The following is a 51,700-nucleotide window of genomic DNA, read 5'->3' as shown; positions in this document are numbered from 1 at the left end:
GGCCCCGCCCGCGCCGCGCTCGACGGGCACGGGCGCTGCGGCCACGGGCCCGCGGCCGCAGCGCACGCCCGCACCGCCGTCGCGCGCCCGCGCGTCGTCGTCACGGCGCGTGCCGACGACAACGAACTCGTGCTGCGCGTCAGCGACACGGGACCCGGGCTCGGTCCCGGGGACACGGAGAGCGTGTTCGAACGCGGCTGGTCGACCAGGGGCCCGGGACGGGGCCTGGGGCTCGCGCTGGTGCGGCAGGCCGCGCACCGGGGCCGGGGCACGGTCGAGGCGGCCCGGAGCCCGTACGGCGGCGCGGAGTTCACCGTGCGGCTGCCCCTGCACACGATGGAGGTCGACACGTGAACGGACGCCCCGGCCGGAGACGCGGGACGGAGGTGGCGGGATGACCGCCGCCGCCGCCGGGATCCGGGTGCTCGTCGTCGAGGACGACCCCGTCGCCGCCGACGCACACGCGCTGTACGTGGGCCGCGTACCGGGGTTCACCGTGGCCGGCGTCGCCCACTCGCGGGCCGAGGCGTACCGGGTGCTGGAGCGCACCCCCGTGGAGCTGATCCTGCTCGACCTCTACCTGCCGGACGGGCACGGGCTCCGGCTGCTGCGCTCGCTGCGGGCCGCCGGGCACTCCGCCGACGTGATCGCCGTGACCTCCGCGCGCGATCTGGCCGTGGTCCGCGAGGGCGTGTCCCTGGGTGTCGTCCAGTACGTCCTCAAGCCGTTCACCTTCGCCACCCTGCGCGACCGCCTCGACCGGTACGCCGAGTTCCGCACCGCCGCCGGCGAGGCGTCCGGGCAGGACGAGGTGGACCGCGCGCTGGCGACCCTGCGCACCCCGCAGCCGGCTGCCCTGCCCAAGGGCCTCAGCGCACCGACCCTGGAGGCGGTCACCCGCACCCTCCGGGACGCCGACGGCGGGCTCACCGCGGCGGAGGCGGGTACGGCGGTGGGGATCTCGCGGATCACCGCACGCCGCTATCTGGAACATCTCGTCACCGAGGGGCGGGCTGCGCGCAGCCCCCAGTACGGCCAGGTCGGCCGGCCCGAGCTGCAGTACCGCTGGCTCCGCTCCGGCCGCTGACCGGCACCGGGCGGGCTGAGCCGGCCGACACGACACGGGACGCACGGTCCCCCGCCACGCCCCAACTGCCTTTCGCCGTCGGGCTGATGAGGAGCGCCATTGACACCCGGGGGATGATCGACGCGCTGGACCGCCCGCGCCGGACCGTGGCGCCGTCCGGTGACGCGCCGGGCGCCCTCTTATGGGAACGGCCGACCGCCGGGGGACCGGCCCGGTGGACCTTTCTACGAGTTCACACCTTGGGCGAACGCACCGTAGCCGTACGTGACTCTCCGCTCCTACGGTGTGCGCGTGCACTCCACCCCGCCTTTCAACGCACCCGCCGCCCGCCGACTGCGCGAGGGCCTGGGGATGGCGCCTGGCCATGTCGCCTACGGGCTCAAGGCTCAGTACGGGCTCCCGGTGACCGCGGACACCGTGGTCGCCTGGGAGCGCGGACTCCTGGCGCCGGACTCCCGGGAACTGACCGCGCTCGCGGGAGTGCTGTGGTGCTCGCCCGGCGAACTGCTCGGCGCCCCGCAGAGCCTGCGCGAGCACCGCCTGGCCCGTGCCCTGGGCGCCGAGGACGTGGCCCGCCGGGTGGGCATGGACCCCTCGTCGTACCAGCGCATGGAGGACGGCAACCGCTGGCGTGGGAACGAGCGGCAGACCGCCGCGCTCGCCGAGGCGCTGTCCCTGACCCCGCGCGAACTGCTGACCGCGACCGGACGCGACGAGGAGCTGGCGGAGCTGCTGCGCAGCGCGGCGACCACCCGCTGGCAGGCGTACGTGCGCCCGGTGGCGAAGATGCTGCCGCTGCCCCGACGGCAGCTGGAGGGCGCGCTGCAGGAGCTGCACACGGACTACCACGCCCGGATGGCGGCCACCTCCAGCTGGGGCGCGTCGGCCGGCTCCGGGGAGTCGGGCAAGGACTTCCTCGACCGGATCGCCAACCACTTCTGGGCGCTGCTCCCCGGCTGAGTCCGGTACGGGCCCGGGCATCTCCCGCCCGGGGACCGGGCTTCCCGCGCCCGCTTCGCCGGCCTGACGGCGGCGGAGCCGATCGGGTCGGGAGCGCACCGGGACGGGGACACCGAGGAGCGAAACCGTCGAGGCGGTCACCGGCTTCTCCTTCGCTGCCCGAGCTCGACGCGCCCGGCCGCGTCTCCGGGGACGACGGCCCGAACCCGCGTCCGCCACTACCTGGTTACCAGGGGGTAGATGGAACGCTCCATTCCGTCCATTGTTGAACGCGAACATGCCAAGGCCCTCGGCTCTCCCCGACCGAAGGGCGTCCACCGGACCTCCTCAGGAGCGAACCCCCCATGCATGTACGCAGATGGACCACCCGCGCCGCGGTCTCGGCCGCCGCGCTCGCCCTCACCACGTCCATGACGGCCACGGCCTCCGCCCACACCGTGAGCGCCGCACCGCGGACCGCGGCCCCGGCGTCCGTCACCGCCCACGCGCCGCAGCGCTCGGACCTCACCGCCGCCGGGCTGGCCGGAATCGACTACGCCACCTGGCAGCGCGACGTCACGGCGGCCCTCGCCACCGCCCGCCCCTACGTCGAGCAGCGCACGGCCGGCGCGTCCGGACAGCGTCTCGCCATGGTGCTGGACGTCGACAACACCTCGCTGGAGACGGACTTCCACTACTTCTGGGAGTACCCGACGCCCGCGGTCAGGCAGGTCCGGGACCTCGTCCGCTACGCCGACTCCCGCGGGGTGGACATCTTCTTCGTCACCGCCCGCCCCGACCTCATCGAGGCGTTGACGTCGTACAACCTCAGGAAGGCCGGATACCCGGTCGACGGTCTGTACGTGCGCAGCCTGCCGGACCTGTTCGACGAGGTCAGCGCGTACAAGACCGGCAAGCGCGCGGAGATCGAGGCCAAGGGCTACACGATCATCGCCAATGTCGGCAACCGGCCCAGCGACCTGGTCGGCGGCCACGCCGAGCGGACGTTCAAGCTGCCCGACTACGACGGCAAGCTGTCCTGAGCCGAGCCGCGCCGTCCGCGCGGGTTCCGTCCGTCCGCGCGGGTTCCGTCCGTTCGCGCGGGTTCCGTCCGTCCGCCTGCCGGGTCGCGCCGCGGCCGGGCAGGCGGACGGGACCCGTGCCGCGTGCGCGCGGGGCGGCGGACCCGCGTCAGAAGACCGACTCGGCCTCGTGGACCCGGTCCTCGGGCACCGTCTTCAGCCGGGTCACCGCCTCCGCGAGCGGCACCGTGATCACCTCGGTGCCGCGCAGCGCGGTCATCCTCCCGAACTCGCCGCGGTGGACGGCCTCCACCGCGTGCCAGCCGAAGCGGTTGGCGAGCACCCGGTCGTAGGCGGTGGGCGTGCCGCCCCGCTGCACATGGCCGAGGATGACCGGCCGGGCCTCCTTTCCCATCCGCCGCTCCAGCTCCGCGGCCAGCCGGGTGCCTATGCCGGTGAATCGCTCGTGCCCGTACTGGTCGATCTCGCCCTTCCTGTACTCCATGGAGCCCTCGGCCGGGTGCGCGCCCTCGGCGACGCAGATGACGGCGAACTTCTTGCCCCGGGCGAAGCGTTCCTCGACCATCTTGACCAGGTCCTCGACCTGGAAGGGCCGCTCGGGCAGGCAGATCCCGTGTGCGCCGCCGGCCATGCCGGACTCCAGCGCGATCCAGCCCGCGTGCCGCCCCATGACCTCCACGACCATGACCCGCTGGTGGGACTCCGCCGTGGTCTTCAGCCGGTCGATGGCCTCCGTGGCCACCATGACGGCGGTGTCGAACCCGAAGGTGCGGTCCGTGGAGGAGATGTCGTTGTCTATGGTCTTCGGCACGCCGACGACGGGCATACCGGCGTCCGACAGCATCCGTGCGGCGGTCAGCGTGCCCTCGCCGCCCACCGGGATGAGGGCGTCCAGCCCGTACTTCCGCGCCAACTCCGCGCTGTTCTCGGCGGCTTCGCGCAGCCTGGAGCGTTCGAGCCGGGCCGAGCCGAGGATCGTGCCGCCGCGGGTGAGGATGCCGCTGACGGCGTTGAGGTCCAGGGTGCGGTAGTGACCCTCGAGCAGGCCCTTGAACCCGTCCTCGAACCCGACGACTTCGTCACCGTAGCCGGTCATCGCACGGTGCACGACCGACCGGATCACTGCGTTGAGGCCGGGACAGTCGCCGCCTGCGGTCAGAATTCCGATGCGCATCGTGCCGTGTCTCCTGCTCGCTCGTGGTACCGGTGAGCCTCATTCCGATTCTCACACGCAGGGCCGGGTCCACGCCGGTCCGGCGACCCCGGACCCGGCGGGCGCCTTACCCAGTCGTGGAGGTATTGTCAAGGGGATATTGCCACCCTATCGAGTTTTCTCGAGCCCCCGAGCGCGGCCGGCACCTCGCGCTCGGCCACGCCCAGCAGGACAGGAGAGCACGCGTGACGCGCAGCGTGTACGTGACGGGGATCGACCGCGGGGACGGCCGCCAGGTGGTGGACCTGGGAGTCATGGAGCTCCTGACCCGCCAGGTGGACCGCGTGGGGGTGTTCCGGCCCCTGGTGCACGACGGACCCGATCGCCTGTTCGATCTGCTGCGGGTGCGCTACCGGCTCTCCCAGGATCCCGCGACCGCCTACGGCATGGAGTACCGCGCCGCGGCGGCGCTGCAGGCCGAGAAGGGCACCGACGAACTGGTCTCCCGACTGGTCGACCGCTTCCACGAGGTGGCCCGCGACTACGAGGTCGTGCTCGTCCTCGGCACCGACTTCCACGCCACCCAGCTCCCCGACGAGCTGGCCCTCAACGCACGCCTGGCCAACGAGTTCGGCGCCTCGGTGATTCCCGTCGTCGGCGGCAAGGACGAGCCGGCCGAGTCCGTGCGGGCGGAGGCCCGCAACGCCCACCGGGCCTACGAGGTGCTGGGCTGCGACGTCCTCGCGTTGATCGTGAACCGGGTGGCGGCCGAGGACCGCGACGCGATCGCCGAGCGCCTCTCGGCCCGGCTCCCCGTCCCGTGCTACGTGCTGCCGGACGAGCCGGCGCTGGCAGCGCCCACGGTCGCCCAGGTCAGCCAGGCACTGGGGGCCACCGTGCTGCTCGGGGACGATTCCGGGCTCGCCCGGGACGCGCTCGACTTCGTCTTCGGCGGCGCGATGCTGCCCAACGTGCTGAACGCCCTGAAGCCCGGTTGCATGCTGGTCACCCCCGGGGACCGCGCCGACCTGGTGGTGGGTGCGCTGGCGGCCCACTCCGCGGGCACCCCGCCGATCGCGGGTCTGCTGCTGACCCTCGACGAACGCCCGGGCGAGTCGATCCTCACCCTCGCGTCCCGCCTCGCCCCCGGCACCCCGGTCATCTCGGTGCCCGGCGGCTCCTGGCCGACCGCCACCGAACTGTTCTCGCTGGAAGGCAAGTTGAACGCCGCCACCCCGCGGAAGGCGGAGACGGCGCTCGGTCTCTTCGAGCGGCACGTCGACACCGGGGGCCTCCTCGCGCGTCTGGAGGTCGCCCGCACGGGACGGGTCACCCCCATGATGTTCGAGCACGACCTGCTGGAGCAGGCCCGTGCCGACCGCCGCCGCGTGGTACTGCCCGAGGGCACCGAGGAGCGGGTGCTGCGCGCCGCGGACGTGCTGGTGCGCCGCGACGTCTGCGATCTGACGCTGCTCGGCGACACCGACGCCATCCGCAAGAAGGCCGCCGACCTCGGCATCGACCTGGGCGACGTCCAGCTGATCGACCCCGCGGCCTCCGAGCTGCGGCCGCGCTTCGCCGAGCTGTACGCGCAGCTGCGCGCCCACAAGGGCGTCACCCTGGAGCTGGCCCACGACGTCGTCGCGGACGTCAACTACTTCGGCACCCTGATGGTCCAGGAGGGCCTGGCCGACGGCATGGTGTCGGGCTCGGTCCACTCCACGGCCGCCACCATCCGCCCCGCCTTCGAGATCATCAAGACCAAGCCCGGGGCGTCGATCGTCTCGTCGGTGTTCTTCATGTGCCTGGCCGACAGGGTGCTCGTGTACGGCGACTGCGCGGTCAATCCCGACCCGGACGCCGAACAGCTCGCGGACATCGCGGTCCAGTCGGCGGCGACGGCCTCCCGCTTCGGCGTCGAGCCGAGGATCGCGATGCTCTCGTACTCCACCGGCACCTCGGGCTCCGGCGCGGACGTGGACAAGGTGCGCGAGGCGACCAAGCTGGTGCGCGAACGCCACCCCGAACTCCGGATCGAGGGCCCGATCCAGTACGACGCGGCGGTCGAGCCGTCCGTCGCCGCCACCAAGCTGCCGGACTCCGAGGTGGCCGGCCAGGCCACCGTCCTGATCTTCCCCGACCTCAACACCGGCAACAACACCTACAAGGCCGTGCAGCGTTCGGCCGGCGCCGTCGCCGTCGGCCCGGTGCTCCAGGGTCTGCGCAAGCCGGTCAACGACCTCTCGCGCGGCGCGCTCGTCAGCGACATCGTCAACACGGTCGCGATCACCGCGATCCAGTCCCAGGGTCAGGAGTTCACCGCATGACCGGTTCCGCCACCGCCACTCGCGTCCTGGTCCTCAACTCCGGCTCCTCGTCGGTCAAGTACCAGCTGCTCGACATGGAGGACGGCACCCGGCTGGCCGTCGGACTCGTCGAGCGGATCGGGGAGGAGACGTCCCGGGTGGTGCACACCCCGCTGACCGGCGGGGCCGGGAAGCGGGAGCGCACCGGTGCCGTCCCGGACCACGCCGCCGCACTGAAGGCGGTCGCAGAGGAGCTGGCCCGCGACGGACTGGGCATGGACTCCCCCGAGCTCGCGGCGATCGGCCACCGGGTGGTGCACGGAGGGCTGAGGTTCTCCGCCCCGACCGTGATCACCGACGAGGTCCTGGCCGAGATCGAGCGCCTGGTCCCGGTGGCGCCGCTGCACAACCCGGCCAACATCACCGGCATCCGCACGGCCCGGGCGCTCCGCCCCGACCTGCCCCAGGTCGCCGTCTTCGACACCGCGTTCCACACGACCATGCCGGAGTACGCGGCGCGCTACGCCATCGACGTGGAGACCGCCGACGCGCACCGGATCCGCCGCTACGGCTTCCACGGCACCTCGCACGCCTACGTGTCCCGCCGGGCCGCCGAGCTCCTGGGCAAGGCCCCGGAAGAGGTGAACCTGATCGTGCTGCACCTGGGCAACGGCGCTTCGGCATCCGCGGTCCGGGGCGGCCGCTGCGTGGACACGTCGATGGGTCTGACCCCCTTGGAGGGGCTGGTCATGGGCACCCGCTCCGGGGACATCGACCCGGCGGTCACGTTCCACCTCAAGCGGGTGGCGGGGATGTCCGAGGACGACGTGGACGTGCTGCTCAACAAGAGGAGCGGGCTGGTCGGCCTCTGCGGCGACAACGACATGCGGGAGATCCGGCGGCGGATCGAGGAGGGGGACGAGCGCGCGCGGCTCGCCTTCGAGATCTACATCCACCGGCTGAAGAAGTACATCGGCGCGTACTACGCGGTGCTCGGACGGGTGGACGCGGTGGTGTTCACGGCCGGGGTCGGCGAGAACTCCGCTCCCGTGCGGGAAGCTGCCGTCGCCGGTCTGGAGGAGCTGGGGCTCGTGGTGGACGCGGACCTCAACGCCGTACGGTCGGACGTGCCGCGGTTCGTCTCGCCCGACCACGCGCGGGTGGCGGTCGCCGTGGTGCCGACCGACGAGGAACTGGAGATCGCCCGGCAGACTTTCGCGCTGGTCGGAGTGGACCCTCGGGACCGCGACAGAGCGGCGCTGAAGGGCAACGCCTGAGCGACCCCGTGCCCATTTGTACATTCCACCAGACGGAATATTCCGCGGAGAAACAAACCGATAGGATCCGCCTCATGCGCCGTTCCAAAATCGTCTGCACACTGGGCCCCGCCGTCGACTCCTACGAGCAGCTGCAAGCGCTCATCGAGGCCGGCATGAACGTGGCCCGTTTCAACATGAGCCACGGGACCCACGCGGAGCACCAGGAGCGGTACGACCGCCTCCGGCGCGCGGCGGCGGAGACCGGCCGCGCCGTGGGCGTGCTCGCCGACCTCCAGGGCCCGAAGATCCGCCTGGAGACCTTCGCCGAGGGGCCGGTCGAACTGCTCCGAGGCGACGAGTTCACGATCACCACCGAGGACGTGCCCGGCGACAAGTCGATCTGCGGCACGACCTACAAGGGCCTGCCCGGCGACGTCTCCAAGGGCGACCAGATCCTGATCAACGACGGCAACGTGGAGCTGCGCGCGGTCGAGGTCGAGGGACCGCGGGTGAAGACGGTCGTCATCGAGGGCGGCGTCATCTCCGACCACAAGGGCATCAACCTGCCCGGTGCGGCCGTGAACGTCCCCGCGCTGTCCGAGAAGGACATCGAGGACCTCCGCTTCGCCCTGCGCATGGGCTGCGACCTGGTCGCGCTCTCCTTCGTGCGCGACGCGAACGACGTCAAGGACGTCCACAAGGTGATGGACGAGGAGGGCCGCCGGGTCCCCGTCATCGCCAAGGTGGAGAAGCCGCAGGCCGTGGAGAACATGGCGGACGTCGTCATGGCCTTCGACGGAGTGATGGTGGCGCGCGGCGACCTGGCCGTCGAGTACCCCCTGGAGCGGGTCCCGATGGTGCAGAAGCGGCTGATCGAGCTGTGCCGGCGCAACGCCAAGCCGGTGATCGTCGCGACCCAGATGATGGAGTCGATGATCACCAACTCGCGCCCCACCCGCGCCGAGGCGTCCGACGTCGCCAACGCGATCCTGGACGGCGCCGACGCGGTCATGCTGTCGGCCGAGTCCTCGGTGGGCGCGTATCCGATCGAGACCGTCAAGACGATGTCCAAGATCGTCAGCGCGGCCGAGGAGGAGCTGCTCGCCAAGGGCCTGCAGCCCCTGGTCCCGGGCAAGAAGCCGCGCACCCAGGGTGGTTCGGTCGCCCGCGCCGCCGCCGAGATCGCCGACTTCCTCGGCGGCAAGGCCCTGGTCGCCTTCACCAAGTCCGGCGACACCGCCCGCCGCCTCTCCCGCTACCGCGCGGAGCAGCCGATCCTGGCCTTCACCACGGACGAGTCCACCCGCAACCAGCTCACGCTGAGCTGGGGCGTCGAGCCCTTCATCGCCCCGTTCGTGGAGACCACGGACGCGATGGTCGACCTCGTGGACGCGGCGCTGCTGAAGCTCCAGCGCTACAGCGAGGGCGACGTCATGATCATCACGGCGGGTTCGCCTCCGGGCATCCCCGGCACGACGAACATGGTCCGGGTGCACCACCTGGGCAACGGCCACAAGCCCGCCTGACCGGCCCGCCCGTCCGCGCCTTCGGGCCGCTCCCCCTGCAGGGGTGCGGCCCGAAGGCGCATCGCCAAAGCCCAATACCACTGCTGGGCTTCCCCGTGCCCCGCATGCCACAGGTGTGGGGCACGGGCCGCACCCTCGACCCAGGCAAGGGCGAGGGCGGCCGCTGCGGGCGCGGCACGCAGACTGTCCGGCCGCAGGTGGTGGCAAGCCGTGCGGGTGCCTACGAACCGGTTCCCGGAGGCCTGCCCAGCGCCTCGGCGATCTTCTCGGCGAGTTCGGCGGTGACCAGCCCGAGATAGACGTAGGGCTTTCCGGATGCGGTGACCGCTGACCTGATCTGCCGGTACTGATGCTCCGGAACACCCAGCCGATCGAGGGCCCGCTCGATCGCGCGGCTTTCACACCCGCCTGCCGCAGAAGCGGGCTGACCTTGGCACGTACGCACACGAAGGGACCGTGCTCGGTGTCTCACACCGGGGACGGCCCCCTTCTCGCAGTCCACCAGCGCGGCCAGGACGTCGAAGAACTGGCCGGACGGGCAGCAGTTGACGGCAACGCACACCTCGTTGACGTCCACGTCGACCTCGTGGCCGTCGACGGTCCGCATCAGCATGCCGTTCATGAGGTCGTCGTCGGCGGCGATGTACGGCGTCAGGACTTCCCGCACAATCTCCGTGTCGGCTCCGGTTCACCGTTCCGGTAGCGGAGCACGAACAGCGTGCGACTCATGGTCGGATCCTCACCGGAGCCCTTTCCGAAACGATCTGGGTAAGGACTTCCCTGGGAAGCCCGCGGTTGCGGGCAGGTACAAGTCGGGCGTGAGGTACGTGATCCCGTCCTTGATGATCAGTGCACCTGCGCACCATCAGTCCGTCAGATCCGTCCAGACGTTGAAGTCACCGTCGTCGACAACGTCCTCACCGAGGCCGAGCTCGTCCCCGAGCGCGAGGTAGCGCTCGTAACGCGCCTCGCTGATCGGCACGAAGAACCCCTTCAGGACCCGTAGCAGGAGCCGGTAGCCGAGGTCCGGGTCGATCTCGACGGCCTGCTCCAAGACCGGGACGACTCCGGCGATCGGGTTGTAGGAATGATGGGCCGTGGCCTGCTCGAGGGCCGGTCCCACCGACCTGGTCTCGGCACGGACCGCCTCCTTCAGCGCCTCGCCCAGCACCGGTGCGGCAGCGACGGGCGTGAAGGAGGGGTCGTCGTGTCGGATCCTGTCGGTGCAGATGTCCGCGATCCGGCGCAGCCACACCCTGCCGTCGATTCCGAGGCGCTCCAGGTCGAACTCACGGAACGTACCCGCCAGCCACAGGGTCTCGATGTCCCGGCTGGACAGGGGTGAGTCCAGGAGGACGAGACAGTCCTTCAGCAGCTGGTGGGCGAATGCCCCGTCGATCCGGCCGGCAACACTCGTGACGACGTCCAGGCCGGCGGCCTCGCTGTTGACCCTGGGGTAGCGGATCCACTTGATCAGCCCGCTGAGCCCGATGTCGACACCGAGGTGCCGGTGTGGCTGCGCCATGCTCTCCTACTTCGGGTAGGCGGTGTAGATCACGAAGTTGTTCGGGACGTTTTGGGTCGGGTCTCCGGGGTGCGACTTCCCTCGCACCGCCTTGACATTGATGACCACCTTGTTGCCCGCGTTCACCGGCGTCTGGGCTCCCGCATGCCAGATCTTGCCGAGCGATCCCTCGTTCCGCAGCTCCCATTCGATGGGGAAGAGGTCGTAGCGAGGGTCGAAGATCTCCGACTTCGGCTTCTTCCGCTGGGCAGTGATCCAGTCCGCGAGCTTCTTCCCGTTCTTCGGGCTGCGCTGCAACCACTGCTGGAACGCCTCGTTGATGCAACGCACGGCAGTGTCCTCATCATTCCACACCGTCGCGATGCCGTCCTTGGCGGCCTTGGCCCTCGCCTGCTGGTCGTTGAGACGGACGTGCGCGCCCAGCGTGTGAGCGCCGTTCTGGCCTTCGTCGGCCAGGATGTTCAGGCAGTTGTGGACGAGCACGTCCTGGAACGGCCCACCCGTCGCACGCACAAAGAAGGTGTGCGGGCCGTCGACCGTGAGGTCGTAGACCGTGCTGGAATCCAGACCCGAGCGGTCGCGGAGGGCCGTCACCGCCCGGAAGAGGCCGTCCGGGGTGCGCAGGCGGTCGCCGACACGCAGTTCGGAGACCGTTCTCCAGCCTCGGTCCACCACGAAGAACTTGTGACCGGCGGTGCTGGCGAGCTTCCCTCCGCCGGCGACGGTGATGTCCACGAGTCGCTCGGTGTCGTGCCGGAAGGTAGCGGTGACCTTCTGATACCGCAGTTTCCCTGAGTTGGGATCTGCAGCTGTCACCATCTCGCCGACCTTCACCAGACGGATGGGCCGATGCGAACCGTCCGCCATCAGCACCGGGGTGTGTCCCGGGAAGCTGTTGCGCACGCAGGCGGTGAAGGCGTCCTCGTAGATGTTCACCTGCTGCGAGATCTTGGCCAGGGTCGCGGGGTCCAGGTCCAGGGCTTTGAGAGCCTTGAAGGCGTCAGCGACCCCCGTGCCCGTCTTCATCGCGGCGTCCAGGGCCTGGAGCGCCTCGGCGACCTTCGCGAACGCCTTGCCGGGGATGAAGTTGCTCGCGGCCCAGGCGCAACCGCTGGCACTGCCGTGCCAGCAATCGACGAAGTCCTGGACCAGGATCGCTTTCAGGATCTTGTACGTGGCTGTCTGCTCGATCAGATCCAGCTTGGAGAAGTACCGCGTGACTTCCTTCTTCAGACCCGGGAATCGTTTGCTCTCGACGAGCAGGGTGTCCTCGAGTGGGCAGCCGCTTGCAGTGGCCGGCACGTCCGGGTTGGTGCAGAGGAAGAAGTCGACCACCGCGCTGAACGTGACCGTGAAGGTGACGGTGCAGCCCTGGAAGCCGACGGTGATTTCGCAGGGGTTGTGCTGCTTGGCGTCGGTGATCTCGATGCTGTCCTCGTCGACGACGTACCAGGTGCCGCCGACACCGGTACCCGCGCCGGTGGAGACCTGCTTGTTCGCCGCGTTGCGCGCCGCTTCCTCCGCGGCCTTCTGCGCCTCCTTGGCGTACTTCAGTGCGTCCTTGGCCGCCTGCTCGGCTTCGGTTGCTGCGGTGGCGGCTCGGTCGGCCGCGGCGCGGGCGTCCTTGGCCGCCTGCTCGGCAGCGGCGGCGGCTTCGCGTGCGGCCTGTGCGTCGAGTGCGGCCTGATCGGCGGAGGCACGGGCCTCCTTGGCGTAGCCCTCGGCGCGCCCTGCCGCCTGGTCGGCGGCGGCTGCGTCGGCGGTGGCCTGGCGGTCGTACTCGATGGTGCGAGCCAGTGACTGTGAGGCCTTGGACGCGGCCTTGGCGGCGTCGGCCGCGTAGCCCAGCGCCTCCTTGGAGTAGGTACGGGCGTCGGCCGCATGTGCGGCGGCGTTGGCCGCGTGCTGATAGGCGAGCTTCGCATCGCCTGTTGCCTGGCTGGCGAGGTTCTTCGCGGCTGAGGCTTCGGCCTGCGCGTTCCTCGCGTGGGCGTCGGCGACGGCCTTCTGCTGCTCCGCGATCGACTTGGACGCCTGACCGGTCAGCACGACCAGGCTCGCGGCCGAGTCGGTGGTGACGTACGGGGAGCCGAGCTGGATCGCGTCGTTGGCCGGCTTGGCGACCTGTGCCGCGGCGTTGCCGGCGTCGACGGCGGCCTGCGCGGTGACGTGGGCGAAGCCCGCCGCCTTCGCCGAAGCCGCCAGGGCCCTGGCGGCCTCCTTGCTCGCCTCGTCCGCGTGCGACTTGGCGGTCTTGGCGAGCTTCTCCGCCTCGTCGGCCAGTTTGACGGCCGTGTCGGCTTCTTCGGAGGCGTGCTTGGACGCCTTGATGGCGTCGGCCACAGCGCTGGTCGCGGTCGCGACGGCGGCGTCGGCCTTCAGCTTGGCCGCCTGGGCGGCGTCCGCGTTCGAACGGGCCCGCTTGGCGGCCGCCTCGGCGCGGGTGGCCGCGGCGTCGGCCTCGGCCGCTGCCCCGGATGCGGCATCCGCTGCGGCCCGTGCGCGGCCGGCGGCCGCTTCGGCGTCGTCCGCGTGCGCGGCTGCGGCGTTGGCTGCCGCCCTGGACTCCTGGGCGTTGCTGTCGGACTCGTGGGCCTGGGCGAACGCCTCCTTCGCGTCGGCCTTGGCCCGGGCGGCGTCCGCCTTCTGCGCGGCGTCCCACGCGTCCTCGTTCAGGTCGCGGGCCTTGTCACGCGCCTTGACCGCGTCGTTCTTCCGCGCGACCGCGGTCGCCTCAGCGGCCTCCGCCTTCTCCTTGGCGTCCTTGGCGTTGACCGCCTCGGCCTGCGCAGTCTGCTTGTGCCGGTTGGCCTCGGCCTGCTTGGCGGCGGCGGTCTCCTTCTCCGCCTTGGCCGTCTTCTCCTCGGCCTCCGCCGCCAGCCGCTTCGCATGTGCGTCAGCAGCCGCCGCCTTCGCGTCCGCCTCCGCCTTCAGCGCGACCGCGAGCTTCGCCTCCGCCGTCTCCTTGTCCTTCTTGGCATTGTCCCGGTGCAGCTTGGCCGCGTCCGCGGCAGCCTTCGCCTGCAACTCGGCGGCGTACGCGGCCTGCTTACGGAACTCGGCCTTGACCTGCGCGGCCTGCGCCAGAGCCCGCTGCGTGATCGTCTCGCTGTCGCCCGCGGCGGCGCGGGTGGCGGCCTCGGCGGTCTCACCGGCCTTCACCATCGCCGTCAGCGCGGCGACGGCACCCTTGGTGACCTGTGCCTTCTGCTGGCCCACCAGCAGACCACGACCCCGTGGTGCCCCGTTCTTGTCGGCGATCGCATAGGCAGCCTGCTCGGCGGTGTCAGAGGAAGCAGCCGACTTCTTGGCCTTCTCCAACTGGGCCTTGAGCACGGACAGTTGCTTCTTCGCCCCGGCCTGGGTGTCGATGACGCCCTTCTTGGCCTTGGCGAACTGTGCCTTGTCCGGGTACGACAGGCTGTCCGTCCCCTTGTGCCCGGACGGCTTGATCAGGAACTTCTGCGCACTGGCGTTCTTGCAGTCCCGCAGCCGAGCGTCGGTGCTCTTGGTGAACGCGCTCAGGTCCAGGCACTTGCCCGTGGACAGGCTCTTCAGGGGCGAGGCGGCGCGGACGTCGCCCTTCCACGACTGCCCCTTGGACTTGTAGCAGTCGGAGATCTGGATCTTCGTACCGTTCGCCGACGCGTTCCCGGCCACGTCCAGGCACTTGAACGAACCGACGTTGCGGATGTGAAGGTCGTCCTCGCTGCCTTCCAGCATCCACTGCTGTGCCGCGCCGCGGTTGCAGGTGTAGATCTGGACCGGCGTGCCGTTGGTCTTGCCACCGCCCTGGACATCCAGGCACATGCCCTTGGCGCCCGGCACTTCGAGTGTCACATAGCTCTCACCGATCCAGCCCACACCGCCCGCGGACCAGTAGTCCTGCCAACGGGCGAGATGGTCGGCGGCCCAGGAGTGCCCCAGCAGGTCGCCCAGTACCTTCGCGCCGGTGGCGAGGGACGCGGTGGCGTCCTTGTTGGCGGTCAGGATCTGGTTGCGCTGAAGCTGCTGGGAGGCGATCTCCTGCTGCCACTCCGCCGCCGCGGTGGTGGAGATGTCGCGCAGCACCCTGTTCGGGTCCATCGGGTCACGCCATGCGCACGACGCGAACCGGGTCTTCAAGTCCTCGACCGCGATACGGTGCTCCGCCGTACCCGGCTGCGGCGCGGAGCGAGGGAAGCCGCCGGATGCGAGGAAGATGCGGGCGTTGTCCGCGCCCATCTTCTCCAGTGACCAGTCAGTCAGGTGCTCGAACGCGCCGTGCTCGGCGACCTGACGGTCCCACTCGGGCTGCTGCGGATCGGGGTCCTTGCCGTACAACGGCGTGCCGAGATCCTTGACGGCCTTCGCCGTCTGCTCATCGGCCTTCGGGGTGGGATCCTCGTAGAAGTCGCTGTCGTCCTTCCAGAACCGGTCGGCGACCCACTTGGACAGGCCGGTCTGCTGGTAGAAGGTGCCCCTGTCGTCCCCCGTTCCGCCGGGAGGTTCGTGGAAGTCCGCAATGGGAGGCCGCTCCAACCCCGCGAGCGGCTTCTTCCACGTGTTCCGGAGTGCGTTGAGGCCGTCCATTTCCCTGGACGCCGTGTCCTTGTCCGACTTGTACGCCTGGGCGAGCGGAGTGTCCTCCCAGTGCTGTCGGTCGGCCAGAACGTGCAACTCGTCCTGCGGCTGGTTCAGGCCGTTCTGCGCGACAGTGGCCATGGACGGCCCGCCCAGGCGCAGCACATCTCCCATCAGGCACTGGTCCTGCCGCAGTTCTTCGGCGGCTGTCTCCTCGAACCAGTCATGGGAGTTGCCGGCCGGGGCGGTCAGCCTGTCGAGAAGGCCGGGCTGAACGGCCACACCGCCGAGCACGGCCAGTGCGGCGACGGCCGTGACAGCGGAGGTGAATGGTGCGGAAGTTCGTGATCTGGGTCTGAACAACCCTGGTACAGGGCGCAAGAGAGGATCCTCCGTAGCGAACGAGGGCAGGCCGGGGTGACCGTCGCAGGAGGCAATGACGATGCGCGTGGTTCAGCCTGCTGTCCCGGTGCGGAGACAGGGGCAGCAGGCGGTCGAAGAGTGTGCGCGGTTGGGCCGCTGTCGCGGCATGACGGTGCGCCCGTCCCTCCCCCGTGGCGGCGCTGTTCCCCCGGCCGCCGATTGCTGTACGTGCGTCATGTGGAGTGGTCAAGATCCACCTCGCACGCGCGACGATCATAGATTCAGCTGGGCGCCTCTGAAAAGGGGTGACCCGGCAACCGGCTTCTCCAGGTATCGGCCCTCGGCCGGTCGCGGCGTCGCGCCGGTGGTCCCGGACGATACCGACGGGCCATGGAACGACCGTGGGCCGCACCCTGCGAAGGGTGCGGCCCACGGTCTCTTTCCGCGGCTCCCGGAAGAATCAGCCGGCGTTCCCGCCGGTGAAGTAGTTCTGCAGGCCGGGCACGGACAGCGTGCCGCCGAACTGGCCGGCCTGGGTCACCTTGACGTCGGTGAACATCGCGAACGGGACGTTCAGCGGCGGCGGGGTCTTCGGGCTGAACGTGACCGGGATGATGCCGAAGAGGTTGCCCTTCAGCTCCTCCGTGTACATGGTCACCGTGCCGTTGCGGATGGTGGAGGTGGAGCCCCGCTGCGCCTTGACGTGGGCCGTGGTGCCGTTGGGGCCCTGCACCAGTTGGTGGAGGTCCTTGATGTCCACGCCCGAGGCGGTGAACTTCAGGACCTTCTTGATCTTGCCGCTGCCGGTCCGCACCTCGACGATGCCCTTGTAGTCGAGGCCCGTCAGGGTCAGCCGGGAGCTCTCCAGCACCCACGGCTCGTCCGGCAGCGCCGGGATGCCGGGCTCCGCCTTGGCGTTGGCGAGTGCCTCCGGGTCGGCGGTCGGGCACGGGAAGCGGGGCTTGCCGTCGGCGCCCTCGGGGATGTCCTCGTCCTTGACGGGGTCGAGGCCCTTGACCTTGTCGTCCAGCTCCTCCACCTCGGCGCCGGCCTTCTCGGCGGCGTCCTTGATGGCTTCCTTGGTCTTGTCCGCGGCTTCGTCGGCCTCGTCGGTCACGTCCGAGACCGCGTCCTTCACCGGCTCGGTGGGCTTCGACGCGGTGTCCTCGGCCGGCTTCGACGGCTCCTCGGCGGGCTCGGTCGACTCGCTCGGGGCCGGGGCGGCCTCCGGCTCCTCGTCAGGGCCGTCGAAGAGGTCCTTGATGGCGTCGCCGACACCCAGCGGGTCGAGCGGGTTCCGGGTCTCGGACTCGCTCGGGGTGGGCGTCGGGGACGGGTCCGCCTGCTCCGGCGAGTCGTCGTCCGCGCGGCCGGGCTCGGAGGCGGACGGGCTTTCACCGGGCTTCGGCTCGTCGGTCTGCTCGTCCGAGGAACCGCTCGGGGACGGCTCGGGCTTGTCCGTCTCCTCCTCGGACGGCTTCTCCGACTCCGAGGCGGACGGCGACGCGGACTCGCTGGGCTCGTCCGACCGTGTCACACAGGGACCGGGGGCGAACGGGATCTCCTGCTTGTCGTCGGCCAGCGCCAGCTTCGGGGTCAGGCCCATGCCCACGAAGACCGCGGTGGGCATGGCGGCGATGGCCATCGCCTTGCCGGCGGGTATCTGGAGCTTCGTGAACAATCTCTTCCGGGGGGCGGCGTGGCGCGGTCCTCTGGGCGTGCGCCCGACGGAACCGAGGTCCGCCTCCGGCTGAATCTGATCACCCCGCACTGTTCCTCCCGCCTTCGGCGTGGGCACTGGTCTTCTGCGTGATGGTGCCGTCGCCCACCTGCGGACCCGGCACCAGCGGCACGTCCTGCCCGTCCGACGGTGCGGAGGAGGCCGGGACCTGCTCCGCCTCGGCCTTGCCCGGCGCCCAGGAGATCGACAGCGCGCCGCCGATCAGGGCGAAAAGGAAGCCGATGAGGAAGCCGCCGATGTTGGACACCGGGAGGGAGATCAGTCCCAGGAGGATCGCGGCGACACCGGCGAACACCCGGACAATGTGGTGGAACCACATCGTCAGACCCAGCGTCACCAGAAGCACGCCGATGATCAGCGAGCCCGCACCCGCCGTCGTGGCCATGGCCAGCGTCATATGGCCGATCTTGAGGCTTGCGTACGGGAAGTAGGCGATCGGAATGCCGCCGAGAATGGTGAACAGGCCGGCCCAGAAAGGCCGCTGACCGCGCCAGTCGCGGAAACGCCGCTTGACGACTCGGAGAAAGTGCTCGTTCTGCTGCCCCGGGGACTCGGCGCTCATGGAAAACAGCTCCCTGGAACCGGTGTTGCTCGAAGAAAGTGGTGGGGATCGGGCGGACGAGACCGCCTTCCGGCGTTCCCGTCCGCCCTGGCGAGTGCTTAGTAGCACTCCTTGACGCCCTTGTGCAGCTTCATGCTGAGACCGCTCAGCTTGAAGGTGCCGGCGGTGGTCGCCCACGCCGTCTGCTTGACGTCGGTCAGGTGGGCCTCCTCGGCACGCTGCGCGAATCCGAAGGGGTTCGCCTGCGTACCCGGCTGGATGCCCGGCTTGTTGTTCTTGTCGCCGGCGGCGACGCCGATGTCGATGTTCTTGAAGGTGGCGTTCGCGTCGAGCGAGGCCACGTCCAGGTACAGGTTCTCCGCCTCGACCGGCGTGCCCTTGCCACCGGCGCGCAGCTCGAGGCTGACGCTGCCGAAGATCGGGACGTCAGGGGTGACGACCGACTGGCACATGTTGGTGATCGTTGCGGATCCGAAGGCCGACACCGCGACGGGGTGAGCCGTCTTGTTGCCCTTGAGGTCGGTGCCCTGGGCAAGGCTTCCGTACTGCAAGAAGTCCTTGCCGTCCAGAGCACTGGCCGTCACCTTGAAGCTCTGGCCGGAGACGCTGAACGAAGCCGCCAGCGCGCCCTGGGCCAGGCCCACGCCGATCGCGGCCGTCGCGGCCACGGACGGCACCATGACGACGGCGAACCGCTTCCATCTGGTCCCACCACGAACCTGGGACATAATTTTCCTCCTTCTCGGACGTACATCTCCGGCGCGGACCGTCAAGTCCGCCCTGGGATGGGAGAAGTGCTACGTCCTCGGGAAGGAGAGCGCCGTGCCTCAGGCGCGAGCCGCGTCCGAATCACCGGCGATCACCCCCGAGCGACAACCACTGGCCACGCCTTCGCGCAACCTCGATGGACAGGCCCTGCCGGCGGGGCAGGAACCCCCCTGTCCACGGCCGGCGCCTCTGCCGCCGGCCGGCTCGGTGGGGACCCAGACCGCGGTACGCGGCTGGCTGCCGGGCTGGTGCGGTGAATGGACCGAGCGTCGCCGATCGTGGTGCATTAAGCGCCGGGGCACAAGGGGGTTCGTTACTCGCTAGTAACGGAGCGATAACCACGCCACGACGGGGCGATGTCGCCCGGCGACACAGGGTGCCTCGGCAGAGCTCGCCAGACAGGGAGATTGCCACCGAAACAGGGACAGAAGAACGCGGTTGATTTACTGCGAGTAACAGCGGCCGCGTTTACCAAGTTTTGGTAAAGCGCGGCCGCCGTTTGTCACCGTGTCGCCAAATCGGCCCGCGCGCCCGACACTCCGGGCGGTGGCCCCCACCGCAGTGCGCCGCCCGGAACGGGGGCGCCGGAAACCGGTCTCCTCGACGTCAGAAGAGGACCCTCGCAAGTGCCGTGCGCGCCGCCGTCACCCGCGGGTCGTCCGGACCGATCACCTCGAACAGCTCCAGCAGCCGCAGCCGGGCGGCGTCGCGGTCCTCGCCCGCCGTGCGGCGTACCGTCTCGACGAGTCGGCCGAACGCGTCCTGCACATGACCCCCGGCGAGGTCCAGGTCCGCCGCGGCGATCTGCGCCGACACGTCGTCCGGACGGTCGGCGGCCTCCTGGCGCACCTTCTGCGGATCCATCTCCCGCACCCGGGACAGCAGCTCCGCCTGCGCGAGACCGAGCTTGGCCTCGGAGTTCGCGGGGTCGTCGGAGAGGACGTTCCGGTACGCCCGGATGGCACCGCCGAGGTCGCCTGCGTCGAGCGCGTCGACCGCGGCCTCGAGCACCGCGTCGTGCGGGCCGGGAGCGGGCGCGGCGACCGCCGCGGACTCGTCGGCCTCCGCGTCCACGGTCAGACCGGTGAGACCGAAGCGCTGCTCACCGACCTGGATCAACTGGTCGAGGGTCTCGCGGATCTGGGGCTCCGGGGCCAGGCCCTGGAAGAGCGGCAGCGCCTGGCCGGCGACCACCGCGAAGACGGCCGGGATCCCCTGGATCCCGAACTGCTGCATCAGCATCTGGTTGGCTTCGACGTCGATCTTGGCGAGCACGAAGCGGCCGTTGTACTCGCCCGCCAGCCGCTCCAGCACCGGGCTCAGCTGCTTGCAGGGCTCGCACCACTCGGCCCAGAAGTCGAGGACGACCGGGACCTCCGCCGAACGCTGGAGAACGTCCCGCTCGAAGCCCGCCTCGTCGACGTCGATCACCAGGGCGGACGGGGGCACCGCACCGCCGCCGCCCTGCCGGGCGGCCTCCGCACGCGTCTGCTCGGCCTTGGCCTTGGCCTCACCGGCCGCCTTCACCGCGGCGAGGTCGACGACGCCGCTCATGGACATGTTCCTAGGCTGCATGAGTACATCCTCCCCCCTCCGTGCACGCGAGTGAAAAATCGGAGCGCCGGGCCTGTGTTCCGGTCGTGCGCACCGGCCCCGCGCGCCCGCGTCGGGTCCCCACCCAACACCGGCGACTGTCGCTTTCGCTACGAGTCGTAGCGTAACTCGTTCGATGGGGAGCCGGGGAGCGTCCCCCGGTGAAGTGGCTCACAGCGATCCACCTACTGGCCGGTATGGTCGCCTCCATGTGCAGTCACCGTCGCCGGGCCGCGACCCGCACCGGCCGTCCTCGAAGCGCCGAGGCCGACGCCGCCATCCTCGACGCCACCAGGGCGGCACTGGTGGAGCTGGGGTGGTCGAAGCTGACGCTCGGCGACGTGGCGACCCGGGCCGGGGTGGCGAAGACGACGGTCTACCGGCGCTGGGCGGGCAAGAGCGAGCTGGTGGTGGCCGCGGTCGCGGAGCTCTTCGACGAGTTGGAGCTGCCCGACCGGGGCAGCCTGGCCTCGGACATCGAGGGCGTGGTGCTGCAGTTCGCCACGCTGCTGGAACGGCCCGAGGCCAGGACGGCGCTGATGGCCGTGGTGGCGGAGTCGACGACCGACGAGCCACTGCGCGAGCGGATCAGGGTCTCGATCGTGGACCGGCAGAAACGGCTGGTTCTGGAGGGTCGCGCCCGGGCACAGGCGCGCGGCGAGCTCCCGGAGGAGACCGACCCGGCGGCAGCGGCCCGCACCGCCGACCTGATCTTCGACGTGATCGCGGGCGCGGTCGTGCACCGGGCGCTGGTGAGCTGCGAACCCGTCGACGAGGACTGGGTCCGCCGCTTCACCGCGGTGCTGCTGGGCGGACTGGGGGCGGCGGCGCAGGCCTGACGGCGGGCCCCGCCGGACGTGGGCCCCGCCACGGCGCCGGGCCGCCCGGGGCCGCCACGACCGGCGGACCTCCCGGAACCGGCAGGACACCGAACCCCGCGGAACCCCCGCCGCAACCGCCGGATCTCCCCGAACGGCCGTCTTCCGGAACCCGCCACGACCGGCGGGCCCCCGGGACCTCCGCACCACGCCGGGCCCCACCACAACCGCCGTACCGCCCCGAGCTGCCGGGCCGGCCAGGGCCCGCCGCAACCGCCCTTCCGACCGGACGCAACGGGGACCGGCCGTCGCTCGACGTCCCCGTCTCAGACCTCGTACCGGCCGGTCGCGAAGAGGCGGAGGTTGTCCGCGACCCACTCCGACGTCCGCTTCAGTCCCTCCTCCAGGGGCACTTCCGGCTCCCATCCCGCCCACTCCCGCGCCCGGCGGTTGTCGGACAGGAGCCGCTCCACCTCGCTCCCCGTCGGCCGCAGCCGTGCCGGGTCCACCACGACCTCCGCCCGGCGACCCGAGACGGCGACGAGCATCCGCGCCAGGTCCCCGACGGCGATCTCCCGGCCCGTACCGAGATTGACGACCTGTCCGAGGGCACGGTCGCAGTCGGCCACCGCGAGGAATCCCCGCGCGGTGTCCGTGACATAGGTGAAGTCCCGCGTCGGGCTGAGCGACCCGAGCCTGATCTCCTCCGCCCCCGCGTGCAGTTGGGCCAGGATCGTCGGGATGACGGCGCGCGCCGACTGCCGGGGTCCGTAGGTGTTGAAGGGCCGGACCACCGTCACCGGCAGCTCGAAGGCGTGCCAGTGCGAGAGGGCCATCATGTCCGCGCCGATCTTCGACGCCGAGTACGGGGACTGCGGCTGCAGCGGGTGGCTCTCCGCGATCGGGGCGGTCAGGGCCGTGCCGTAGACCTCGCTGGTCGAGGTGTGGACGAGCCGGCGGACTCCGTGCCTGCGGCACGCCTCCGCGATGTTCTCGGTGCCGTTGACGTTCACCTGGACGTAGGCGCCGGGCGAGTCGTAGCTGTACGGGATGCCGATGAGCGCGGCCAGATGGAACACGGTGTCGCAGCCGCCGACCGCGTCCATGACCCGGCCGGCGTCCCGTACGTCACCCGCGATCAGTTCGACCTCCGCCGCACGCTGGGCGAGATGCCCCTTCTCCGCGTAGGGCTTGTAGTGGGCGAACGCCCGCACCCGGGCCCCGCGTTCCACGAGCAGGTCGACGAGCGTGGAGCCGATGAATCCCTCGGCCCCGGTGACGAGGACGGTGCGGCCGCCCCAGTCCGTGGTGAGGCCGTCGTGCGAGGTGGTGGTCATGCTGCGTACTCCTTGGTGGGCGAGGCGAGTTCGAGGACGCGCGCGGCCAGCAGGTCCGCGGCACGGGCATGCGGTCCGGGATCGGCCGCCGCGCCCATCGCGGCCAGCCGCGCCGGATCGGCGAGCAGCGGCGCGGTGAGCACGTCGAGTCGTTCGGCGGTGGTCTCCGCGTCGGGGAGGAGCAGTGCCGCCCCGGCATCGGTGAGGACCCGGGCGTTGTGCGTCTGGTGGTCGCCGGGTGCGTGCGGATAGGGCACGAGCACGGCCGGCACCCGGGTGGTAGCCAACTCGGCGACGGTCGCGGCACCGGCCCGGGAGACGACGAGATCGGCCGCCGCGTAGGCGAGGTCCATCCGGTCGAGGTACGGGACGGCCCGCGCGACGGGCGAGGCGCCGAGGCGGCGCCGGGTCTCCTCCAGCGCTGCCGGCCCGGTCTTGATCAGCAGATGGACTCCGGGGCGGTCGCGCAGCCGGTGAGCCAGCCCGACCGCGGCCTCGGTGAGCCGGGCCGCGCCGAGGCTGCCGCCGTTCACGAGGAGCAGCCGTGCTCCGTCCGGTACGCCGAACTCCTCACGGGCCCGGGCGCGCAACGCGGGGCGGTCCAGCCCGGCGAGCGCGGCGGCTATCGGCATCCCCGTGGTCAGCGCGTCCTGGCCGCCCGCCAGATGGACGCGGCTGCGGTCGAAGGCGACCGCGAGATGGCCGGTGAGCCGGGCCGCGAAGCGGTTGGCCCGGCCGGGCACGGCGTTGGACTCGTGGATGAGGCTGGGAAGCCCCGCCATCCTGGCGCCGACGATGACGGGGGCGCTGGGGTAGCCGCCCATGCCGACGGCGATGTGCGCGCGCTGTTCCCTGAGGATCGCCCGGCACTGGGCTCCGGACTTCAGCAGGGCGGCGGGGAGCAGATACCGCCTGGCCCCCAGCGAGGGGTCGAACGGGATCATGTCGACGGTGTGCAGCCGGTGGCCCGCGGCCGGTATCAGCTCGGTCTCCAGGCCGCGGGTCGTGCCCACGAACGAGATCACCGCATCGGGCACGACCCGGCGCAGCGCCTCGGCGAGCGCGAGTCCCGGATAGATGTGCCCGCCGGTGCCGCCGGCGCCGATCACGACGGACGGCGGCTCCGCGGCGGTCCACGCGCGGTCCGCCGGCGGCCCCGGGGAGCGGGGCGTGAAGGGTGGTGTGTGCATGGCCGCACGCTCGCCGAACGCCCTAAGAGGGTTCTAAGAGTCCGGTTTGGCAGTCTTGAGGGCATGGGTGCAGCGAGGATCCTGGTCGTCGACGACGATCCGGAGGTACGGGCGGCGGTGGCGGACGGACTGAGCGTCGAGGGCTACGAGGTACGGGAGGCGGCCGACGGACTGGCCGCCCTCTCGGAGACGGCCGCGTGGTCGCCCGACGCACTGGTGCTCGACGTACGGATGCCGGTCCTGGACGGGCTCGCCGTGTGCCGGCGGCTGCGTGCGCTGGAGGACCGTACGCCGGTGATCGTGCTGACCGCGCTGGACGCGGTGAGCGACCGTGTGGACGGCCTGGACGCGGGCGCAGACGACTACCTCGTCAAGCCGTTCGCGCTGGACGAGCTGACCGCACGGGTGCGGGCCCTGCTCCGCCGAACGGCTCCCGACGTCCCCGACGGCCCCGCCGAACTGCGCTTCGCCGACCTGATCGTGGACCCGGCGGCACGCACCGGCGACCGAGCGGGCCGTCCCCTGGAGTTCAGCCGCACCGAGTGCGCGCTGCTGGAGCTGCTGCTGCGACATCCCCGGCAGGTGCTGACCCGGGAGGTGATCCACGAACGGGTCTGGGGCCGTGACTTCGGACCGGGATCCAACTCGCTCGCGGTGTACGTGGGCTATCTGCGGCGCAAGCTGGAGGCGGGCGGCGAGCCGCGGCTGGTGCACACGGTCCACGGCGTGGGCTACCGGCTGGACCTCGGGTGAGCGGCGTCCGCAGGCTGGGCGCTCGCTGGCGCCGCCGCAGGCCGGTGCGCACCCGGCTGGCGCTCGCCGCGTCCGCGGCCGTCGCCGTGGTGGCGGTGGGCGTGTGCGGTGCCGCCTTCGTCGTACTGCGCTACGCGATGTACCGCCAGCTCGACCTGAACCTGACGCAGTCGGCGACCCAGGTCGTCCGGCAGCACCGGGGGGCGGCACCGGACGTGCTGGCCGCGGAGTGCCGGTTCCTGTCGGCTCCGGCCTGTGCACAGGTCGTTCCCGCCGACCCCTCAGCCGATTCCCGCAAGCCGCGTCCGCTGGCGGTGTCCGCTCCCGTGCGCGAGGTCGCGGCCGGTGAGCGGGCGCCGTACTTCAGCAACACCACCGTCGCGGGGAACGCTGCGCGCATGCTCACGACGGACTTCGGCGAGGGCAGGGCGCTCCAGGTCGCGCTGCGCTCGGACACCGTGCAGCAGGGAGTGCGGCAGGCGGCCTGGCTGCTGTCGCTGGTCGGCGGCACCGGGGTGCTGCTGGCCGGCGCCCTCGGATACGCGGTTTCGCGCACGGGGCTGGCACCGGTGTCCCGGCTCACCGCGACCGCGGAGCGCATCGCCGCGACCCGCGATCCGCGGCACCGCATCGAGCTGCCGCCCGGGCCGCCGGGGCGTGAGGACGAGGTGACGCGGCTCGCGGCCACGTTCAACACCATGCTGGGAGAGCTGGAGCAGTCGGTCACCGCGCAGCGCCGGCTCGTGGCGGACGCGTCCCACGAGCTGCGCACCCCGCTGACGGCGCTGCGGACCAACGCGGAACTGCTCGCCCGGGCGGACCGGCTCACCGGTGCGCAGCGCGACCGGGCCTCGGGAGCGCTCGCCCGTCAGCTGCGCGAGGTGACGGGTCTGGTGAACGACCTGATCGAGCTGGCCAGGGACGAGGAGCCGGATCCGCTCCTGGAGGCGGTGGCGCTGCGGCCGCTGACCGAGCACGTGGTGGACGCCGCCCGCGCCCACTGGCCGGGTACGCCGTTCACGCTGTGGGTGGAGGACGCGGCGCGGGACCTCACCCTGCCGGGGGTGCCGGAGCGGCTGGCCCGGCTGCTGACGAACCTGCTCGACAACGCGGCCAAGTTCAGCCCCGGCGGCGCGGCGGTGGAGGTGGCCCTCACCACCGCGGACCTGACCGTGCGGGACCACGGCCCGGGTGTCCCGCACGAGGACCTGCCCCATGTGTTCGACCGCTTCTACCGTTCGGAGTCGGCACGGGCGCTGCCGGGTTCCGGTCTGGGCCTGGCGATGGCGCGTCAGATCGCCCGGGCGCACGGTGCGGAGCTGACGGCGGGGAACGCGCCGGGCGGCGGTGCGCTGTTCCGTCTCACGTTCGCCACGGCGCAGGTGTGAAGGACCGGCCGTCGGGCCGCTGCGGCGGCCTGACGACCGGCCCCCCACCGGTCGCGCGGCCCCGGCTCAGAAGCCGGCGGGCTCGGTGTACGTGCCCCACTCGTCCCGCAGTGCGTTGCAGATCTCGCCGAGCGTGGCCTCGGCACGGACTGCGTCGAGCATCGGCTCGATCATGTTCGAGCCGTCGCGGGCGGCGGCCAGCATCCTCTCCAGCGACGCCTTGACCCGGGCGTCGTCGCGGCGGGCCTTGCGATCGCCCAGGATGCGGACCTGCTCCCACTCGACCTCGTGGCTGACGCGGAGGATCTCCAGGTCGCCGGTGACGGAGCCGTGGTGGACGTTGACGCCGACGACCCGCTTGTCGCCCTTCTCCAGCGACTGCTGGTAGCGGAAGGCCGACTCGGCGATCTCGCCGGTGAACCAGCCGTCCTCGATCCCGCGCAGGATGCCGGAGGTGATGGGCCCGATGGGGTGCTTCCCGTCCGGGTGGGCGCGCAGTCCGCGTTCCTTGATCTGGTCGAAGATCTTCTCGGCGTCCGCCTCGATGCGGTCGGTGAGCTGCTCCACGTACCAGGCGCCGCCCAGCGGGTCGGCCACGTTGGCGACGCCCGTCTCCTCCATCAGCACCTGCTGCGTACGCAGGGCGATCTCGGCGGCCTGCTCCGACGGCAGTGCCAGCGTCTCGTCCAGTGCGTTGGTGTGCAGCGAGTTCGTGCCGCCGAGGACGGCCGCGAGGGCCTCGACGGCCGTGCGCACGACGTTGTTGTACGGCTGCTGGGCGGTCAGCGAGACACCGGCCGTCTGGGTGTGGAACCGCAGCCACTGCGCCTTGTCGGTCTTCGTCCCGTAGACCTCCTTCATCCAGCGCGCCCAGATGCGGCGGGCCGCTCGGAACTTGGCGATCTCCTCGAAGAAGTCCAGGTGCGCGTCGAAGAAGAAGGACAGTCCGGGCGCGAAGACGTCCACGTCCAGGCCCCGGCTGAGGCCGAGTTCCACGTACCCGAAGCCGTCGGCGAGCGTGTACGCCAGCTCCTGCGCTGCCGTCGCCCCCGCCTCGCGGATGTGGTAGCCGGAGACGGAGAGCGGCTTGTACGCCGGGATGTCGCGGGCGCAGTACTCCATCAGGTCGCCGATGAGGCGCAGATGGGGCTCCGGCTCGAACAGCCATTCCTTCTGGGCGATGTACTCCTTGAAGATGTCGGTCTGGAGCGTGCCGTTCAGGACGCCCGGGTCGACACCCTGCCGCTCGGCGGCGACGAGGTACATGCAGAAGGCGGGGACGGCGGGACCGCTGATCGTCATCGAGGTGGTGACGTCGCCGAGCGGGATGTCCTTGAAGAGGACGTCCATGTCGGCGGCGGAGTCGATGGCGACACCGCAGTGGCCGACCTCGCCGAGGGACCGCGGGTCGTCGGAGTCGCGCCCCATCAGCGTCGGCATGTCGAAGGCGACGCTGAGCCCGCCGCCGCCGGCGGCCAGGATCATCTTGTACCGCTCGTTGGTCTGCTCGGCGTTGCCGAAGCCGGCGAACTGGCGGATGGTCCAGGTGCGGCCGCGGTAGCCCGTCGGGTACAGACCGCGCGTGAACGGGTACTCGCCCGGCCATCCGATCCGCTCGAAGCCGTCGTAGGTGTCGCCGGGCCGGGGCCCGTAGACCGGCTCGACCGGATCACCGGAGAGCGTGGTGAAGTCGGCGTTCCGCTTCTTCGCGGAGTCGTAGCGGGCCTGCCAGCGGCGGCGGCCCTCCTCGATGGCGTCAGCGTCCATACCCACGAATTTACTAGGACGTCCTAGTAAATGTCGATGGCAGACCGCCGTACGCATGCGTACGGCGGAGTGACTACGCCTTGACGGCCGCCGGCTCCGACTCGCTGACCAGCGGCGCTACCGAACGTGTGACGTTGCGCTCGACGAAGAAGGCGACGAAGGGGATCGTCCCGGAGAGCAGCACCCACAGCAGCCTGCCGAACGGCCACTTGGCCTTGGAGCCGAGGTCGAAGGCGAAGACCAGGTAGATGATGTAGAGGACGCCGTGCGCCTGGGAGACGGCGAAGGTGATGTCCTCACCCGTGCCGAACCCGTACTTGAACACCATGCAGGTGCACAGCACGAGCAGCATGACGGCGGTGACGTAGGCCATCACCCGGTAACGGGTCAGGACGCTCTTCTTCATGGCGATGAGGGTAACGGTCCGCTTTGGGCGATCTTCCGGTGGGTCGGCCCTCCGCCGAAGCGGCGCTGCACACGTCCGCCGAGGCCGGTCAGCCTTCTTCGAAGTCGTGCGCCGCGACCCTCAGCGGCCGCAGCAGCGCGAAGATCTCCGCGCACTCCTCGGTGTCGTAGGCACCGAGCCCGAAGTCCATCTCCATGAGGTCCCGGGTGGCCGCCTCGACGACCTCGCGGCCCTTGTCCGTGATGGAGGCGAGCGTGCCGCGGCCGTCGTTGGGGTTGGGCCGCTTGGCGACCAGACCGGACCTCACCAGACGGTCCACGGTGTTCGTGACGGAGGTCGGGTGGACCATCAGCCGCTCACCGATCTTGGACATCGGCAACTCCCCGGCCTTGGAGAAGGTGAGCAGCACCAGCGCCTCGTACCGGGCGAAGGTCAGCCCGTACGGCTTGACCACGGCGTCGACCTCGGCGAGCAGGATCTGGTGGGCCCGCATGATCGAGGTGATCGCGGCCATCGAGGGCACGGGGCCCCAGCGCTGCTGCCAGAGCTCGTCGGCTCGGGCGATGGGGTCGAAGGGAAGGCTGAGCGGCTTCGGCACGGCATCGACCTTACCCACTGGTCACATGCTGGTCAGCCCTGTCTCGCCCTTCGGTCGTCCCCCGCCCGCGGCACGGCCGCCTCCCGCCGCGCGATCCGCCGCAGCCGGCGCCGCACGCCACACGGCGGACGGCGGCACGACAGATGGCGCACGGCACCGGGCACCGGGGGTGACGCGGTTCAGGCCGTTCAGCCGGGGACCGCGTCCGAGATCGCGGGACGGTGCCGATCAGGCGGACAGGTGGCGTTCCACGGTCTCGACCTTGCTCGTCAGACCGTCCGTGACGCCCGGCCTGACGTCGGCCTTGAGGACGAGGGAGACGCGCGGGGCGCGCGCCTCGACCGCGGCGACGGCGCGCCTGACGACGTCCATCACCTCGTCCCACTCGCCTTCGACCGAGGTGAACATCGCGTCCGTGCGGTTCGGCAGTCCGGACTCGCGGACGACGCGGACCGCGTCGGCGACGTACTCGCCGACGTCCTCGCCCACGCCGAGCGGGGTGACGGAGAAGGCGACGATCACGCGTTCACCTTGCCCTCGCGGCGGGCGCGGGAGGCGATGACCGCGTCAGCGGCGGCGCGCTTGAGCTTGCGGTCGGCGAAGAAGCCGCCGAACGGCACCACCGACAGGACGAAGTAGACCGCGGCCGTCCTGACGTCCCACTTGGTGCGGTTCCAGGCGTCCAGCCAGAAGAGCACGTACAGGATGAAGAGGACGCCGTGGATCGCACCCATGACCGGGACCGCGTTGAACTCCGTCGTGCGCTTGAGCACCGAGCAGACGAGCAGGAGGAGGAAGGACACGGCCTCGGGACCGGAGACGAGCCGGAGGCGGTGGAGGGCGGAGGCGGTCTTGATGTCCACGGCGGGCACCTTCGGGGGGAGGGGGCGATGGTCTTGTGAACGGACGCACAAGCTTAGCCATTCTGACACCGCGTTTTTCCCGCCCTTTACCCGGGTGGCCTCGGGGTCGAGTCAGGGTCGTGTTCATTCCCGGGGGCCTGTCCGAACACGCGGCCCGCCCAGTACCTTCACCCCGTGGCAATGTTCCGACTTCAAGGCAGCAAAGTGCTCGCCGTCGACATGACCGGGGACTCCGTCAAGGCGAAGAACGGGTCCATGGTCGCGTACGACGGCCACATGGACTTCAGGAAACTGTCCGGCGGCGGTGAGGGCATCCGCGGCATGGTGACCCGCCGCCTCACCGGCGAGCAGATGACCATGATGGAGGTGAAGGGCCAGGGCACCTGCTATTTCGCCGATCGCGCCTCCGAGATCAATCTCGTCTCCCTGCACGGCGACAAGCTGTACGTCGAGTCGAGCAATCTCCTCTGCACGGACGGCGGGCTGCGCACCGGCACCAGCTTCACCGGACTGCGCGGCGGCGCGACCGGCAACGGACTGTTCACGACGACCGTCGAGGGCACGGGCCAGGCCGCGATCATGTCGGACGGCCCGGCCGTGGTGCTGCGCGTGACGCCCCAGTACCCGCTCTCCGTGGACCCGGGCGCCTACATCGCGCACCAGGGCAGCCTTCAGCAGCAGTTCCAGTCCGGGGTCACCTTCCGCACGCTCATGGGCGAGGGCGGCGGCGAGGCCTTCCAGATCCGGTTCGAGGGCGACGGGCTCGTGTACGTGCAGCCGAGCGAGCGGAACACCATCGGAGGGGACGTCTGATGCCGTTCCGCGAGATCAATTCGAAGATGGTCGAGGCGACGGTGGTCCCCGGCCAGAAGATGTACAGCCAGCGGGGCGCGATGCTCGCCTACAAGGGCGACGTCTCCTTCACCCCGAACATCGCCGGCGGCCAGGGCGGCCTGATGTCGATGATCGGCCGGCGGGTCGCCGACGAGGCGACGCCGCTGATGACGGTCGAGGGCTCGGGCACGGTCATGTTCGGCCACGGCGGCCACCACATCCAGGTCATCGGCCTCACCGGCGACACCCTGTACGTCGAGGCCGACCGGCTGCTCGCCTTCGACGGCACTCTGCAGCAGGGCACGATGTTCATGGGCTCGCAGGGCGGGGTCATGGGGATGGTGCGCGGCCAGGTCACCGGTCAGGGCCTGTTCACCACCACCCTGAAGGGTCACGGCGCCGTTGCCGTCATGGCGCACGGCGGGGTGATCGAACTGCCGATCACACCGGGCCGGCCGGTCCATGTGGACCCCCAGGCGTACGTCGCGCACCACGGCGACGTACGGAACAAGCTCTCCACCGCGCTGGGCTGGCGCGACATGGTGGGGCGCGGCTCGGGCGAGGCGTTCCAGCTCGAGCTGAGCGGCAGTGGTGCGGTGTACGTCCAGGCGTCGGAGGAGAAGCTGTGAGCACGCCGGTGATTCATGATCCGATGACGCTGCCGAGCGACGACAACGTCAATCCGTACACCTTCTGCGTGGAGCTCAAGGGCTCCCAGTGGTTCCTGCAGAAGGGGAAGATGATCGCCTACTACGGGCGGATCGACTTCAACGGGATCGGCCACGGCCGGCTGGACCGGCTGATGCGCACCAGCTTCCACTCGCCGCTGCACGCGAGCGACTGGGTGGTGGCCGAGGGCAGCGGCAAGATGCTGCTCGCGGACCGGGCCTTCGACGTCAACTCCTTCGATCTGGACGAGGGCAATCTGACGATCCGGGCCGGGAACCTGCTGGCGTACCAGCCCTCGCTGGCCCTGAAGCAGTCGATCGTTCCCGGATTCCTCACGCTGATCGGCACGGGGAAGTTCGTCGCGGCGTCGAACGGCCCCGTGGTCTTCATGGAGCCCCCGATCCGGGTGGACCCGCAGGCGCTGGTGGGCTGGGCGGACTGCCCTTCGCCGTGCCACCACTACGACCACGGGTACATGAGCGGGGTGATGGGCGGTCTGCGCCAGCTGTCCGGGATCGGCGGAGCCTCGGGCGAGGAGCACCAGTTCGAGTTCGTCGGCGCGGGCACGGTGCTGCTGCAGTCGACCGAGGCGCTCGTGCCCGAACAGGCGACCGGCGCGGTGCCGCATGCGGACGGGGTGCCGGGCGGCGGCCACGGCGCCGGTCAACACGGCTCCACCCCGCGCCTCCCCGGTCAGCTGGGGGACCTCCAGCGCCGCTTCGGCTTGTGAGCGGTAGGCTGCGGAGTGTGACGTCGAACGTCTGCGCCCTTCACGGGGGACTCGGGGTGTCGGATGTGACCGTCCCCGCCTTCGTCCGGATTTCAACTTCTTAGGGTAGTATCCATATATGGAGACCGAGACGGCCACGCGCTGGCTGAGCGATACGGAGCAGTGCGCCTGGCGCACCTACCTGGATGTCAACAGACTGTTGACATACCAGATGGAAAAGGATCTGCAACCGTTCGGCCTGACCAACAACGACTACGAGATCCTCGTCAACCTCTCGGAGTCCCCCGAGCGGCGCATGAGGATGAGCGACCTGGCGGCGGCCACGCTGCAGTCCAAGAGCCGACTGTCCCACCAGATCACCCGCATGGAGAACGCGGGCCTGGTGCGCCGGGAGAACTGCGAGTCCGACCGCCGCGGGTTGTACGCAGTGCTCACCGACCAAGGCATGGAGACCATGCAGAAGGTCGCGCCGCACCACGTCGAGTCCGTGCGCCAGCACTTCATCGACCTGCTGTCCCCGGAGGCGCTCGCCGACCTCCACGAGTCCCTCAAGCCGGTGGCGGAGCACCTGCGGGGCCGCCGCGGCAGGGTCTGACCGGACCCGCACGAGCCGCTGACGCGGGCTCCGGCCCTGTGGTCGGGACGTCCGCACGCGCAGCGCGCCGCGCCGCCTCACCACGTGCCTTGGGGGAATGGGCACGGGGGCCGGCGCGGTGCGGGTGTGCGGGACGGGCGTGCGGGGCTCGGACCCGCGCGGCCCCTTCCGGTGCGCCCCGGCCGGGCGCCGGTCCCACCGGCCGCGGGTCGTGCGGAACTCAGGGCTCAGGACGCCAGGGGCAGGCGGAGCACGAACAGAGCGCCGCCGCCGGCCGCCGTACACCTCGACGACGTTCGAGTCGCCGTCATGGACGCGGGCGGCGATGCACCGGCGAACGGCCGCCCGGGCGGAGCCCCGGAACCCGCTCCGCGGGCCGGGGAGGCCGCCGTCCGGCCACGTGGCCGGACACGCGCCGGTCAGTCGCCCGTCAGGCCCGCGACCAGTTCGTCAGCCGCCGCGTACGGGTCCAGTTCGCCCGCGACGATGCGCTCCGCGAGCGCGCCCAGGCGGCGATCACCGCGGAGGTCGCCGATGCGTTCGCGGAGGGCCGTGACCGCGATGGTTTCCACCTCGTGCGCGGCGCGGCGGGCGCGGCGCTCGGCGAGGACTCCGTGCTCCTCCATCCAGGCGCGGTGCTTCTCCAGGGCCTCGACGACCTCGTCGACGCCCTGCGCCCGCGCGGCGACCGTCTTCACGATGGGCGGACGCCAGTCGCCCGGCCCCCGGGACTCGCCCAGCCCCAGCATGTGGTTCAGCTCGCGGGCGGTGGCGTCGGCGCCGTCGCGGTCCGCCTTGTTGACCACGTACACGTCGCCGATCTCCAGGATCCCCGCCTTCGCGGCCTGGATGCCGTCGCCCATGCCGGGCGCCAGCAGCACCACGGACGTGTCGGCCTGGGAGGCGATCTCCACCTCCGACTGGCCGACGCCGACCGTCTCCACGAGCACCACGTCGCAGCCGGCCGCGTCGAGGACGCGGATCGCCTGCGGCGCGGCCCAGGCGAGTCCGCCGAGATGGCCGCGGGTGGCCATCGAGCGGATGTAGACCCCCGGATCGGAGGCGTGGTCGGACATCCGCACCCGGTCCCCGAGCAGCGCACCGCCGCTGAACGGGGACGACGGGTCGACGGCGAGCACGCCCACGCGCTTGCCGGCCTTCCGGTACGCCGTCACCAGCGCCGAGGTGGACGTGGACTTGCCGACCCCAGGCGAACCGGTCAGGCCCACCACGTACGCGCCGCCGGTCAGCGGCGCGAGCTCCGCCATGACCTCGCGGAGCTGCGGGGACGCCCCCTCGACGAGTGAGATCAGCCGGGCCACGGCCCGCGGCCTGCCCTCCCTCGCCTGGGCGACCAGCTGGGGGACGTCCACCATCGTGCGTGCTCCGATCTCTGCAGGACTTACTTCGCCGGTACGCGGACGATCAGCGCGTCGCCCTGACCGCCGCCGCCGCACAGCGCCGCCGCGCCGGTCCCGCCGCCGCGCCGCTTCAGCTCCAGCGCCAGGTGCAGCACGATGCGCGCGCCGGACATGCCGATCGGGTGGCCGAGGGCGATCGCGCCGCCGTTGACGTTCACCTTTTCCGGGGATACCCCAAGGTCCTTCATCGACTGCACGGACACGGCGGCGAACGCCTCGTTGATCTCGATGAGGTCGAGGTCCGAGACCTCCAGGCCGTCCTTCTTGAGGGCGTGCGCGATGGCGTTGGACGGCTGGGACTGCAGCGAGTTGTCCGGGCCCGCGACGTTTCCGTGGGCACCGATCTCGGCGATCCAGTCCAGGCCGAGCTCCTCGGCCTTGGCCTTGCTCATCACGACCACGGCGGCGGCGCCGTCGGAGATCTGCGAGGAGGTGCCGGCCGTGATCGTGCCGTCCTTGGCGAACGCGGGGCGCAGCTTGCCGAGCGACTCGACGGTGGTCTCGGCGCGGATGCCCTCGTCCTTGCTGAAGACGACCGGCTCGCCCTTGCGCTGCGGGATCTCGACGGGCGTGATCTCGGCCTCGAACAGGCCGTTCTTCTGCGCGGCCGCGGCACGCTGGTGGGACAGCGCGGCGATCTCGTCCTGCTCGGGGCGGGCGATGCCGAGGCGGGTGTTGTGCTTCTCGGTGGACTCGCCCATGGCGATGTCCTCGAACGCGTCGGTGAGGCCGTCGTGCGCCATCGCGTCGAGCATCTCGATCGCGCCGTACTTGAAGCCCTCGCGGGACTTCGGGAGCAGGTGCGGTGCGTTGGTCATGGACTCCTGGCCGCCGGCGACGACGACGTCGAATTCACCCGCACGGATCAGCTGGTCGGCGAGGGCGATCGCATCCAGGCCGGACAGGCACACCTTGTTGATCGTGAGGGCCGGGACGTTCATGGGGATGCCGGCCTTGACGGCCGCCTGACGGGCCGGGATCTGCCCGGCGCCGGCCTGCAGCACCTGGCCCATGATCACGTACTGCACCTGGTCACCGCCGATACCGGCCCGGTCCAGCGCGGCCTTGATGGCGAAGCCGCCCAGATCGGCACCGGAGAAGGACTTCAGCGAGCCGAGCAGCCGTCCCATGGGTGTACGCGCCCCGGCGACGATGACGGATGTGGTGCTGTTCGTTCCAGTCATGAGAGGGGATCCCCTTCCAGCGCGGCGGCTGAGGAGTGAACGAGGGTTTACTCGAACTGTACTGAGCGGTATGCGCTCGGGTCACCGGGCAGCCGGTGTGATCGCGCGCACGTTGCGTAACCACCGCCGGGAGCGCTGCACTGGAACCATGCTGACGCGAATCGACCACATCGGGATCGCCTGTCTCGACCTCGACAAGACCGTCGAGTTCTACCGGGCCACGTACGGCTTCGAGGTCTTCCACACGGAGGTCAACGAGGAGCAGGGCGTGCGGGAGGCCATGCTCAAGATCAATGAGACCTCGGACGGCGGCGCCTCCTACCTCCAGCTCCTGGAGCCCACCCGCGAGGACTCCGCGGTCGGGAAGTGGCTGGCCAAGAACGGCGAGGGGGTCCACCACATCGCCTTCGGCACGGCGGACGTGGACGGTGCCGCCGGCGACATCCGGAACAAGGGCGTACGGGTGCTCTACGACGAGCCGCGCATCGGTTCGATGGGCTCCCGGATCACGTTCCTGCACCCCAAGGACTGCCACGGCGTCCTCACCGAACTGGTCACTTCCGCCGACCCCACCTCAGCGGAGCACTGACCGCCGGGATTCCCGGCCCGGTAGAGTGGGCCGCTCCGGGCCGGGGCCGGGCCGGGGCCGCGCCGCGTCCTCGTGACTGATCTGACACCATTTCCCCGGGGGGCCGTTCAGGCGAACGGTGCTCGTCTGTAGAGAGTTGCGACCAGGGGACGGATGGGACCGCGCAGTGCGGGGCTACGAACGCCAGGAGAGCCACCGAGCTGACGACGACCACCTCTCGCGGTTCGAAGCCGAGATGGACCGGCTGAAGACCGAGCGGGAGAAGGCCGTCCAGCACGCCGAGGACCTCGGATACCAGGTCGAGGTGTTGCGCGCCAAGCTCCACGAGGCGCGTCGCACCATCGCGTCCCGTCCCGCGTACGACAGCGCCGACATCGGCTACCAGGCCGAGCAGCTGCTCCGGAACGCCCAGATCCAGGCCGACCAGCTGCGTTCGGACGCCGAGCGGGAGCTGCGCGAGGTCCGGGCCCAGACACAGCGCATCCTCCAGGAGCACGCCGAGCACCAGGCCCGCCTGCAGGCCGAGTTGCACGCGGAGGCGAACCAGCGCCGCCAGCGCCTCGACCAGGAACTGGCGGAGCGCCGGCAGACCGTCGAGGCGCACGTCAACGAGAACGTGGCCTGGGCCGAACAGCTCCGCGCCCGCAGCGAGTCCCAGGCCCGTCGGCTCCTGGACGAGTCGCGCGCCGAGGCCGAGCAGGGCCTCGCCGCCGCCCGCGCCGAGGCCGCGCGGGTCGCCGAGGAGACCCGGCAGCGGCTCAGCTCCGAGGCGGAGTCCGCCCGCGCCGAGGCGGAAGCCGTCCTCCTGCGCGCCCGCAAGGACGCCGAGCGCCTGCTGAACGCCGCCTCCAGCCAGGCCCAGGAGGCCACCAGCCACGCCGAGCAGCTGCGCTCGGCGACGACCGCCGAGTCCGACCAGGCCCGCCAGCAGGCCGCGGAGCTCAGCCGGGGCGCCGAGCAGCGGATGCAGGAGGCCGAGGACCGGCTCCGCGAGGCGCGTGCGGAGGCCGAGAAGGCCGTCGCCGAGGCCAAGGAGACCGCGGCCAAGCTGCTCGCGAGCGCCGAGTCGGCGAACGAGCAGCGGGCCAGGACCGCCAAGTCGGAGATCGCCCGGCTCGTCGGCGAGGCCACCAAGGAGGCCGAGAACCTCAGGAGCGAGGCCGAGCAGGCGCTGGCGGACGCCAAGGCCGAGGCGGAGAAGCTGGTCGCGGAGGCGTCGGACAAGGCCCGTACGGTCGCCGCCGAGGACTCCGCCGCCCAGCTCGCGAAGGCGGCGCGAACCGCCGAGGAGGTCCTGAACAAGGCGTCCGAGGACGCCAAGGACACCACCCGCAAGGCCGTCGAGGAGGCCGAGCGGATCCGCCGCAAGGCCGAGGCGGAGGCGGACCGGCTGCGCGCCGAGGCCCATGACACGGCCGAGGAGCTCAAGGGCGCGGCGAAGGACGACACCAAGGAGTACCGCGCCAAGACGGTCGAACTGCAGGAGGAGGCCCGGCGGCTGCGCGGTGAGGCCGAGCAGCTGCGTTCCGAGGCCGTCGCCGAGGGCGAGCGGATCCGCAGCGAGGCGCGCCGTGAGGCCGTCCAGCAGATCGAGGAGGCGGCGAAGACCGCCGAGGACCTGCTGACGAAGGCGAAGGCCGATGCCGACGACGTGCGGTCCAAGGCCACCACGGACAGCGAGCGCGTCCGCACCGAGGCCATCGAGCGGGCCACGACCCTGCGCCGCCAGGCCGAGGAGACGCTGGAGCGCACCCGTACCGAGGCGGACCGGCTGCGTACCGAGGCCGAGGAACAGGCCGAGGAGACGAAGGCAGCGGCCGAGCGCGCCGCCGCCGAGCTGCGCGAGGAGACCGAGCGCGGCGTCGCCGCCCGCCAGGCCGAGGCCGCGGACGAGCTGAGCCGGCTGCACTCGGAGGCGGAGGCGCGTCTCGCGTCGGCCGAGGAGGCGCTGGCCGAGGCACGCGCGGAGGCCGAGCGGATCCGCCGCGAGGCCGAGGCGGAGGCCGAGCGGCTGCGCACGGAAACGGCCGATCGCAGCCGTACGCTCCTGGAGCAGGCCGAGCGGGAGGCCGAGCGGCTGCGCACGGAGGCCGCCTCCGACGCGTCGGCCTCCCGGGCCGAGGGCGAGGCCGTCGCCGTGCGGCTGCGCACCGAGGCCGCCACGGAGGCCGAGCGGCTGAAGTCCGAGGCGCAGGAGACCGCCGACCGGGTCCGCGGCGAGGCCGCAGCGGCCGCCGAGCGGGTCGGTCAGGAGGCGTCCGAGGCGCTCGCCGCCGCCCAGGAGGAGGCCAACCGGCGTCGCCGCGAGGCGGAGGAGATCCTCGGCGCGGCCCGTGGCGAGGCCGACCAGGAGCGGGAACTGGCCCGCGAGCAGAGCGAGGAGCTGCTCGCCGCCGCCCGCAAGCGGGTCGAGGACGCCCAGACCGAGGCCCAGCGGCTGGTGGAGGAGGCGGACCGGCGCGCCACCGACATGGTGTCGGCCGCCGAGCAGACCGCCCAGCAGGTGCGGGACTCGGTGTCCGGTCTGCAGGAGCAGGCCGAACAGGAGATCTCCGGGCTGCGCAACGCCGCCGAGCACGCGGCGGAGCGCACGAGGACGGAGGCACAGGAGGAGGCGGACCGCGTCCGCGCCGACGCCTACGCCGAGCGGGAGCGGGCCACCGAGGACGCCAACCGCGTCCGGGCGCGCGCCGACGAGGAGGCGGAGGCCGCCAAGTCGCTCGCCGAGCGGACCATGAACGAGGCGATCACCGAGTCGGACCGGCTGCGCACCGAGACCTCGGAGTACGCCCAGCGGATGCGCACCGAGGCGGCCGACGCGCTGGCCTCCGCCGAGCAGGACGCGGCACGGGCCCGGGCCGAGGCCCGTGAGGACGCCAACCGGATGCGTTCCGAGGCCGCGGCCCAGGCCGACCGGCTCGTGGCCGAGGCCACGAGCGAGTCCGACCGCGTCACGACCGAGGCGTCCGAGCTGCTGTCGCTCGCCGAGCAGGACGCGGCCCGGCTGCGGGCCGAGGCCGAGCAGGTCAAGGAGGAAGGCGCGCGCGAGGCCGAGGAGCTGCGCGCGTCCGCCCGGGCGGACGGCGAACAGGTCCTGGACGAGGCCAGGAAGTCCGCGGACAAGCGCCGTGCCGACGCTGCCGAGCAGGCCGACCAGCTCATCGCCGAGGCGGGCTCCGAGGCGGAACGGCTGCGCGCCGAGGCGGCCGACACCGTGAGCACCGCCCAGCAGCGGGCGGACCGCGTCAGGGCCGAGGCGGAGCGGGTCCGCGAGGAGGCCGAGCGCGCCGCCGAGCAGATGCGCTCGGAGGCCCGCGAGGAGGCCGACCGCACGCTCGACGCCGCCAGGAAGGACGCGGCCAAGCGCCGCGCGGACGCGGCGGAGCAGGTCGACCAGTTGATGGCCAAGGCGCAGGAGGAGGCGCTGCGTGCCACGACCGATGCGGAGTCGCAGGCGGACACCATGGTCGGCGCGGCCCGCAAGGAGGCGGACCGGCTGGTCGCCGAGGCCACCGTCGAGGGCAACTCCCTGGTCGAAAAGGCTCGTACGGACGCCGACGAGCTGCTGGTGGGGGCGCGCGGCGACGCGACCGCCATCCGGGAGCGCGCGGAGGAGCTGCGCAGGCGCGTCGAGAACGAGGTCGAGGAGCTGCACGAGCGGGCCCGCCGGGAGTCCGCCGAGCAGATGAAGGCCGCGGGCGAGCGCTGCGACCAGTTGGTGAAGGCCGCGGAGGAGCAGCAGGCCGAGGCGGGGGCGAAGGCCAAGGAACTGGTGTCGGAGGCCAATTCGGAAGCCGGCAAGGTGCGCATCGCCGCCGTGAGGAAGGCGGAGGCGCTGCTCAAGGAGGCCGAGCAGAAGAAGGCCGGGCTGGTCCGGGAGGCCGAGAAGGTCAAGGCGGACGCGGAGCGCGAGGCCGAGCGCATGATCGAGGAGGGCAAGCGGGAGCTGGACGTGCTCGTGCGCCGGCGCGAGGACATCCAGGCGGAGATCTCCCGGGTGCAGGACGTGCTGGAGGCGCTGGAGTCGTTCGAGGCTCCGACAGGCAAGGACGGCGGGGTCAAGGCGGGGGCGTCAGCCGGGGTTACACGTTCGAGTGGCAAGTCCTCCGAGAGCTAGCCACCCGAAAGACTGGACATTCTCCATATCAAACGGGCATCAGCTCGATGACACGCCGCTCGGGCGCCTAGGATTCCCCCTAACACCTCAGCCGGTCTCATTCGACAGGAACCCCATGAGCGACACTTCCTCCCCCTTCGGCTTCGAGCTCGTGCGGCGTGGGTACGACCGCGGTCAGGTGGACGACCGCATTACCAAACTCGTCGCCGATCGTGACAGTGCTCTCGCACGGATCACCTCACTGGAAAAGCGCATCGAGGAGCTGCATCTCGAGACGCAGAATGCCCAGGCCCAGGTCAACGACGCTGAGCCGTCCTACGCGGGACTCGGTGCGCGTGTCGAGAAGATCCTCCGCCTCGCCGAGGAGGAGGCGAAGGACCTGCGCGAGGAGGCCCGGCGCGCGGCGGAGCAGCACCGCGAGCTCGCCGAGGGCGCCGCCCAGCAGGTACGCAACGACGCCGAGGCGTTCGCGGCGGATCGCAAGCAGAAGGCCGAGGACGAGGGCGTCAGGATCGTCGAGAAGGCGCAGAGCGAGGCGAACTCGCTGCGTGCCGACGCGCAGAAGGACGCGCAGTCCAAGCGCGAGGAGGCGGACGCGCTCTTCGAGGAGACCCGGGCCAAGGCCGCCCAGGCCGCCGCGGACTTCGAGACGAACCTCGCGAAGCGCCGCGAGCAGTCCGAGCGCGACCTGGCGTCGCGTCAGGCGAAGGCGGAGAAGCGCCTCGCGGAGATCGAGCACCGCGCCGAGCAGCTGCGCCTCGAGGCCGAGAAGCTGCGCACGGACGCGGAGCGCCGCGCCCGGCAGACCGTCGAGACCGCGCAGCGCCAGGCCGAGGACATCGTGGCCGACGCGAACGCCAAGGCGGACCGTATCCGCAGCGAATCGGAGCGCGAGCTGGCGGCGCTGACGAACCGTCGCGACTCCATCAACGCCCAGCTGACCAACGTCCGCGAGATGCTGGCCACGCTGACCGGCGCGGCGGTCGCCGCGACGGGTGCCCCGGCGGACGACGAGCCGGTGTCCCGCGGCGTCCCGGCGCAGCAGACCCGCTGACGCCGCAGCCGTACGGCAGTACGCTCCGCGTGCGCCCGGTGCCTTCGACGGCACCGGGCGCACGCGTCCTCCCGGGGCCCGCACGGCGCTGCGCGGTCCGGGCCGCTGCCGGCCGTCACCGTCCGGACAGCGAGAAGTCTCCGTCCGTTGGCCATATCCGCTGGCATCGCCCCATGGGCCCACGTAGCGTGAACGCATGATCGAGCTCGAGGGTCTCACCAAGCGTTTCGGCTCCAAGGTCGCGGTCGACCGCCTCTCCTTCACGGTGCGACCGGGCGTCGTGACCGGCTTCCTGGGGCCCAACGGCGCAGGCAAGTCGACGACGATGCGCATGATGCTGGATCTGGACAACCCCACCAGCGGGACGGTCCGGATCGACGGCAAGCACTACCGGGAGCTGCAGGAACCGCTCAAGTACATGGGCGCCCTGCTCGACGCCAAGGCGATGCACGGCGGACGAACCGCCTACAACAACCTGCTCTGTCTGGCCCAGGCGAACCGGATCCCTGCGAGCCGGGTGGCAGAGGTCCTCGACACGGTCGGCCTGACCGCGGTGGCGAGGAAGAAGACCAAGGGTTTCTCCCTCGGTATGGGGCAGCGACTGGGCATCGCTTCCGCGCTGCTCGGCGACCCGGAGATCCTGATGTTCGACGAGCCGGTCAACGGGCTGGATCCCGAGGGAATTCACTGGATCCGCAATCTGATGAAACAGCTTGCGGCCGAAGGAAGAACGATCTTCGTCTCCTCCCATCTGATGAGCGAAATGGCCCTCACCGCCGACCACCTGATCGTCATCGGCCAGGGACGGCTGCTCGCCGACACATCGATGGCCGATTTCATCCACCAGAACTCGCGCAGTTATGTGCGGTTGCGCTCGCCGCAGCAGGAACGGCTACGGGACGTGCTCCACCAGTCGGGCCTCGTCCCCGTCGAGGCCGGCAACGGCACACTGGAGATCGACGGCGCCACCACCGAGCAGGTGGGCGAACTGGCGGCCGAGCACCACGTCGTGCTCCACGAACTGAGCTCCCAGCGCGCCTCGCTGGAGGAGGCGTTCATGCAGATGACGGCGAGCGCCGTGGAGTACCACGCGCACTCCGCCCCCGGTCACGGCCCGCAGTGGGCCCCGCGCGACGAGGGAGCCTGACCATGGCCTCGGTACCCGCCGTTCTGCAGTCCGAGTGGACCAAGATCCGCACGGTCGCCTCCACCACCTGGACGCTCGTCAGCGCCTTCGTCGTGACGGTCGTCGTCGGCGCGCTGCTCTGCGCGCTGCTCGCCTCGACGTTCGACGAGCTGCCGCCGGCGGAGCAGGCCACCTTCGACCCGACGCTCGTCAGCTTCTCCGGCATGGTGCTGGGACAGCTCGCGATGGTCGTCTTCGGTGTGCTCGTGGTCGGCACGGAGTACAGCTCGGGCATGATCCGCACCTCCCTCGCGGCCGTCCCGCAGCGCGCCACCTTCCTGTTCAGCAAGATCGTGGTGGCCGGGCTGCTGGCGCTGGCGGTCGGAATGGCGACGAGCTTCCTGAGCTTCTTCCTCGGCCAGGCCCTGCTCGGCGAGCGCGCCACCTCCATCGGCGAGGAGAACGTGCTGCGCGCGGTGATCGGCGGGGGGCTCTACATGGGGCTCATCGCGATCTTCTCCATGGGCGTCGCGGCGATGCTGCGCAGTTCGATGCTCTCGCTCGGCATCCTGATGCCGTTCTTCTTCCTGGTGTCGCAGATCCTGGCCGCCGTCCCGTACGCGAAGGACGTGGCCCGCTACTTCCCGGACCAGGCGGGCTCGAAGATCATGCAGGTCGTGCCGCTGGCGATGAACAGCGAGGAGGCTCCGTACGGGCCGTGGGGCGGTCTCGGCATCATGCTGCTCTGGGTGGCGGCCGCGCTGCTCGGCGGCTTCCTGGTGCTCAAGGAGCGGGACGCCTGACGGGACCGGCGCCCGCACCGGGCAGGTCGTTCGCCATGGCCGGAACCGTCAGGCCCCGGATATCCTCCTAACTCTTACGGGGGGCTGCGGCCGTGTGCGACCGTGCCCCGACGACCTGACCTGTCGATGGGGCTGGAGTAATGATCGAGGCAGTCGGCCTGACCAAGCGCTACGGCGCCAAGACGGCCGTGTACAACCTTTCCTTCCAGGTGCGGCCCGGTGCCGTCACCGGCTTCCTCGGGCCGAACGGCTCGGGCAAGTCGACGACGATGCGCATGATCCTCGGCCTCGACCAGCCGACATCCGGCCATGTCACGATCGGTGGCCACCCGTTCCGGAAGCTGCCCAACGCACCGCGTCAGGTCGGTGCGCTCCTCGACGCGAAGGCGGTCCACGGCGGGCGGAGCGCGCGCAGCCATCTGTTGTCCCTCGCCCAGCTGTCCGGCATCCCGGCCCGCAGGGTCGACGAGGTGCTCGGGGTCGTGGGCCTCCAGGACGTCGCCAAGCGGCGCTCCAAGGGCTTCTCCCTCGGTATGGGGCAGCGGCTCGGCATCGCCGCGGCCCTGCTCGGCGACCCGCAGGTACTGCTCTTCGACGAGCCGGTGAACGGTCTCGACCCGGAAGGCATCCTCTGGGTGCGCAATCTGATGAAGCAGCTGGCCTCCGAGGGCCGTACCGTCTTCGTCTCCTCGCACCTGATGAGCGAGATGGCCCTCACCGCCGATCACCTGATCGTCATCGGACGGGGCCAGCTGCTCGCGGACATGAGCGTGAAGGACTTCATCGCGCACAACTCGGCGGGCTTCGCACGGGTGCGGACGCCGCAGACCGAGCCGCAGCAGCGGGAGAAGCTGACCGGAGTCCTCACCGAGGCCGGCGGCCAGGTCATGCCGGAGCCGGACGGGGCCCTGCGGGTGACGGGCCTCACGCTCCCCGCGATCAGCGACCTGGCGCACGACGCCGGCGTCCGACTGTGGGAGCTCTCGCCGCACCAGGCCTCCCTTGAAGAGGCGTACATGCGGATGACGCAGGCCGCCGTGGACTACCGCTCCACGGACGACCGCAAGGCCGGTCTGATGCAACCGCCGCCGGTGGGGTACGACCCGTCGGCGGTGATGGTCCCGGAGATGCCGCAGCAGGGCTGGTACGCCCCGCCGCCCCCCGGGCAGAACCCGTACGCGGCCGCTCCGGCCGCGCCTCCCACCGCGACTGCGGCCGTGCCGCCGGCCCCGGCCGCGCCCGCCCCGGCTCCTGCCGCCGCCCCCGCAGACCTGACCAAGAGCAACGCCGAGGACGCCCGATGACGACCCCGTACCAGCAGCAGGGCGCGTACCCGCAGGGCGCCTACCACTCCCCCATCCCCGTGCGGGCGGCGCACCTCGGCGACGCGCTCGCCTCCGAGTGGACCAAGATCCGTTCGGTCCGCTCCACGATGTGGACGCTCGGCGTGATGATCGTGCTGATGGTCGGCATCGGTCTGCTGTCGGCGATCGCCGTGTCCTCGGCGGAGCCCGAGCTGGGCGAGGAGTCCGTCCTCAGCCTCGGCTTCTTCGGCGTTCTGCTCGGCTCGATCTGCGTGATGACGCTGGGCGTGCTGACCATCGCCTCCGAGTACGGGACCGGAATGATCCGCACCACCCTGACCGCATGCCCCAGCCGCGCCCGGGTGCTGACGGCGAAGGCGATCGTCTTCTTCCTGCTGGTCTTCGTGATCACGACCGTGACCGCCGCGATCGTCGGAGCCCTGCAGACGGCGATCGTGGACGCGGGCGTCAGCACCGGCGAGGACTGGTTCCGGGCGACGGTCGGCGTCGGGCTGTTCCTCGCCCTGCTCGGACTGCTCTCACTTGCCGTCGGAGCGCTGATCCGGCACTCCGCGGGTGCGATCACGATCATGATCGGCGTGGTTCTGCTGCCGCTGGTGCTGGCCCTGTTCATGTACTCGGAGTCGCTGCGGAACGTGCAGGACTTCCTGCTCGAGTACTCCATCCCGAGCCAGCTGGGCGTGCTCTACGACGCGCCGGTGACGGCCCAGGGTCCGCACGGCTGGGAGCCGCTGTGGATCATGCTGTGCGTGGCCGGCGTGACCATGGCCGGCGCCTACCTCGCCCTCGACCGGCGCGACGTCTGACCGTCCGGGAGCCGGCCCGTCGGCAGCCGGTCCGGGCCGTTCAGTGCCGAGGCGCGTTGCGGGACCGCTGCACCCGGGAGGTGCGGCGGTCCTTCGCGTTCCAGCACGCCTTGTGCCAGTGCCGCCGGTCGTCCACGCCGCCGTACTCGGGCCAGGCCACCACGTGCGGGGTGCCGGACGGGATCTCCTGGTCGCAGCCCGGGCAGCGGTAGCGCTTGCCCGCGGCGCTGGCCCCGGCGACGTGCCGGACCCGCCAGTCCTCGCCCTGCCAGCTCTCGGACCGCTCCACACCGCCGTAGCGGTCGCCCATGTCACCGGCGCGGCCGGTCGGCTTCTCCCCGCCGCGAGGGCGGTTTCTGCGCGGGGACACGTGACACCTCGGGGGCAGAGCGGACAGTTCACTCCCAAGCCTACGGTCCCGGGGCGGTGGGCAGGCGTCCGCTACGGCACCGAGCACACCACCCACAGGGGCCAGTTACCGGAAAATCGCAACAACTTCAGCCGCGGCCGTGCCTTTGGCACGTGTCAGACGTTGTTGCCTGTGTGGGGGGAATGCCGTGTCGGCCGCAAGGAGGCATCAGGCGATGCGCGTTGGAGCTTTTGTACTGGCCGCCCAGTTCCCGGGCCAGGGGCATGGAGAGGCGCTGCACCGGGCCGTGCGGTCCGCCGAGGCGGCGGAGGCGGCCGGGCTGGACTCGGTCTGGCTGGCCGAGCACCACTTCGTGCCGTACGGGGTGTGCCCGTCGGCGGTGACCATGGCCGCGCTGCTGCTCGGCCGCACGGAACGGATCCGGGTGGGCACGGCGGTGAGCGTCCTGCCGACCGCCCACCCCGTGGCGCTGGGCGAGCAGGCGGCGCTGCTGCACCTCACCTCGGGAGGCCGGTTCTCCCTGGGTGTGGGCCGCGGGGGCCCCTGGGTCGATCTGGAGGTCTTCGGAACCGGCCTCGGGGCGTACGAGAAGGACTTCCCCGAGTCGCTGGACCTGCTGCTGCGCTGGCTGCGGGAGGCCCGCGTGGGCAGCGAGGGGGAACGATTCGCTTTCCGCGAGGTCCCCGTCGTACCACGCCCCGACGACCTGATCGGAGAGGACGGCGACGGTCTCGCGGGCCCCGAGGTGATCACGGCCTGCACCTCCCCCGCGTCGGTCCGGCTGGCGGCCGAGCGCGGGCTGCCGATGCTGCTCGGGATGCACTGCGGCGACGAGGAGAAGGCGGACATGGTCGCCTTCTGGCGGAGCCACGCCCTCGCGGCCGGCCACGCCCCGGAGGCGGTGGCCGCGGCCGGCCATGTGTCGGCCGGTGTGGCGCAGATCGCGGACGACCGTACGGCCGCGGAGGAGACCCTCGTCAAGGCGATGCCGGGCTGGCTGAAGCAGGGCCTCGACGCGCATGTGACGGTCGACGGCCGCCGGCGCGCGATGCGTGACCCGGTCGCCTACACGGAGTTGCTGTGCCGGCTGCACCCGGTGGGCCCACCGGCGCTGGCGGCGGACCGGCTCGCGGCGACCTCCGAGCGCACCGGCATCACCCGGTTCGCGCTCCTCTCCGAGGGCTCGGGCGATCTCGCAGCGACGGAGGAGACCGTGCGGCGGCTCGGCGCCGAGGTGCTTCCGCTGCTCCGCTGAGCGGGCCGACGCGCGTGCGGGCCGCACGACCGTACGGCCCGCACGCCTCCTCCGGCCCGTCGTCCGGCGGAGGCTGCCGCTCCGGCATCCATGACGCCTCCCGCGATGCGGAGCGGCAGCGGAAGACATCAGCAGTCGCGCAGTTCGGGCGACTGGTTGAGCAGCTGGGCCCTTACGGAAGTGAAGCGGGCGAGCCGCTCGTCCACCGAGGAGTCCAGCGGGAACACCGCGACGCGGTGGCAGTTCTGGAAAGCGAGCCGTACTCCGAAGTGCCGCTGCAGCGCACCCCGGATGGCGTCACTCGCGAGCGCGCGCAACAGCTGACCACGTGCCTGCTCGTCCGGCGGAGGCGTCTGGTTGTCGGCGAACCCTCCGCCGTCCACCTTCAGCTGAGCCACCAGAGAACTGATCATCTCCCATGCGAAGGGCAGGGAGGTCCGGACGCAGTCGACGAATGCAGCTTCGTCGACCTCGCCTCGCTCGGCCTGTTCCAACAGCGCCGGTGAGACGTCGAGCGACATGGGTTCTCCTCTCGCGACCCCGCTGAACGGGGTCTTACGGGCAGGGGAGGAGGCGACCGTTCCTGCCCGACTGCGGCGCTGAAGACGACGCAGAGTGCACGACCGGCGACCTCCTGCTTCCACGTTATGCGCGCTGTCTGGTCCGCACCAGGAGAATGGGAACACAACCGGCCACCCACGTAAGGGCACAAGAGGGGCGACCCGTAGGGACTCGGACAGGGGCAGGGTGGGCGACAGGTGGAGGAATCGCGCGCAAGGAGGTCGGTCGAGTAGCGTTGCGCACCATGCGTCTCGTCATCGCCCGCTGTTCCGTGGACTACGCCGGCCGGCTCACCGCACACCTGCCCTCCGCTCCCCGTCTGATCCTGGTCAAGGCGGACGGCAGCGTCTCCATCCACGCCGACGACCGGGCGTACAAACCGCTGAACTGGATGTCCCCGCCCTGCAGCCTCAAGGAGGGGGACGACGACGTCTGGACGGTCACCAACAAAACGGGCGAGAAACTGATCATCACGATGGAGGAGGTCCTCCACGACTCGTCCCACGAGCTGGGTGTGGACCCGGGCCTCATCAAGGACGGCGTGGAGGCACACCTCCAGGAGTTGCTGGCAGACCGTATCGAGACACTGGGCGAGGGCTACAGCCTGATCCGCCGCGAGTACCCGACGGCGATCGGCCCCGTGGACATCCTCTGCCGTGACTCCGACGGCGCGACGGTGGCGGTGGAGATCAAGCGCCGCGGCGAGATCGACGGCGTCGAGCAGCTCACCCGCTATCTGGATCTCCTGAACCGCGACCCCCATCTCGCCCCGGTACGCGGTGTGTTCGCCGCACAGGAGATCAAGCCCCAGGCGCGTGTGCTGGCGACGGACCGCGGCATCGGATGTGTGGTGCTGGACTACGACGCCCTGCGTGGCATCGAGGACGACAAGCTGCGGCTGTTCTGACGGAGGCGCGTGGCAGCGGGCGGTCGGCGGTTGCGCGGGCCGCCCGGGGCTTCTGTGCCAGGGCGCGCGGCGTGGGTGTGCGCGTCGATGCGGCGGCGTACGCGCGGACGCTGCACCGCGGGTGCGGCGCGGGTCGTTCCGGCCTTGCCGCGGCGCCGGCCGTCTACCGCCGCGCCCGGCTCCCGAAGCTCTTTCGTGCGACCGCCGAACTGAACCGGTCCGAACCGGTCCGGTCCGAACCGTGCCGGGCGGGGCGGGGCGGGGCGTACCCGGGTCCGAGCCCTGACGCGCCGCCGCGGTCAGGACGACGAACTGCTGGGATCCGCCTGGCTGCCGCTGGGGCTGCTCGTCGTGGTGCCCGTGCCGCCGTCGGCCGTGCCGCCGTCCGTCGTAGCACCGTCGGTCGTACCGCCGTCGGTCGTACCGCCGTCGGTCATACCGCCGTCCGTCGTGCCACCGTCCGTCGTGCCACCGTCCGTCGTACCGCCGTCCGTCGTACCGCCGTCCGTCGTACCGCCGTCCGTCGTACCGCCGTCGGTGGAACCGCCGTCCGTCGTACCGCCGCTCGGGCCGCTGGACGTACCGCCGTCCGTCGGCGAACCCGTCGAGCCCGACGACGTGCCGCCCGTCGTCGGGGAACCCCCCGTCGACGACGAGCCACCGGTCGTGCCGCCCGTCGTCGACGAGGACGAGCCACCGGTCGCCGAGCCGGTCGCACCCGAACCGCCCGTCGAGGAACCGCTGCCCGACGCGGACGGATCGCCCGCCGAGCCGCTCTCACCGGGCCGGGCGGTACCCGGGTCCGCCGGAACGCCACCCGACGTACCACCGGTGGTGCCGTCCGCGGGGCGGCTCGTGGAGTTGTCGGAGGGCTCGTCGGCGTTGAGGCCGTCGCTCCCCTCACCCTCCTCCGCCGACTGCTCGCTGGTCACCCGGTTCACAGGAGTCTCCTCGTCGGACGTCGCCCCGAGCGTCACCACCGCCCCGAGGACCACGGCCAGCAGGACGCCCGCTCCTGCCGCGACGAGATGGCGCCGGGGGCCGGAGACGACGAGCCGGCGGGCGTCGGCGACCAGGCCGGCCGGCGAGGCAGGGGTGTCACGGCGGGTCACCAGCGTCTCGGCCGGCGCGGACACGACCGTGAGGCCCTTGGCCGGAGACACCGGCCCCTCGGGGCGGACGGCCGGAGCAGCCTCGCCCTCGGACGTGCCCGGGCCGGGGAGCCCGGCCCCCTCGCGGTCGGTCACGAGTGCCAGCGCCCTCCGTCCGGCGACCGTGCCGCGCTTGTCGGACAGCGCTCCGCGCATGGCGATGGACGCCTCGAGTTCGGCACGCGCCCGGTCGAGGCCGCCCGAACAGAGGGCCAGTACGCCGAGCTCGTGGAGGAAGTAGGCCTCCTCGGCGACCTCGCCCGCGGTCCGGGCCGCCTCCTGACCGGCGCGCAGGGTGCGCTGCCACGCCTGCCAGTGCAGTCCGGCCGCGAATGCGGGTGCGGCGCTGCGGGCCAGCAGCACGGCGGTGCCGGCGTGCCCGGTCTCCTGCGCGGGCACCAGCGCGCCCAGGGCCGCGAGGATCGCGTCGGCCTCGGAGGACGCCCGCGCAGGCGTCACCGAGGGGTGCCCCGTCCACCAGGCGTAGTGCTGGGCGGCCGTGTGGGCGCGGTCGAGGGCACCCTCGCCGTAGCCGACGGCCTCGAGCTGAGCGGCGACCCCGGCCGCCAGCCGGTAGCGGGGGCCGACGGGGCTGAGCAGGGCGCAGCTGGTCAGTTCGCCGAGCGCGGCGTCCGCGTGGGTGTCGCCGATGAGGGCGGGGAGGTGGGCCTGGTGCGGGACTTCGCCGCCGAGGGCGACCGCGAACCGGAGGGTGTCCCGGGCGGACTCGCTGAGCCGGGAGGCCAGCAGCGCGGCGGGGGCGGCTCCTTCGCCGAGCGTCGGCAGCGGGACGTCGAGGCCGTCGCCGAAGACGTTGTCCCCGTCGTCGTCGTCATCGTCGTCGCGCTCCTCCGGGACGTGGCTCAGGGCGTCGCGCTGCCTCAGCAGGGCACCGGCCTGGACGAAACGCAGGGGCAGTCCCTCCGACTCGAACCAGAGGTCGCCGGCCCAGTTGGCCTCTTCGTCGGTGAGCGGCCGGTCCACGGCCCGCTCGAGGAGCTCCAGCGCCGTGCCGCGCTCGAGCCCGGGGAGGAAGACCTCTTCGACCCGGGAGTCGGCCGAGGGCGCCGCGACGTCGGGTGTCGCGGCGAGCAGGAAGGCGCATTCCGGGGTGGCGTCCAGCAGTTCGTCCAGGGCGCTCCCGCCGAACTCCAGGTCGTCCACGAGGACGACGGCGCCGATCTCGCGGACGTGTTCGAGGAGCTCCGCCCGGTCGGGCCGGTACAGGGGCGCGTCGTGGACGGCGGTGAAGAGTTCGTACAGGAGCTCTGCAGGCGTGCGGTGGTATCCGGAGAGGCGGACGACGCCGTCGGGGGCGAGGCCCGCGCAGTCGGCGGCCACGGTGTCGAGCAGGACGGTGCGGCCCGATCCGGCCGGGCCGGTGAGTCGCACCGTACGGCCGTGTCCCAGCAGCCGGACGAGCCGCTCACGCACTTCCTGACGCTCCAGCAGCGGCAGCGCGGGGGCGGCCGGTCCGGGCGGGACCGGGGGCCGGCCGGCGCGCCGTAGTTCGTCGCGCTCCTCGACGGTGTGGCGGACGGGAGCGGCGGGTTCGGTACCGGGGCGGCAGGGCTCGATCTCGCTGCCGTCGACCGGGTTGACGGTGAGCTCGAAGTCGCCGGCGACCAGGCGCACCGTGCGTGCGGGTGGGGCCTTCTCGTGGGCGAACTCCGGCGGCACCGCGTCGCGCGGCGGCCGCTGCCGGATGCCGCCCTCCTCGGCGCCTCGGTCGCCGTCGCGGTCGTACTCGTACTCGTCCGGTCCCGGATTCCTCGGGTCCATGGTCAAAGCCCCCAGATGGCGTCTCGTGCGGAAGCCCCTCCCGGCCGGTCTGCACGCTCCGCTGCCGCTTCTGGTCCGGTGCCCGCCGTGTGGGTTCGTGAAGAGGCAGGCGACCGGAGCCTAGACGCTCTCCGGGTGTCGGGGAACAGCCGGGGGGCCGCCCGTCCCAGGACGTCACGGTCTCGTGATGATTGTGCGCCCTGGCAGGTGTCGTCCGCTCAGACCCGGGGCAGGGACTCTGCGGCGATTCCGCCCTCGATGGCCAGGATGCGGTGCAGCCGGGTGGCCACGAGGAGCCGTTGCATCTGCGGCGGTACACCGCGCAGGACGAGGCGTCGGCCGCAGCGGCCGGCCCGTCGGTGCGCGCCCATGATGACCCCGAGGCCGGTGGCGTCCCAGGAGTCGAGGTTGCTCAGGTCGAGCACGAGATCGCCCACTCCGTCGTCGACGGCCGAGTGCAGGACCGTTCGGGCGTCCGCCGCGCTCCGGACGTCGAGGCGGCCCCCGACGACCAGCTCGGCATGGTCGCCCCTGATGTGCATATGCGCTCCCCGAGAGTGCCTTTGTCCGTCAGGTCTGACTTGTATGTCGGTTTTCCGACTCTGCGTTCGATTGTCGCGTTCGACCGTGAGCTTCGACTGCGTATTTCTTTGCACCAACTGACTGCCACACGGGCAGAGAAGTTGCCGTCTGTAGGCGAACCGATACCGAATTCACCCTCAGGGGTGACGGTACGCAGGGGCGTACGGCCCCCGCGTACCCGGGGTCGGAGTTCAGTGCTTGTAGAAGCCCTGCCCGCTCTTGCGTCCGATGTCACCGGCGTCCACCATCCGGCGCATCAGCTCCGGCGGCGCGAACTTCTCGTCCTGCGAC

45 protein-coding genes (1 of these 45 running past the window's edge) are annotated in these 51,700 nt (G+C 71.3%); 23 read left to right on the top strand and 22 right to left on the bottom strand.

All coding sequences use genetic code 11. From position 1 onward, the window contains the following. The 4 genes from QMZ92_RS18735 to QMZ92_RS18720 form a co-directional block, all read left to right on the top strand. Window positions 1-354, top strand: a 354-nt coding sequence (locus QMZ92_RS18735; RefSeq protein ID WP_283298508.1) for a sensor histidine kinase, incomplete at its 5' end; no start/stop codon positions are given. A 40-nt stretch (window positions 355-394) separates the two neighbouring features. Further along, window positions 395-1,087, top strand: a complete 693-nt coding sequence (locus QMZ92_RS18730) for a response regulator (protein WP_283298507.1) — start codon at window positions 395-397, stop codon at window positions 1,085-1,087. Between the two features lie 351 nt (window positions 1,088-1,438). Then, complete coding sequence (locus tag QMZ92_RS18725; protein ID WP_283298519.1) at window positions 1,439-2,047, top strand: helix-turn-helix domain-containing protein; 609 nt, start codon at window positions 1,439-1,441, stop codon at window positions 2,045-2,047. A 344-nt stretch (window positions 2,048-2,391) separates the two neighbouring features. Next, window positions 2,392-3,069, top strand: coding sequence for an HAD family acid phosphatase (locus QMZ92_RS18720; protein ID WP_283298506.1), 678 nt, complete (start codon window positions 2,392-2,394; stop codon window positions 3,067-3,069). Between the two features lie 148 nt (window positions 3,070-3,217). On the opposite strand, the gene QMZ92_RS18715 is transcribed toward QMZ92_RS18720, so the two are convergent. Next, window positions 3,218-4,243: an ATP-dependent 6-phosphofructokinase gene (locus QMZ92_RS18715; RefSeq protein WP_283298505.1), complete on the bottom strand. Its 1,026-nt coding sequence runs from the start codon at window positions 4,241-4,243 to the stop codon at window positions 3,218-3,220. Between the two features lie 224 nt (window positions 4,244-4,467). Here QMZ92_RS18715 and pta point away from each other — a divergent pair, with 224 nt between their 5' ends. The 3 genes from pta to pyk all read left to right on the top strand — a co-directional run bounded on the left by pta (window position 4,468) and on the right by pyk (window position 9,313). Next, on the top strand, window positions 4,468-6,549 hold the full coding sequence (gene pta / locus QMZ92_RS18710; RefSeq protein ID WP_283298504.1) for a phosphate acetyltransferase: 2,082 nt from the start codon (window positions 4,468-4,470) through the stop codon (window positions 6,547-6,549). After that, complete coding sequence (locus QMZ92_RS18705) at window positions 6,546-7,805, top strand: acetate kinase (RefSeq protein ID WP_283298503.1); 1,260 nt, start codon at window positions 6,546-6,548, stop codon at window positions 7,803-7,805. The genes pta and QMZ92_RS18705 overlap by 4 nt, the downstream gene beginning before the upstream one ends. A gap of 74 nt (window positions 7,806-7,879) precedes the next feature. Further along, window positions 7,880-9,313, top strand: a complete 1,434-nt coding sequence (gene pyk / locus QMZ92_RS18700) for a pyruvate kinase (protein WP_283298502.1) — start codon at window positions 7,880-7,882, stop codon at window positions 9,311-9,313. A gap of 220 nt (window positions 9,314-9,533) precedes the next feature. Here pyk and QMZ92_RS18695 read toward each other — a convergent pair whose 3' ends face one another. The 7 genes from QMZ92_RS18695 to QMZ92_RS18665 form a co-directional block, all read right to left on the bottom strand. After that, the gene (locus QMZ92_RS18695) at window positions 9,534-9,980 is read right to left on the bottom strand and encodes a hypothetical protein (protein ID WP_283298501.1); all 447 of its coding nucleotides are present in this window, start codon (window positions 9,978-9,980) and stop codon (window positions 9,534-9,536) included. 198 nt (window positions 9,981-10,178) lie between these two features. Beyond that, the gene (locus QMZ92_RS18690; RefSeq protein ID WP_283298500.1) at window positions 10,179-10,838 is read right to left on the bottom strand and encodes a hypothetical protein; all 660 of its coding nucleotides are present in this window, start codon (window positions 10,836-10,838) and stop codon (window positions 10,179-10,181) included. A gap of 6 nt (window positions 10,839-10,844) precedes the next feature. Next, entirely contained in the window at window positions 10,845-15,575 is a 4,731-nt protein-coding gene (locus QMZ92_RS18685) for a ricin-type beta-trefoil lectin domain protein (protein ID WP_283298518.1), read from the bottom strand. A gap of 649 nt (window positions 15,576-16,224) precedes the next feature. Beyond that, window positions 16,225-17,535 carry a prolipoprotein diacylglyceryl transferase gene (locus tag QMZ92_RS18680; protein WP_283298499.1) on the bottom strand — a complete coding sequence of 437 codons (1,311 nt, stop codon included), beginning with the start codon at window positions 17,533-17,535 and terminating at the stop codon, window positions 16,225-16,227. Next, a complete protein-coding gene (locus QMZ92_RS18675) occupies window positions 17,525-18,067 on the bottom strand; it encodes a DUF6114 domain-containing protein (protein WP_283298498.1) in 543 nt (180 codons plus the stop codon). Before QMZ92_RS18675 ends, QMZ92_RS18680 begins: the two co-directional genes overlap by 11 nt. A gap of 98 nt (window positions 18,068-18,165) precedes the next feature. Next, entirely contained in the window at window positions 18,166-18,798 is a 633-nt protein-coding gene (locus QMZ92_RS18670) for a DUF6230 family protein (protein ID WP_283298517.1), read from the bottom strand. A gap of 643 nt (window positions 18,799-19,441) precedes the next feature. Further along, a complete protein-coding gene (locus QMZ92_RS18665) occupies window positions 19,442-20,410 on the bottom strand; it encodes a tetratricopeptide repeat protein (RefSeq protein ID WP_283298497.1) in 969 nt (322 codons plus the stop codon). A 215-nt stretch (window positions 20,411-20,625) separates the two neighbouring features. On the opposite strand from QMZ92_RS18665, the gene QMZ92_RS18660 reads away from it, so the two are divergent. Next, window positions 20,626-21,267 (top strand): TetR/AcrR family transcriptional regulator, encoded by a 642-nt coding sequence (locus QMZ92_RS18660; protein ID WP_283298516.1) that lies wholly within the window; start codon window positions 20,626-20,628, stop codon window positions 21,265-21,267. A gap of 305 nt (window positions 21,268-21,572) precedes the next feature. Here QMZ92_RS18660 and QMZ92_RS18655 read toward each other — a convergent pair whose 3' ends face one another. Both QMZ92_RS18655 and QMZ92_RS18650 read right to left on the bottom strand, forming a co-directional pair. Beyond that, window positions 21,573-22,583, bottom strand: a complete 1,011-nt coding sequence (locus QMZ92_RS18655) for an SDR family NAD(P)-dependent oxidoreductase (protein ID WP_283298496.1) — start codon at window positions 22,581-22,583, stop codon at window positions 21,573-21,575. Further along, complete coding sequence (locus QMZ92_RS18650) at window positions 22,580-23,692, bottom strand: UDP-N-acetylglucosamine--N-acetylmuramyl-(pentapeptide) pyrophosphoryl-undecaprenol N-acetylglucosamine transferase (protein WP_283298515.1); 1,113 nt, start codon at window positions 23,690-23,692, stop codon at window positions 22,580-22,582. Before QMZ92_RS18650 ends, QMZ92_RS18655 begins: the two co-directional genes overlap by 4 nt. A 144-nt stretch (window positions 23,693-23,836) precedes the next feature. Between QMZ92_RS18650 and QMZ92_RS18645 the strand changes: the two genes are divergently transcribed. After that, entirely contained in the window at window positions 23,837-24,526 is a 690-nt protein-coding gene (locus tag QMZ92_RS18645) for a response regulator transcription factor (protein WP_283298495.1), read from the top strand. Continuing rightward, window positions 24,523-25,914, top strand: a complete 1,392-nt coding sequence (locus tag QMZ92_RS18640; protein WP_283298494.1) for a sensor histidine kinase — start codon at window positions 24,523-24,525, stop codon at window positions 25,912-25,914. The genes QMZ92_RS18645 and QMZ92_RS18640 overlap by 4 nt, the downstream gene beginning before the upstream one ends. Before the next feature lie 66 nt (window positions 25,915-25,980). Here the strand turns inward: QMZ92_RS18640 and icmA are convergent, their stop codons facing one another. The 5 genes from icmA to QMZ92_RS18615 form a co-directional block, all read right to left on the bottom strand. Next, window positions 25,981-27,681: a coenzyme B12-dependent isobutyryl-CoA mutase large subunit gene (icmA, locus tag QMZ92_RS18635; protein WP_283298493.1), complete on the bottom strand. Its 1,701-nt coding sequence runs from the start codon at window positions 27,679-27,681 to the stop codon at window positions 25,981-25,983. Between the two features lie 73 nt (window positions 27,682-27,754). Continuing rightward, window positions 27,755-28,087, bottom strand: a complete 333-nt coding sequence (locus QMZ92_RS18630) for a DUF3817 domain-containing protein (protein WP_283298492.1) — start codon at window positions 28,085-28,087, stop codon at window positions 27,755-27,757. Window positions 28,088-28,175: 88 nt separating this feature from the next. After that, window positions 28,176-28,685 (bottom strand): MarR family winged helix-turn-helix transcriptional regulator, encoded by a 510-nt coding sequence (locus tag QMZ92_RS18625; RefSeq protein ID WP_283298514.1) that lies wholly within the window; start codon window positions 28,683-28,685, stop codon window positions 28,176-28,178. 228 nt (window positions 28,686-28,913) lie between these two features. Further along, complete coding sequence (locus tag QMZ92_RS18620) at window positions 28,914-29,207, bottom strand: MTH1187 family thiamine-binding protein (RefSeq protein WP_283298491.1); 294 nt, start codon at window positions 29,205-29,207, stop codon at window positions 28,914-28,916. After that, window positions 29,204-29,548, bottom strand: coding sequence for a DUF3817 domain-containing protein (locus QMZ92_RS18615; protein ID WP_283298490.1), 345 nt, complete (start codon window positions 29,546-29,548; stop codon window positions 29,204-29,206). Before QMZ92_RS18615 ends, QMZ92_RS18620 begins: the two co-directional genes overlap by 4 nt. A 180-nt stretch (window positions 29,549-29,728) precedes the next feature. Between QMZ92_RS18615 and QMZ92_RS18610 the strand changes: the two genes are divergently transcribed. The 4 genes from QMZ92_RS18610 (at window position 29,729) to QMZ92_RS18595 (ending at window position 32,376) form a co-directional block, all read left to right on the top strand. Beyond that, window positions 29,729-30,361 (top strand): AIM24 family protein, encoded by a 633-nt coding sequence (locus QMZ92_RS18610; RefSeq protein WP_283298513.1) that lies wholly within the window; start codon window positions 29,729-29,731, stop codon window positions 30,359-30,361. After that, window positions 30,361-31,011: an AIM24 family protein gene (locus QMZ92_RS18605; protein ID WP_138053074.1), complete on the top strand. Its 651-nt coding sequence runs from the start codon at window positions 30,361-30,363 to the stop codon at window positions 31,009-31,011. Before QMZ92_RS18610 ends, QMZ92_RS18605 begins: the two co-directional genes overlap by 1 nt. Further along, window positions 31,008-31,781, top strand: a complete 774-nt coding sequence (locus tag QMZ92_RS18600) for an AIM24 family protein (protein WP_283298489.1) — start codon at window positions 31,008-31,010, stop codon at window positions 31,779-31,781. Before QMZ92_RS18605 ends, QMZ92_RS18600 begins: the two co-directional genes overlap by 4 nt. 118 nt (window positions 31,782-31,899) lie before the next feature. Continuing rightward, window positions 31,900-32,376 carry a MarR family winged helix-turn-helix transcriptional regulator gene (locus QMZ92_RS18595; RefSeq protein WP_138053076.1) on the top strand — a complete coding sequence of 159 codons (477 nt, stop codon included), beginning with the start codon at window positions 31,900-31,902 and terminating at the stop codon, window positions 32,374-32,376. A gap of 419 nt (window positions 32,377-32,795) precedes the next feature. Here the strand turns inward: QMZ92_RS18595 and meaB are convergent, their stop codons facing one another. Together meaB and QMZ92_RS18585 are read right to left on the bottom strand one after the other, a co-directional pair. Beyond that, the gene (meaB, locus tag QMZ92_RS18590) at window positions 32,796-33,752 is read right to left on the bottom strand and encodes a methylmalonyl Co-A mutase-associated GTPase MeaB (protein ID WP_138053077.1); all 957 of its coding nucleotides are present in this window, start codon (window positions 33,750-33,752) and stop codon (window positions 32,796-32,798) included. A 26-nt stretch (window positions 33,753-33,778) separates the two neighbouring features. After that, window positions 33,779-34,981, bottom strand: coding sequence for an acetyl-CoA C-acetyltransferase (locus tag QMZ92_RS18585; protein ID WP_283298488.1), 1,203 nt, complete (start codon window positions 34,979-34,981; stop codon window positions 33,779-33,781). Window positions 34,982-35,129: 148 nt separating this feature from the next. Here QMZ92_RS18585 and mce point away from each other — a divergent pair, with 148 nt between their 5' ends. The 7 genes from mce (at window position 35,130) to QMZ92_RS18550 (ending at window position 44,801) form a co-directional block, all read left to right on the top strand. Then, on the top strand, window positions 35,130-35,570 hold the full coding sequence (gene mce, locus QMZ92_RS18580; protein WP_283298487.1) for a methylmalonyl-CoA epimerase: 441 nt from the start codon (window positions 35,130-35,132) through the stop codon (window positions 35,568-35,570). A gap of 166 nt (window positions 35,571-35,736) precedes the next feature. Beyond that, window positions 35,737-39,687 carry a polarized growth protein Scy gene (gene scy / locus QMZ92_RS18575; RefSeq protein ID WP_283298486.1) on the top strand — a complete coding sequence of 1,317 codons (3,951 nt, stop codon included), beginning with the start codon at window positions 35,737-35,739 and terminating at the stop codon, window positions 39,685-39,687. A 115-nt stretch (window positions 39,688-39,802) separates the two neighbouring features. Continuing rightward, window positions 39,803-40,741 carry a coiled-coil domain-containing protein gene (locus QMZ92_RS18570; protein ID WP_283298485.1) on the top strand — a complete coding sequence of 313 codons (939 nt, stop codon included), beginning with the start codon at window positions 39,803-39,805 and terminating at the stop codon, window positions 40,739-40,741. A gap of 196 nt (window positions 40,742-40,937) precedes the next feature. After that, on the top strand, window positions 40,938-41,888 hold the full coding sequence (locus QMZ92_RS18565; protein ID WP_283298484.1) for an ABC transporter ATP-binding protein: 951 nt from the start codon (window positions 40,938-40,940) through the stop codon (window positions 41,886-41,888). Window positions 41,889-41,890: 2 nt separating this feature from the next. Beyond that, window positions 41,891-42,670: an ABC transporter permease gene (locus tag QMZ92_RS18560; protein ID WP_283298483.1), complete on the top strand. Its 780-nt coding sequence runs from the start codon at window positions 41,891-41,893 to the stop codon at window positions 42,668-42,670. Window positions 42,671-42,810: 140 nt separating this feature from the next. Next, entirely contained in the window at window positions 42,811-43,974 is a 1,164-nt protein-coding gene (locus QMZ92_RS18555) for an ABC transporter ATP-binding protein (RefSeq protein WP_283298482.1), read from the top strand. Then, on the top strand, window positions 43,971-44,801 hold the full coding sequence (locus QMZ92_RS18550) for an ABC transporter permease (protein ID WP_283298481.1): 831 nt from the start codon (window positions 43,971-43,973) through the stop codon (window positions 44,799-44,801). The genes QMZ92_RS18555 and QMZ92_RS18550 overlap by 4 nt, the downstream gene beginning before the upstream one ends. A gap of 40 nt (window positions 44,802-44,841) precedes the next feature. On the opposite strand, the gene QMZ92_RS18545 is transcribed toward QMZ92_RS18550, so the two are convergent. Next, window positions 44,842-45,171, bottom strand: coding sequence for an Rv1322 family protein (locus QMZ92_RS18545; protein WP_283298480.1), 330 nt, complete (start codon window positions 45,169-45,171; stop codon window positions 44,842-44,844). A 214-nt stretch (window positions 45,172-45,385) separates the two neighbouring features. Between QMZ92_RS18545 and QMZ92_RS18540 the strand changes: the two genes are divergently transcribed. Further along, the gene (locus QMZ92_RS18540) at window positions 45,386-46,426 is read left to right on the top strand and encodes an LLM class flavin-dependent oxidoreductase (protein ID WP_283298479.1); all 1,041 of its coding nucleotides are present in this window, start codon (window positions 45,386-45,388) and stop codon (window positions 46,424-46,426) included. Between the two features lie 128 nt (window positions 46,427-46,554). Here the strand turns inward: QMZ92_RS18540 and QMZ92_RS18535 are convergent, their stop codons facing one another. After that, complete coding sequence (locus QMZ92_RS18535; RefSeq protein WP_138053086.1) at window positions 46,555-46,947, bottom strand: SCO5389 family protein; 393 nt, start codon at window positions 46,945-46,947, stop codon at window positions 46,555-46,557. A gap of 284 nt (window positions 46,948-47,231) precedes the next feature. Between QMZ92_RS18535 and nucS the strand changes: the two genes are divergently transcribed. Further along, entirely contained in the window at window positions 47,232-47,894 is a 663-nt protein-coding gene (gene nucS / locus QMZ92_RS18530) for an endonuclease NucS (protein ID WP_199800660.1), read from the top strand. Between the two features lie 299 nt (window positions 47,895-48,193). On the opposite strand, the gene QMZ92_RS18525 is transcribed toward nucS, so the two are convergent. The 3 genes from QMZ92_RS18525 to QMZ92_RS18515 all read right to left on the bottom strand — a co-directional run. Next, on the bottom strand, window positions 48,194-50,827 hold the full coding sequence (locus QMZ92_RS18525) for an ATP-binding protein (protein ID WP_283298478.1): 2,634 nt from the start codon (window positions 50,825-50,827) through the stop codon (window positions 48,194-48,196). Between the two features lie 218 nt (window positions 50,828-51,045). Then, window positions 51,046-51,369, bottom strand: a complete 324-nt coding sequence (locus QMZ92_RS18520) for an STAS domain-containing protein (RefSeq protein ID WP_093653370.1) — start codon at window positions 51,367-51,369, stop codon at window positions 51,046-51,048. Between the two features lie 231 nt (window positions 51,370-51,600). Next, on the bottom strand, window positions 51,601-51,700 hold the end of the coding sequence (locus tag QMZ92_RS18515) for a 3-hydroxyacyl-CoA dehydrogenase family protein (RefSeq protein WP_283298477.1). The gene runs 749 nt beyond the window's last position; 100 of the gene's 849 nt are visible here — the last part of the coding sequence; its start codon lies off the right edge, out of view; it ends in the stop codon at window positions 51,601-51,603.

It is taken from the genome of Streptomyces sp. HNM0645 (assembly GCF_030056615.1).
GTDB lineage: Bacteria > Actinomycetota > Actinomycetes > Streptomycetales > Streptomycetaceae > Streptomyces > Streptomyces marianii.
Note: the sequence above shows the minus strand (reverse complement) of the source record. Positions and strands in the feature narration are given on the sequence as shown.

Coding starts and splice junctions, on each gene's coding strand:
- QMZ92_RS18550 (WP_283298481.1), top strand. CDS start 43,971: ATGACGACCCCGTACCAGCAGCAGGGCGCGTACCCGCAGGGCGCCTAC.
- QMZ92_RS18685 (WP_283298518.1), bottom strand. CDS start 15,575: ATGGGAGATGTGCTGCGCCTGGGCGGGCCGTCCATGGCCACTGTCGCG.
- QMZ92_RS18675 (WP_283298498.1), bottom strand. CDS start 18,067: ATGAGCGCCGAGTCCCCGGGGCAGCAGAACGAGCACTTTCTCCGAGTC.
- QMZ92_RS18720 (WP_283298506.1), top strand. CDS start 2,392: ATGCATGTACGCAGATGGACCACCCGCGCCGCGGTCTCGGCCGCCGCG.
- pyk (WP_283298502.1), top strand. CDS start 7,880: ATGCGCCGTTCCAAAATCGTCTGCACACTGGGCCCCGCCGTCGACTCC.
- QMZ92_RS18535 (WP_138053086.1), bottom strand. CDS start 46,947: ATGTCGCTCGACGTCTCACCGGCGCTGTTGGAACAGGCCGAGCGAGGC.
- QMZ92_RS18705 (WP_283298503.1), top strand. CDS start 6,546: ATGACCGGTTCCGCCACCGCCACTCGCGTCCTGGTCCTCAACTCCGGC.
- QMZ92_RS18570 (WP_283298485.1), top strand. CDS start 39,803: ATGAGCGACACTTCCTCCCCCTTCGGCTTCGAGCTCGTGCGGCGTGGG.
- QMZ92_RS18560 (WP_283298483.1), top strand. CDS start 41,891: ATGGCCTCGGTACCCGCCGTTCTGCAGTCCGAGTGGACCAAGATCCGC.
- QMZ92_RS18585 (WP_283298488.1), bottom strand. CDS start 34,981: ATGACTGGAACGAACAGCACCACATCCGTCATCGTCGCCGGGGCGCGT.
- QMZ92_RS18645 (WP_283298495.1), top strand. CDS start 23,837: ATGGGTGCAGCGAGGATCCTGGTCGTCGACGACGATCCGGAGGTACGG.
- QMZ92_RS18540 (WP_283298479.1), top strand. CDS start 45,386: ATGCGCGTTGGAGCTTTTGTACTGGCCGCCCAGTTCCCGGGCCAGGGG.
- QMZ92_RS18605 (WP_138053074.1), top strand. CDS start 30,361: ATGCCGTTCCGCGAGATCAATTCGAAGATGGTCGAGGCGACGGTGGTC.
- QMZ92_RS18665 (WP_283298497.1), bottom strand. CDS start 20,410: ATGCAGCCTAGGAACATGTCCATGAGCGGCGTCGTCGACCTCGCCGCG.
- QMZ92_RS18655 (WP_283298496.1), bottom strand. CDS start 22,583: ATGACCACCACCTCGCACGACGGCCTCACCACGGACTGGGGCGGCCGC.
- QMZ92_RS18610 (WP_283298513.1), top strand. CDS start 29,729: ATGTTCCGACTTCAAGGCAGCAAAGTGCTCGCCGTCGACATGACCGGG.
- mce (WP_283298487.1), top strand. CDS start 35,130: ATGCTGACGCGAATCGACCACATCGGGATCGCCTGTCTCGACCTCGAC.
- QMZ92_RS18690 (WP_283298500.1), bottom strand. CDS start 10,838: ATGGCGCAGCCACACCGGCACCTCGGTGTCGACATCGGGCTCAGCGGG.
- QMZ92_RS18725 (WP_283298519.1), top strand. CDS start 1,439: ATGGCGCCTGGCCATGTCGCCTACGGGCTCAAGGCTCAGTACGGGCTC.
- QMZ92_RS18565 (WP_283298484.1), top strand. CDS start 40,938: ATGATCGAGCTCGAGGGTCTCACCAAGCGTTTCGGCTCCAAGGTCGCG.
- nucS (WP_199800660.1), top strand. CDS start 47,232: ATGCGTCTCGTCATCGCCCGCTGTTCCGTGGACTACGCCGGCCGGCTC.
- QMZ92_RS18630 (WP_283298492.1), bottom strand. CDS start 28,087: ATGAAGAAGAGCGTCCTGACCCGTTACCGGGTGATGGCCTACGTCACC.
- QMZ92_RS18660 (WP_283298516.1), top strand. CDS start 20,626: ATGGTCGCCTCCATGTGCAGTCACCGTCGCCGGGCCGCGACCCGCACC.
- QMZ92_RS18520 (WP_093653370.1), bottom strand. CDS start 51,369: ATGCACATCAGGGGCGACCATGCCGAGCTGGTCGTCGGGGGCCGCCTC.
- QMZ92_RS18715 (WP_283298505.1), bottom strand. CDS start 4,243: ATGCGCATCGGAATTCTGACCGCAGGCGGCGACTGTCCCGGCCTCAAC.
- icmA (WP_283298493.1), bottom strand. CDS start 27,681: ATGGACGCTGACGCCATCGAGGAGGGCCGCCGCCGCTGGCAGGCCCGC.
- QMZ92_RS18525 (WP_283298478.1), bottom strand. CDS start 50,827: ATGGACCCGAGGAATCCGGGACCGGACGAGTACGAGTACGACCGCGAC.
- QMZ92_RS18595 (WP_138053076.1), top strand. CDS start 31,900: ATGGAGACCGAGACGGCCACGCGCTGGCTGAGCGATACGGAGCAGTGC.
- meaB (WP_138053077.1), bottom strand. CDS start 33,752: ATGGTGGACGTCCCCCAGCTGGTCGCCCAGGCGAGGGAGGGCAGGCCG.
- QMZ92_RS18730 (WP_283298507.1), top strand. CDS start 395: ATGACCGCCGCCGCCGCCGGGATCCGGGTGCTCGTCGTCGAGGACGAC.
- QMZ92_RS18555 (WP_283298482.1), top strand. CDS start 42,811: ATGATCGAGGCAGTCGGCCTGACCAAGCGCTACGGCGCCAAGACGGCC.